47 protein-coding genes (2 of these 47 running past the window's edge) are annotated in these 57,671 nt (G+C 62.8%); 22 read left to right on the forward strand and 25 right to left on the reverse strand.

Going from position 1 to position 57,671, the window contains the following annotated elements; all coding sequences use genetic code 11:
* The 3 genes from KHO49_RS23550 to KHO49_RS23560 form a co-directional block, all read left to right on the forward strand.
* Positions 1-2,899, forward strand: partial view of a transglycosylase domain-containing protein gene (locus tag KHO49_RS23550; protein ID WP_102880772.1) — the 3' portion only. 209 nt of this gene lie to the left of the window's left edge; only the last 2,899 of its 3,108 coding nucleotides appear in the window; the start codon falls outside the window, past its left edge; it ends in the stop codon at positions 2,897-2,899.
* 165 nt (positions 2,900-3,064) lie between these two features.
* On the forward strand, positions 3,065-3,637 hold the full coding sequence (locus tag KHO49_RS23555; RefSeq protein ID WP_102880773.1) for a PadR family transcriptional regulator: 573 nt from the start codon (positions 3,065-3,067) through the stop codon (positions 3,635-3,637).
* On the forward strand, positions 3,634-4,419 hold the full coding sequence (locus KHO49_RS23560; RefSeq protein WP_102880774.1) for a siderophore-interacting protein: 786 nt from the start codon (positions 3,634-3,636) through the stop codon (positions 4,417-4,419). The genes KHO49_RS23555 and KHO49_RS23560 overlap by 4 nt, the downstream gene beginning before the upstream one ends.
* 162 nt (positions 4,420-4,581) lie before the next feature.
* Here KHO49_RS23560 and KHO49_RS23565 read toward each other — a convergent pair whose 3' ends face one another.
* Complete coding sequence (locus tag KHO49_RS23565; protein ID WP_213665888.1) at positions 4,582-5,250, reverse strand: Pr6Pr family membrane protein; 669 nt, start codon at positions 5,248-5,250, stop codon at positions 4,582-4,584.
* Between the two features lie 8 nt (positions 5,251-5,258).
* Positions 5,259-5,489: a VF530 family protein gene (locus KHO49_RS23570; RefSeq protein WP_019093117.1), complete on the reverse strand. Its 231-nt coding sequence runs from the start codon at positions 5,487-5,489 to the stop codon at positions 5,259-5,261.
* A gap of 265 nt (positions 5,490-5,754) precedes the next feature.
* On the opposite strand from KHO49_RS23570, the gene KHO49_RS23575 reads away from it, so the two are divergent.
* Positions 5,755-7,794 carry a TonB-dependent receptor gene (locus KHO49_RS23575; RefSeq protein WP_102860441.1) on the forward strand — a complete coding sequence of 680 codons (2,040 nt, stop codon included), beginning with the start codon at positions 5,755-5,757 and terminating at the stop codon, positions 7,792-7,794.
* A gap of 66 nt (positions 7,795-7,860) precedes the next feature.
* On the opposite strand, the gene KHO49_RS23580 is transcribed toward KHO49_RS23575, so the two are convergent.
* Positions 7,861-9,249 (reverse strand): aminotransferase-like domain-containing protein, encoded by a 1,389-nt coding sequence (locus KHO49_RS23580; RefSeq protein ID WP_213665889.1) that lies wholly within the window; start codon positions 9,247-9,249, stop codon positions 7,861-7,863.
* A 310-nt stretch (positions 9,250-9,559) separates the two neighbouring features.
* Between KHO49_RS23580 and KHO49_RS23585 the strand changes: the two genes are divergently transcribed.
* The 6 genes from KHO49_RS23585 to KHO49_RS23610 all read left to right on the forward strand — a co-directional run bounded on the left by KHO49_RS23585 (position 9,560) and on the right by KHO49_RS23610 (position 17,922).
* Entirely contained in the window at positions 9,560-10,762 is a 1,203-nt protein-coding gene (locus KHO49_RS23585) for a benzoate/H(+) symporter BenE family transporter (RefSeq protein ID WP_213665890.1), read from the forward strand.
* 227 nt (positions 10,763-10,989) lie between these two features.
* Entirely contained in the window at positions 10,990-12,363 is a 1,374-nt protein-coding gene (locus KHO49_RS23590) for a carbohydrate porin (protein WP_213665891.1), read from the forward strand.
* Between the two features lie 117 nt (positions 12,364-12,480).
* Positions 12,481-14,901 carry a glucose/quinate/shikimate family membrane-bound PQQ-dependent dehydrogenase gene (locus tag KHO49_RS23595; protein WP_170004720.1) on the forward strand — a complete coding sequence of 807 codons (2,421 nt, stop codon included), beginning with the start codon at positions 12,481-12,483 and terminating at the stop codon, positions 14,899-14,901.
* A gap of 1,424 nt (positions 14,902-16,325) precedes the next feature.
* Positions 16,326-16,646: a hypothetical protein gene (locus tag KHO49_RS23600; protein WP_102880781.1), complete on the forward strand. Its 321-nt coding sequence runs from the start codon at positions 16,326-16,328 to the stop codon at positions 16,644-16,646.
* A 230-nt stretch (positions 16,647-16,876) separates the two neighbouring features.
* Positions 16,877-17,170 (forward strand): hypothetical protein, encoded by a 294-nt coding sequence (locus tag KHO49_RS23605; protein ID WP_102860434.1) that lies wholly within the window; start codon positions 16,877-16,879, stop codon positions 17,168-17,170.
* Between the two features lie 104 nt (positions 17,171-17,274).
* Entirely contained in the window at positions 17,275-17,922 is a 648-nt protein-coding gene (locus tag KHO49_RS23610; RefSeq protein ID WP_213665892.1) for a carboxypeptidase-like regulatory domain-containing protein, read from the forward strand.
* Here KHO49_RS23610 and KHO49_RS23615 read toward each other — a convergent pair.
* Positions 17,900-19,558, reverse strand: a complete 1,659-nt coding sequence (locus KHO49_RS23615) for an ATP-binding response regulator (protein WP_102880784.1) — start codon at positions 19,556-19,558, stop codon at positions 17,900-17,902. The genes KHO49_RS23610 and KHO49_RS23615 overlap by 23 nt on opposite strands.
* 146 nt (positions 19,559-19,704) lie before the next feature.
* Between KHO49_RS23615 and KHO49_RS23620 the strand changes: the two genes are divergently transcribed.
* Both KHO49_RS23620 and KHO49_RS23625 read left to right on the forward strand, forming a co-directional pair.
* Positions 19,705-20,322 carry a LuxR C-terminal-related transcriptional regulator gene (locus KHO49_RS23620; RefSeq protein ID WP_102860431.1) on the forward strand — a complete coding sequence of 206 codons (618 nt, stop codon included), beginning with the start codon at positions 19,705-19,707 and terminating at the stop codon, positions 20,320-20,322.
* Positions 20,323-20,526: 204 nt separating this feature from the next.
* Positions 20,527-20,958 carry a hypothetical protein gene (locus KHO49_RS23625; RefSeq protein WP_102880785.1) on the forward strand — a complete coding sequence of 144 codons (432 nt, stop codon included), beginning with the start codon at positions 20,527-20,529 and terminating at the stop codon, positions 20,956-20,958.
* 46 nt (positions 20,959-21,004) lie between these two features.
* Here the strand turns inward: KHO49_RS23625 and KHO49_RS23630 are convergent, their stop codons facing one another.
* Complete coding sequence (locus tag KHO49_RS23630; protein ID WP_213665893.1) at positions 21,005-23,344, reverse strand: putative bifunctional diguanylate cyclase/phosphodiesterase; 2,340 nt, start codon at positions 23,342-23,344, stop codon at positions 21,005-21,007.
* A 403-nt stretch (positions 23,345-23,747) separates the two neighbouring features.
* On the opposite strand from KHO49_RS23630, the gene lon reads away from it, so the two are divergent.
* From lon to cmoB, 5 genes are all read left to right on the forward strand, one after another.
* The gene (gene lon, locus KHO49_RS23635) at positions 23,748-26,168 is read left to right on the forward strand and encodes an endopeptidase La (protein WP_249735708.1); all 2,421 of its coding nucleotides are present in this window, start codon (positions 23,748-23,750) and stop codon (positions 26,166-26,168) included.
* A gap of 158 nt (positions 26,169-26,326) precedes the next feature.
* A complete protein-coding gene (locus tag KHO49_RS23640) occupies positions 26,327-26,719 on the forward strand; it encodes a protease inhibitor I42 family protein (protein WP_102860427.1) in 393 nt (130 codons plus the stop codon).
* Between the two features lies 1 nt (position 26,720).
* A complete protein-coding gene (locus tag KHO49_RS23645; RefSeq protein ID WP_102880788.1) occupies positions 26,721-27,356 on the forward strand; it encodes a lysoplasmalogenase in 636 nt (211 codons plus the stop codon).
* Positions 27,357-27,526: 170 nt separating this feature from the next.
* Positions 27,527-28,270: a carboxy-S-adenosyl-L-methionine synthase CmoA gene (gene cmoA / locus KHO49_RS23650; protein WP_102880789.1), complete on the forward strand. Its 744-nt coding sequence runs from the start codon at positions 27,527-27,529 to the stop codon at positions 28,268-28,270.
* The gene (gene cmoB, locus KHO49_RS23655) at positions 28,267-29,223 is read left to right on the forward strand and encodes a tRNA 5-methoxyuridine(34)/uridine 5-oxyacetic acid(34) synthase CmoB (protein WP_102880790.1); all 957 of its coding nucleotides are present in this window, start codon (positions 28,267-28,269) and stop codon (positions 29,221-29,223) included. The genes cmoA and cmoB overlap by 4 nt, the downstream gene beginning before the upstream one ends.
* Positions 29,224-29,386: 163 nt before the next feature.
* Here the strand turns inward: cmoB and tadA are convergent, their stop codons facing one another.
* From tadA to treP, 7 genes are all read right to left on the reverse strand, one after another.
* Positions 29,387-29,875, reverse strand: coding sequence for a tRNA adenosine(34) deaminase TadA (tadA, locus tag KHO49_RS23660; RefSeq protein ID WP_123394037.1), 489 nt, complete (start codon positions 29,873-29,875; stop codon positions 29,387-29,389).
* The gene (locus tag KHO49_RS23665) at positions 29,875-31,251 is read right to left on the reverse strand and encodes a multicopper oxidase family protein (RefSeq protein ID WP_102880792.1); all 1,377 of its coding nucleotides are present in this window, start codon (positions 31,249-31,251) and stop codon (positions 29,875-29,877) included. The genes tadA and KHO49_RS23665 overlap by 1 nt, the downstream gene beginning before the upstream one ends.
* Before the next feature lie 198 nt (positions 31,252-31,449).
* Positions 31,450-31,740 carry a PTS sugar transporter subunit IIB gene (locus KHO49_RS23670; RefSeq protein ID WP_102880793.1) on the reverse strand — a complete coding sequence of 97 codons (291 nt, stop codon included), beginning with the start codon at positions 31,738-31,740 and terminating at the stop codon, positions 31,450-31,452.
* Positions 31,741-31,742: 2 nt separating this feature from the next.
* Positions 31,743-34,280 carry a phosphoenolpyruvate--protein phosphotransferase gene (ptsP, locus tag KHO49_RS23675; protein ID WP_213665894.1) on the reverse strand — a complete coding sequence of 846 codons (2,538 nt, stop codon included), beginning with the start codon at positions 34,278-34,280 and terminating at the stop codon, positions 31,743-31,745.
* Between the two features lie 60 nt (positions 34,281-34,340).
* Positions 34,341-35,564, reverse strand: a complete 1,224-nt coding sequence (locus KHO49_RS23680) for a maltoporin (RefSeq protein WP_213665895.1) — start codon at positions 35,562-35,564, stop codon at positions 34,341-34,343.
* 110 nt (positions 35,565-35,674) lie between these two features.
* The gene (gene treC, locus KHO49_RS23685) at positions 35,675-37,321 is read right to left on the reverse strand and encodes an alpha,alpha-phosphotrehalase (protein WP_213665896.1); all 1,647 of its coding nucleotides are present in this window, start codon (positions 37,319-37,321) and stop codon (positions 35,675-35,677) included.
* A gap of 60 nt (positions 37,322-37,381) precedes the next feature.
* Positions 37,382-38,824 (reverse strand): PTS system trehalose-specific EIIBC component, encoded by a 1,443-nt coding sequence (gene treP, locus KHO49_RS23690; protein WP_102880797.1) that lies wholly within the window; start codon positions 38,822-38,824, stop codon positions 37,382-37,384.
* Between the two features lie 230 nt (positions 38,825-39,054).
* Here treP and treR point away from each other — a divergent pair, with 230 nt between their 5' ends.
* Positions 39,055-39,759: a trehalose operon repressor gene (gene treR, locus KHO49_RS23695; protein ID WP_110597127.1), complete on the forward strand. Its 705-nt coding sequence runs from the start codon at positions 39,055-39,057 to the stop codon at positions 39,757-39,759.
* Between the two features lie 11 nt (positions 39,760-39,770).
* Here treR and KHO49_RS23700 read toward each other — a convergent pair whose 3' ends face one another.
* The 6 genes from KHO49_RS23700 to KHO49_RS23725 all read right to left on the reverse strand — a co-directional run bounded on the left by KHO49_RS23700 (position 39,771) and on the right by KHO49_RS23725 (position 45,619).
* Complete coding sequence (locus tag KHO49_RS23700; protein ID WP_016968315.1) at positions 39,771-40,292, reverse strand: helix-turn-helix transcriptional regulator; 522 nt, start codon at positions 40,290-40,292, stop codon at positions 39,771-39,773.
* Between the two features lie 5 nt (positions 40,293-40,297).
* Entirely contained in the window at positions 40,298-40,576 is a 279-nt protein-coding gene (locus KHO49_RS23705; RefSeq protein ID WP_102880799.1) for a hypothetical protein, read from the reverse strand.
* A 324-nt stretch (positions 40,577-40,900) separates the two neighbouring features.
* Complete coding sequence (gene guaA, locus KHO49_RS23710; RefSeq protein ID WP_102860414.1) at positions 40,901-42,478, reverse strand: glutamine-hydrolyzing GMP synthase; 1,578 nt, start codon at positions 42,476-42,478, stop codon at positions 40,901-40,903.
* A gap of 104 nt (positions 42,479-42,582) precedes the next feature.
* Positions 42,583-44,052 carry an IMP dehydrogenase gene (gene guaB, locus KHO49_RS23715; protein ID WP_047305953.1) on the reverse strand — a complete coding sequence of 490 codons (1,470 nt, stop codon included), beginning with the start codon at positions 44,050-44,052 and terminating at the stop codon, positions 42,583-42,585.
* Positions 44,053-44,168: 116 nt separating this feature from the next.
* Positions 44,169-44,717, reverse strand: a complete 549-nt coding sequence (locus KHO49_RS23720; RefSeq protein ID WP_102880800.1) for a sugar ABC transporter ATPase — start codon at positions 44,715-44,717, stop codon at positions 44,169-44,171.
* A 131-nt stretch (positions 44,718-44,848) separates the two neighbouring features.
* Entirely contained in the window at positions 44,849-45,619 is a 771-nt protein-coding gene (locus KHO49_RS23725; protein WP_110597128.1) for a sulfite exporter TauE/SafE family protein, read from the reverse strand.
* 103 nt (positions 45,620-45,722) lie between these two features.
* Between KHO49_RS23725 and KHO49_RS23730 the strand changes: the two genes are divergently transcribed.
* The 4 genes from KHO49_RS23730 (at position 45,723) to leuA (ending at position 50,906) form a co-directional block, all read left to right on the forward strand.
* Complete coding sequence (locus tag KHO49_RS23730) at positions 45,723-46,670, forward strand: LysR family transcriptional regulator (protein ID WP_296415997.1); 948 nt, start codon at positions 45,723-45,725, stop codon at positions 46,668-46,670.
* A complete protein-coding gene (xseA, locus tag KHO49_RS23735) occupies positions 46,667-48,046 on the forward strand; it encodes an exodeoxyribonuclease VII large subunit (protein ID WP_102860409.1) in 1,380 nt (459 codons plus the stop codon). The genes KHO49_RS23730 and xseA overlap by 4 nt, the downstream gene beginning before the upstream one ends.
* A 3-nt stretch (positions 48,047-48,049) precedes the next feature.
* On the forward strand, positions 48,050-48,871 hold the full coding sequence (locus tag KHO49_RS23740) for a M23 family metallopeptidase (RefSeq protein WP_110597130.1): 822 nt from the start codon (positions 48,050-48,052) through the stop codon (positions 48,869-48,871).
* 355 nt (positions 48,872-49,226) lie between these two features.
* Positions 49,227-50,906, forward strand: a complete 1,680-nt coding sequence (leuA, locus tag KHO49_RS23745) for a 2-isopropylmalate synthase (protein ID WP_102880803.1) — start codon at positions 49,227-49,229, stop codon at positions 50,904-50,906.
* 88 nt (positions 50,907-50,994) lie between these two features.
* On the opposite strand, the gene KHO49_RS23750 is transcribed toward leuA, so the two are convergent.
* The 7 genes from KHO49_RS23750 to hisS all read right to left on the reverse strand — a co-directional run.
* Positions 50,995-51,402 carry a hypothetical protein gene (locus KHO49_RS23750; RefSeq protein ID WP_213665897.1) on the reverse strand — a complete coding sequence of 136 codons (408 nt, stop codon included), beginning with the start codon at positions 51,400-51,402 and terminating at the stop codon, positions 50,995-50,997.
* 96 nt (positions 51,403-51,498) lie between these two features.
* Positions 51,499-52,290: an amidohydrolase gene (locus KHO49_RS23755; protein ID WP_110597132.1), complete on the reverse strand. Its 792-nt coding sequence runs from the start codon at positions 52,288-52,290 to the stop codon at positions 51,499-51,501.
* Positions 52,278-53,426: a pyridoxal phosphate-dependent aminotransferase gene (locus KHO49_RS23760; protein WP_213665898.1), complete on the reverse strand. Its 1,149-nt coding sequence runs from the start codon at positions 53,424-53,426 to the stop codon at positions 52,278-52,280. The genes KHO49_RS23755 and KHO49_RS23760 overlap by 13 nt, the downstream gene beginning before the upstream one ends.
* 120 nt (positions 53,427-53,546) lie before the next feature.
* Positions 53,547-55,019, reverse strand: a complete 1,473-nt coding sequence (gene der / locus KHO49_RS23765; protein ID WP_011063203.1) for a ribosome biogenesis GTPase Der — start codon at positions 55,017-55,019, stop codon at positions 53,547-53,549.
* 141 nt (positions 55,020-55,160) lie between these two features.
* A complete protein-coding gene (bamB, locus tag KHO49_RS23770; protein WP_213665899.1) occupies positions 55,161-56,312 on the reverse strand; it encodes an outer membrane protein assembly factor BamB in 1,152 nt (383 codons plus the stop codon).
* Entirely contained in the window at positions 56,305-56,946 is a 642-nt protein-coding gene (locus KHO49_RS23775) for a tetratricopeptide repeat protein (protein WP_102860402.1), read from the reverse strand. The genes bamB and KHO49_RS23775 overlap by 8 nt, the downstream gene beginning before the upstream one ends.
* A 40-nt stretch (positions 56,947-56,986) precedes the next feature.
* On the reverse strand, positions 56,987-57,671 hold the 3' portion of the coding sequence (gene hisS / locus KHO49_RS23780) for a histidine--tRNA ligase (RefSeq protein ID WP_102860401.1). It continues 605 nt past the right edge of the window; 685 of the gene's 1,290 nt are visible here — the last part of the coding sequence; its start codon lies off the right edge, out of view; it ends in the stop codon at positions 56,987-56,989.

The following is a 57,671-nucleotide window of genomic DNA, read 5'->3' on the forward strand; positions in this document are numbered from 1 at the left end:
GGCTCAAGACTTGAGCTATTCCCTGCAACCAGGCCCCAGCGACGCCATGCTCTATCCCGGCGCCGGCCCCTTCGACCGGCGTCTGGGCTATAGCGCCCTGGGCGAGTTCCTGCCGCGTCTGCTCAAGCGCGGCTACCTGATCGACGCTCAGACACGGTTTTCCCCGGCATTGATGGACTACAGCAAAAACGGTTTTTTCGTGCCCTATACCGAGAAAATCCAGGCCGGCCTGTCCATCACCGATTGCCGCGCCGCGCCCCTGTATCAATTCAATTACCCACAACAGCTGTATGCCAGCTTCAACCATATTCCGCCCCTGATGGTGCACAGCCTGCTGTTCATCGAGAACCGCGATCTGCTGGACCCCAAGCTGGCCCAGGCCAACCCGGCGGTGGACTGGCCGCGCTTCGCCAAGGCCGCCTGGTCCCAGGTGGCCAAGCTTCTGCACCTGCCCGGGCAGACCGCCGGCGGCAGCACCCTGGCCACCCAGCTGGAAAAATACCGCCACTCCCCCGATGGCTTGACGGTGTCCGGCGGCGAAAAGATCCGCCAGATGATTTCCGCCAGCGTGCGCGCCTATCAGGATGGCCCGCAAACCCTCGAGGCCCGACGCCGGATCGTCCGCGATTACCTCAACAGCGTGCCGCTGTCGGCGGTTCCGGGCCACGGCGAGGTTCATGGCATGGCCGAGGGCCTGCGGGTCTGGTACGGCGCCGATTTCGATCAGGTCAACCAGGCCCTGTCCAGCAACGCCACCGATGCCAGGAGCCTGGCCCAGCGCGGCCTGGCCCTGCGCCAGGTGCTGTCGCTGATGATCGCGCAACGCCGCCCTTCCTATTATCTGGTCAAGGGGCACGCTGAGCTGGCGGACCTCACCGACAGCCATATCCGCCTGCTGGCGCAGAACAATGTCATCGATCCCGCCCTGACCGCCGCGGCCCTGGCCAGCAAGGTCAGCTACCGCGACTGGCAGCAGCAGCCGACGATCCAGCCGATCGAAACCAACAAGGGCATCAGCGTGGCCCGCCGCCGTTTGGCAGCGCTGCTCAACCGCCCCTTGTACGACCTGGACCGCCTTGACCTGTCGGCCACCAGCACCTTGCAGAGCGACCTGCAGCGCCAGGCCACCGAGTACCTCAAGCAGCTCGCCGACCCGGCTTTCGCCGCGCAGATCGGTGTGCTCGGCGAGCGCCTGCTGACCCCCACCAGCACCACGCAAGTGCGCTACAGCTTCACCCTGTTCGAACTCACCCCCGACGGCTCGCGGGTGCGGGTGCAGACCGACAGCACCGACCAGCCTTTCGACATCAACGAAGGCAGCAAGCTGGAATTGGGCTCCACCGCCAAGCTGCGGGTGCTGACCACCTACCTGCAGATCATTGCCGAGTTGCACGACAAGCACGCTGGGAAAACCCCGGCCGAGCTGAAGAAGTTTGTGGTCAACGACCAGGACCGACTGAGCCGCTGGGCCCTCGACTACCTGATGCAGAACAGCGACCGCAGCTTGCCGAAAATGCTCGACGCGGCCCTGGACCGCACCTACTCCGCCAGCCCCGGCGAAGCCTTCTTCACCGGCGGCGGGTTGCATCACTTCAACAACTTCCGCAAAGAGGACAACGGCCGCAGCCCGACCCTGCGCGATGCCCTGCGCGAATCCATCAACCTGCCGTTCATTCGCCTGATGCGTGACCTGGTGCGCTACAGCACCTACGGCGGCGACAGCAGCAGTGCCGAGTTGCTCAAGGACGACGCCAACCCGCGGCGCCAGGAATACCTGGCACGCTTCGCCGACCACGAAGGCACCTCGTTCCTGCTGCGGTTCTGGAAGAAGTACCGCAACAAGGACACCCAGGCACGCCTGGACACCTTTCTCGACGGCATGCACCCCACGGCGATCCGCCTGGCTGCCGTGCACCGCTACCTGCTGCCGGACGCCAGCCAGGACAGTTTCAATCGCTTTGTCCGGGCCCATATGAAAAACGCCAAGACCGCCGAAAAACTCACCGACGAGCGCCTGGACAAGCTCTATGCCGGCTATGGCCCGGGAGCCTATGACCTGCCGGACCAGGGCTACATCGCCAAGGTCCATCCCCTGGACCTGTGGCTGCTGGGCTACCTGATGAACAACCCCGACGCGACCTTCAGCCAGATCGTCAAGGCCAGTGAATTCGAACGCCAGGAGGTCTACAGCTGGCTGTTCAAGAGTCGCCATCGCAGCGCCCGGGACAGCCGCATCCGTACCATGCTGGAAGTCGAAGCGTTCCTGGATATTCACCAGCGCTGGCAGAGCGTCGGTTACCCGTTCGACCACCTGGTGCCCTCCCTGGCCACCGCCATTGGCAGCTCCGGCGATCGTCCGGCGGCGCTCGCCGAACTGGTGGGCACCATCCTCAACGACGGCGTGCGCCTGCCGTCCCTGCGCATCGACAGCCTACACTTTGCCGCCGGCACGCCTTACGAAACCCGCCTGAGCAACGACCCAGGCAAGGGCAAGCGCGTGATGCCTTCGGAGGTCGCCACGGCGCTGCGCGGGGCCCTGTCACAGGTGGTGGATGCCGGTACCGCGAAACGGGTATCCGGCAGTTTCAAACTGGCGGACGGCACGCCACTGGCCATGGGCGGCAAGACCGGTACTGGCGACAACCGCATCGAGGCCACTGGTGCCGGCGGCCGGGTGCTGAGCTCCAAGTCCATCAACCGCACCGCAACCTTCGTGTTCTACATCGGCGACCACCACTTCGGCACCCTCACAGCCTACGTGCCGGGGGCTTCGGCCCAGGGCTTCAAGTTCACCTCGGCCTTGCCGGTGCAGGTGCTCAAGGGCATGGCGCCGATTCTCATGCCCTACCTGCAGCCTGGCAGCAGCACCCAGTGCCTGGGCAGCCTCGCCCAACGCTGAATCCATCCGCTGACCCGCCCCTGCACGCCACTCCATGGCGTGGATCGCCCGCCCATTGTGATTTTCCATCTCAGACCAACGGCAGCTTTGGATGGCGTAGAAGTGCTTGCGCAATCGTTAAGATATATCTTAAGTTATATCTGAACCGAACAGGAGAAAGAGAAAATGAGAGAGCCCCCTCACCACCGCGAACAGGGTGACGGCCACGACAGTCTCGAGCGCCGTCCCGCTCGCGAACGCGGCGGCCGCGGCCCCCGGGTGTTTGCCCCCGGCGACTTGAAGTTGCTGCTGCTGGCGTTGATCGCCGAGCAGCCCTGCCACGGCTACGACCTGATCCGCCAGATCGAAGGCATGTTCGACGGCGCCTACAGCCCGAGCCCCGGTGTGATCTACCCGACCCTGACCTTTCTGGAAGAAAGCGAAATGATCCAGGGCGACGCCGAAGGCGGAAAAAAGCGCTACAGCGTCACCGACGCCGGTCGTCTTTCCCTTCAGGAGCAGGCCATTGCCCTGGACGGTGTGCACATGCGCATCGAGGTCAGCAAGCGCTCCCTGCGCGGCCACGACCGCCCTGCAGAAATCCATGAGGCGGTGCACAACCTGCGCCACGCCCTGCAAATGCACCATGGGCGCTGGAGCCCGGAAGAAATCCTCCGGGTGCGTGACCTGCTGAACAACACCGCCAAGGCCATTGTCGATGGTCCTGTCAGCCACACTGCCCAGGAGAAATCCGAATGACTGCAACCCCAGAGCCATCCATTCACCGGGTCATGCACGAGATCAAGCGCCGGCGCCTGGAAGTCTTGCGCGTCGTCGACCTGACCCCGCGCATGCGCCGCATCACCCTCGGCGGGCCGGAGCTGGCCGGTTTCATCAGCCTGGGCAGCGACGACCATGTAAAGCTGCTGTTCCCGCAGAACGCCGAACAGCAAGCCGCCCTGGAAACCCTGGTGCTGGGCCCGGGCAAGGACAGCGGACCGATGCCCGCCATGCGCGACTACACCCCGCGCCGCTACGACCTGGAACAGGGCGAACTGGACATCGACTTCGTGCTCCATGGCGACGGCCCCGCTTCGACCTGGGCCGAGCAGGCCAAGCCGGGGCAGTACCTGCACATCGGCGGCCCGCGGGGGTCGATGATCGTGCCGGACATCTTCGACAGCTACTTGTTGATCGGCGATGAAACGGCCCTGCCCGCCATAGCCCGACGCCTGGAAGAACTGCCGGCCGGACGCCGGGTATTGGCGGTGATCGAGGTTCAGGATCGAGCGGAGCGCCAGGCACTGCATAGCGCCGCCGAGGTCGAGGTGATCTGGGTGGAGCGTGATGGCGGCGCGCAGGACCTGATCAGCACTGTGCGTCAGTTGCAGGTCCCGCAAGGCAAGCTGTATGCCTGGGTGGCCACCGAGAGCAAGGTTTCGCGCCAGGTGCGTCGGGTGTTGCTGGATGAGCACCGGCTCAACGACGAATTCGTCAAGGCTGCCGGTTACTGGCGCCTGGACGGCAGCGAAGCAGAATAACCCCGCCTCACGGTAGGAACTGGCGCGCTAGCGGAGGCGATCTCAAGGCCCCCTTCGCCGGCAAGCCGGCTCCTACGGAGTGACCGGGAATGCATTTCCCTTGTAGGAGCGGGCTTGCCAGCGAAAGCGGTCTCAAGGACCCCTTCGCTGGCAAGCCGGGGCCTACCGGGGTGGCGCCGGGCGCTTGCCCAGCCAGCGATCCAGGCCCAGCAACAACAACGACACCAGGACGAATCCCGCCAATATGCCCAGGGCATTGAGCAGCACTTGGGGATAGCCGAGCTTGTCCACGGCGATAAAAGGATAGGGGTACAGCCCCAGCACATTCCCGCGCAAGAGCAGATAGGCGAAATACAGTATCGGATAAAGCATCCATAAGCCGACGTGCCTCAGCCGCAGCCCACCCTTGGGCACACAGCACCACCAGTAGATCAGGAACAGCACCGGCATCACGTCATGCAGCAACTCATCCGCCAGCCATTGCCAGCCCTGGGGATGCCACAGATGACGCAACAGCAGGCTGTAAGCCAACCCCACCAGGACAATGCTCGCCGCTACCGCGCCACTGACCGCCGGACGCAGCATGAACGCCTGCCCCCGGGAAATCCGCAGATTCAGGGCACAGGTCAGCACACTGGCCACCAAGGTATTGCTGAGCACGGTGAAGAAGCTGAAGAAGTTCACCAGCCCACCCAGCAGGCTGGCCCCGGCCTCCCAGCGCAACAACAGAATCAGGTACAGCTGAACCGTCAGCCCCAGCCAACCCAGCACTGCGGCAATGGCGATCAGCCCGCGTCGGCTGAGCAGCCCCTGCAGCGATACACCGGCCATGGAATTCCTCAGAGCGGACGCTTGGTGCGCTGCAACTTCACGTAGAGCTTCTCGACCTTTTCCCGTGCCCAGGGCGTCTTGCGCAGGAAGGTCAGGCTCGACTTGATGCTCGGGTCACTTTTGAAGCAACGGATATCGATGCGCTCGGCCAACCCCGACCATTCGTAGTGTTCCACCAGCGCCTTGAGGATCTGTTCCAGGGTTACGCCATGCAGCGGGTCGGTGTGGGTGTCGGTCATGCCAGGCCTTTGCGGGAAGAAAATAGGGAAAGCCGCGCACCTTAGCCGAGGGCATGCGCCCGCGCCAGAGCGCTGTTTTAACTGTAGCCGCCGTAGACAACCACGGCGATTGAGCATGAGAAGCAAAAAGTTCCTGGCTTTTCGCGATAAAAGAGATGTTATATTGTATCAATCAATAACAACTCACCCGCATCCTGGGCACCCCCGTGTCCTGCCTGTTTTCTGACTCAAAGCGCGCTGCGCAACGCTTGCCAAGGAATGACCGATGTCCCTTTCAGTCCCTCGCCCTTCCCGCTCTTTACTGTGGCGCCTGTCGCCGCTGTCCGCCGCCTTGCTGATTGCCTCCCAGGCCCAGGCCCTGGATTTGCCCCAGCAAGTCATCACCGCCAATCCTCTGGGCAGCACCGAGCTGGCTGCCCCCACCACCGTGCTGGAAGGCGATCAACTGACCCTGCAACAGAAAGGCAGCCTCGGTGAAACCCTGAACAAGCAGCCGGGGGTGTCCTCGTCCTACTTCGGTCCCGGTGCCAGCCGCCCGGTGATTCGTGGCCTGGACGGCGACCGCATCCGCATCCTGCAAAATGGCGTCGGCGCCCTGGATGCCTCGTCGCTGTCCTACGACCACGCCGTGCCCCTGGACCCGGTCAACGTCGAACGCATCGAAATCGTTCGTGGGCCGGCAGCCTTGCTGTACGGCGGCAACGCCATTGGCGGGGTCATCAACAGCTTCGACAACCGCATTCCCACCGAAGCCATCGAGGGCATTCACGGGGCCGGTGAACTGCGCTACGGCGGCGCCGACACCACCCGCAGCAGCGCCGGCAAACTGGAAGCCGGCGACGGCACCTTCGCCCTGCACCTGGACGCCAACTCCCGGCAGTTCAATGACCTGAAGATTCCCGGCTACGCCCGCAGCCGCCACGCGCCAGCGAGCGAAGATGGCGACGGCAAGAAAGGCCGCCTGGGCAACAGCGACGGTCGCCAGGACGGCGGCGCCATCGGCGGTTCCTACACCTGGGACGACGGTTATGCCGGCCTGTCCTACAGCAACTACGACGCCAACTACGGCTCCCCCGCCGAAGACGACGTGCGTATCCGCATGAAGCAGGATCATTACGCCTTTGCCTCGGAGCTGCGCAACCTGCAGGGCCCGTTCAGCTCGCTCAAATTCAACGCCGGCTACACCGACTATGAACACCGGGAGATCGAAGGCGGTGAAACCGGCACCACCTTCAAGAACAAGGGTTACGAGGCGCGGGTCGAGGCTCGGCACCTGCCCATCGGCCCGCTGGAAGGCGTGGTCGGCGCCCAGGTCAATCGCAACGAGTTTTCCGCACTGGGTGAAGAAGCCTTCGTGCCGAAGACCGATACCAACAGCGGCGCCCTGTTCATTCTTGAAGAACTGCAAGCCACCGAGCGCCTGAAACTCAGCCTCGGCGGACGCCTGGAACACACCACCGTGGACCCGGACGGCAAAGGCAACGAGCGTTTTGCCCAGGCCGACAAGTCCAGCAGCTTCACTGCCGGCAGCCTGTCCTCCGGCGCGGTTTATACCCTGACGCCGGTCTGGTCCCTGGCCGCGACCCTGGGCTACACCGAACGCGCCCCGACCTTCTATGAGCTGTATGCCAACGGCGCCCACGTCGCCACCGGCACCTATGAGCTGGGCAACGCCAAGCTGTCCAAGGAAAAGGCCGTGTCCAGCGACCTGGCCCTGCGCTTTGACAACGGCACCCACAAAGGCAGCGTCGGGGTGTTCTACAGCCACTTCTCCAACTACATCGGCCTGCTGGGCACGGGCCGAACCCTCAACGATGAAGGCGAAGAAGAGGCAGGCGCAATTCCGGAATACGCCTACAGCGGAGTACGAGCACGCTTCACCGGGATCGAAGCCCAGGATCGCTGGAGCCTGGGAGAAAGCGCCTACGGCAAGTTCGCCCTGGATCTGTCCGGCGACTACACACGGGCCAAGAACCTCGACAATGGCCAGTACCTGCCGCGCATTGCCCCGCTGCGCCTGAACAGCGGCCTGCTCTGGGAACTGGATCGCTGGCAGGCGCGCCTGGATGTGCAGCATGCCGCCGGCCAGGGCCGAGTGCCGGACCACGAAAGCAGCACCGATGGCTACACCACCTTTGGCGCCAGTGCCGGTTATCGCTTCGATATTGGCCGTAGCCAGTGGCTGGCCTTCGTCAAGGGCGAGAACCTGACCAACCAGACCGTGCGCTACGCCAGCTCGATCCTGCGGGATATCGCCCCGGCCGCCGGGCGCAGTGTGGAAGTGGGGTTGCGTACCACCTTTTAAACCGTTCGCCGGCAAGCCGGCTCCTACAGATCTGTGTAGGAGCCGGCTTGCCGGCGAAAGCGGTTCTCAGCAATAACGTCGCGGGTCCGCCTCGATCAAGCTGGCCAACTGAGTCAGGGCAAAACGCAACTCGTCCTGGGTCGTCGGCGACATCAGCACCACCCGCACGCAACGAGAACTGGCGCCACGCTCCACCTGGAACTGGCTGCCGCTCATCACCAGAACTCCATTGGCTCGGGCCAGGGTGGCGAACTCATCGCCAGTCCAGGGCTCCGGCAAGGTCAGCCACAGGTGATAGCTGTGGGGCTGAGTCTGAATCTCCAAGCCGGCAAACACTTCCCGGGCAATCGCCTGACGCGCCGCCGCTTCGTTGCGCTGGGTCTGCACCAGCTTGCGGTCCAATCCCTCGACAATCACGTTGCTGGCCAATTGCGCGGTCAGGGGCGACGGCATCCACACACTGCTGCGGACCATCGAGCTCAGGCGCGACAGCAACTTCGGCGGGCTGTAGAGATAGCCCACGCGCAACGCCGGCATGATCGCCTTGGACAGGCTGGTGAGGTACACCGAACGCTGCGGCGCATAGCTGGAAAGCGGTTTGATCGACGGATCGGTGGCGAGAAAGCCGTAGATATCATCGTCGATGATCAAAAAGTCGAACTCTTCGGCAATCGCCGCAATCTGCGCCCGACGCTGGGGTGACATGATCGCCGTGGTGGGGTTCTGGCAGCTGGCGACGCACACCAGCAGCGCCGGTTTTTCCCGCAGGCACTGCTCGCGCAAGGCCTCGGGAATCATCCCCTGCTCGTCCATCGCCACGCCCCGCAGGCGCCGCTCCAGGCCGTGGGCCACGGAGATGATGCCCGGGTAGGTCAAGGATTCGCAGAGCAGCAGATCGCCGGCATTGCTCAAGGCGCTGATGGCCACCATCAACCCGTGCTGGGCACCGGCAGTCATCACCACCTGCTGCCAATGGGCTTCGGGCAGGGAATGGCGCAGCCACTGGGCACCGGCTTCACGATGGGCCGGATGACCACCGTCGGGGGCGTAGTCCAGGGCACGACCGAAATCGCTGCTGCGGGCCATGCCCACCAACGCGCCGCGCAACCAGTACTCCAGGGTTTCGCTGTAAGGCTTGATGATCGACAGATCCAGGGCTTCGGACTGCCCCAGGGACAGCGACGGTGCGCTGGAACCTTCCGGCAACACCAGCGGCGGCTGCGCCAGCACATAAGTGCCGCGCCCGACTTCGCCCTGCACCAGCCCGCGCCGCTGAGCTTCGCTGTAGGCGCGGCTGATGGTGCCGGGGGTGACATTGAGGGTCACCGCCAGCTCGCGCAAGGTCGGCAAGCGGTCACCGTCGTTCAACAGGCCGCTGCTGATGTCCCGCGCCAAGGCGTCGGCAATGGACAGGTAGACCGGCTGATTGAACTCGCTTAACTGGGGAACCCACATGGAGGCTGATCACCATCGGCTGCATTGAAGTGGGCCGGAGCATATCACAGGCCAGCATGGCCCCTTAACATCGACTCAATCGACCTATTGATTCGATCATCAGGCAAATGAAATAACCGCAAGCGACTCGAACACTTTATTCATGATCAAGATAAATACTTATAAATCAATAATTTACACACAAACCCAAAAGATCCCTGGCAAATCCTTCCTGAGAAATAATTGAATCGATTCAATTCATTGAAATACACTCAGCCAGCACCAACCCAATCGACTCAATTTTTCTCTCACCCACGCCAGTCGAGATGCCATGCACAGTCTCAGCAAGGACCTGTCCCTCTCCGCCGTGATCGCCGGCCTGATCGCCGTGATCATTTCCTACGCCGGCCCCTTGATCATCGTGTTCCAGGCCGCCCGCGAAGCCCACTTGCCCAGTGACCAGGTGTCGTCCTGGATCTGGGCCATCTCCATCGGCAGCGGCCTCACCGGCCTGCTGCTGAGCTGGCGCCTGAAGGTGCCGGTGATTACCGCCTGGTCAACGCCCGGCGCAGCGCTGCTGGTGTCGATGCTGCCCACGGTGTCGCTGCCCCAGGCCATAGGTGCCTATATAGTCGCCTCGCTGATCATTGCCGTGGTCGGGCTGTCCGGGGCCTTCGACAAGCTCATGAGCCGCCTGCCCAAGGCCATTGCCGCGGCCATGCTGGCGGGCATCCTGTTCCGCTTTGGCGCCGAGCTGTTCACTTCGGTCACCCTGCAACCGGCCCTGGTGCTGGCAATGATCGCGGCCTATCTGCTGGGCAAACGTTTCTCGCCACGCTACGCGATCCTGGCAGTGCTGCTGGTGGGCTGCGCCGTGGCCGCCGGCCTCGGCAATTTCAACGGCGGCTCCATCACCCTGGCACTGGCCAAACCAATCTTCACCGCCCCCGAGTGGAGCTGGCACGCCATCGTCAACATCGGCCTGCCCCTGGCCCTGGTGACCCTGACCGGACAGTACGTGCCGGGCATGGCGGTGATGCGCAGTGCCGGCTACACCACCCCGGCGCGCTCGATCGTGTCCTGGACCGCCATCACTTCGGCGCTGCTGGCCCCCTTCGGTTCCCATGGCATCAACCTTGCTGCCATCACCGCCGCCATCTGCACCGGTCGCGAAGCCCACGAAGACAAGGACAAACGCTACATCGCCGGGATCGCCTGCGGCCTGTTCTACATCCTCATGGGGATTTTCGGCGCGACCCTGGCCTCGGTGTTCGCCGCCCTGCCCAAGGAGCTGATCGCGGCCCTGGCCGGCCTCGCCCTGTTCGGCGCCATCAGCGCCGGGCTCAGCGGCGCCATGGCCGATGAGAAACAGCGTGAAGCCGCGCTGATCACCTTCCTGGTCACCGCCTCGGGCATGAGTTTTCTCGGCCTGGCCGCCGCGTTCTGGGGGTTGATCTTCGGCCTGGTGGCGCACTTCGCCCTGAGCTACACCCGGCAGAAACAATCCCTCGCCGGGGCCACCGCCCCGCGCTGAACCTGCCCGGGCCCGGTGACTGTTACCGAATCCGAAACGGTTCATGTCAATAAAAGCGCTTTCTCTTGATGAGACGGCGCTTTATCCTTAGCCCCCTAATAAAGCTGAACCGTTTCATCTTTCCCTTTGAAATCAGTGGCCTGCCGTCCTCGATCAACCCGTATCGATGCCACGTGCCGCGCCCTTGCTTCTGCCTATTCCTAGAAAAAGACCTGACTCGAATGCCTATGCCTACTTTTCAGCGCCTAAAAGACAGCGCTGTCCTGACTCCCGTTGCCCTGCCCAAGACCCTGAGCCTGCTCGGCGCCCTGGGGTTTGCCGCCTGCGCCCAGGCCGCACCGGCCTTCGACAGCGACTCACCGTGGATGCTCGGCGACTGGAATGGCGCGCGCACGGAACTGGCGAACAAGGGCTACGACTTCAAGGTCGACTACGTCGGCGAAATGGGCGCCAACCTGCATGGCGGCTACGACCATGACCGCACCGCGCGCTACAGCGACCAGTTCGCCTTTGGCAGCCACCTGGACCTGCAGAAGATCCTTGGCTGGGATGACGCCGAGTTCCAACTGACCGTGACCAAGCGCGACGGCGACAACATCAGCAACGACCGGATCAACGATCCACGGGTAGGCGGCTTCACCTCGGCCCAGGAAGTCTGGGGCCGTGGCCAGACCTGGCGCCTGACGCAGATGTGGTACCAGCAGAAATTCTTCGACCAGAAGCTCGACATCAAGGCCGGCCGCTTCGGCCAGGGCGAAGATTTCAACAGCTTCCCCTGCGACTTCCAGAACCTGGCGTTCTGCGGTTCCCAGGTGGGCAACTGGGCTGGCAGCGTCTGGTACAACTGGCCAGTCAGCCAGTGGGCGCTGCGGGTCAAATACCACCTGACCCCAGAGGTCTACGCACAGATCGGCGCCTATGAGCAGAACCCGTCGAACCTGGACCGCGACAACGGCTTCAAGCTCAGCGGCAGTGGCACCCAGGGCACCCTGTTGCCGGTGGAGTTGGTATGGACACCGAAACTCAACGGCCTGGCCGGTGAGTACCGCGCCGGCTACTACTACAGCAGCGCCAAGGCCAGCGACGTGTACAAGGACAGCAACGGCCAGAGCGCGGCCCTGAGCGGCGAAGCCTACCGCAGCAGCTCGAGCAAGCACGGCCTGTGGTTCGGCGCGCAACAGCAAGTCACCAGCTTGGCCGGCGACCATTCCCGCGGCCTGAGCCTGTTCGCCAACGTCACCGCCCATGACAAGAAGACCAACGCCATCGACAACTACGTCCAGGCTGGTTTGGTCTACAAGGGCCTGTTCGATGCCCGCGCCAAGGACGACATCGGCTTTGCCCTGGCCCGGGTCCACGTCAACCCGGCGTACCGCAAGAACGCCCAGGCCCGCAACCAGGCCCGCGCGATCTACGACTACGACAACCCCGGCTACCTGCCGCCCCAGGACACCGAATACAGCGCTGAGCTGTACTACGGCGTGCACCTGGCCAACTGGCTGACCGTGCGCCCCAACCTGCAATACATCCGTCATCCCGGTGGTGTCAGCCAGGTGGACGACGCGCTGATCGGCGGGATCAAGATCCAGAGTTCGTTCTAAAGCCGCGAGGCAAAAAACGACGCCATTCACAGTTTTCAGCTGAACCAAGCCCGCGCCTGATCGTCATCTACAGTGAAAAAGCGCGGGAACACTCTTAACGTCACGGAGAACCACACTATGAGCACTGAGGGTGCTTCAAGTCCGAGCCGCCGGCTGCCAAGCCTGCTCGGAGTCTTGCTGCTGCTAATGGGCCTGGCCTTGCTGGCCGGGGGGATCAAGCTGAGCATGCTCGGCGGCTCGCTGTACTACGTCCTGGCCGGTATCGGCCTGACGCTGACCGGCCTTCTGCTGCTGGCCGGCAAACGCGCCGCGCTAGGCCTTTATGCTTTGGTACTGTTCGCCAGTACCCTCTGGTCGCTGTGGGAAATCGGCCTGGACTGGTGGCAACTGGTGCCACGTCTGTCCCTGTGGTTCGCCCTGGGCGTGGTCCTGCTGCTGCCCTGGTTCCGTCGTCCGCTGCTGCGCGATGGCCCGGCTCCGATCGGCACCGCGGCCTTGAGCGTGGCCGTGGTCCTGGCCGGTGGCGCCGCCATTGGCAGCCAGTTCACCAACCCTGGGGAAATCTCCGGCGACCTGGGCCGCGACAGCACCGACATGGCCAGCACTGCACCGGCCATGCCTGATGGTGACTGGCAGGCCTACGGTCGCACCGAGTTCGGCGACCGCTACTCGCCGCTGAAACAGATCACCCCGGCCAACATCGGCAAGCTGCAGGAAGCCTGGCGCATCCGCACTGGCGACATGCCGACCGCCAAGGACCCGGTGGAGATCACCAACCAGAACACCCCGCTGAAGGTCAACGGCAAGCTCTATGCCTGCACCGCCCACAGCCAGGTGCTGGCTCTGGACCCGGATACCGGCAAGGAAATCTGGCGCTTCGACCCGCAGATCCAGGGCCCCAACGGCGACGACTTCCGTGGCTGGGCGCACATGACCTGCCGTGGCGTGTCGTACTACGACGAAGCCAACTTCAAGAACGCCGACGCCATCAGCCAGCCGGCCACCCTGTCCCCAGCGGGCCAGGCCATCGCCGCCAGCTGCCCGCGTCGCCTGTTCCTGCCCACCGCCGATGCGCGCCTGATCGCCATCAACGCCGACACCGGCAAAGTCTGTGAAGACTTCGGCAACAAGGGCGCCGTGGACCTCAAGGCCGGTATCGGCCCGTTCACTCCGGGTGGCTACTACTCCACCTCGCCAGCGGCCATCACCCGCAACCTGGTGATCATCGGCGGCCACGTCACCGACAACGAATCGACCAACGAGCCGTCCGGCGTGATCCGCGCCTTCGACGCGCACGACGGTCACCTGGTGTGGAACTGGGATTCGGGCAACCCCGACGAAACCGCTCCCCTGCCAGAAGGCCAGACCTACACCCGCAACTCGCCGAACATGTGGTCCCTGGCCAGCGTCGACGAGAAACTGGGCATGGTCTACCTGCCACTGGGCAACCAGATGCCTGACCAGTGGGGCGGCAACCGCACCGCAGGCGCCGAGAAATTCAGCGCCGGCACCGTGGCCCTGGACATCGACACCGGCAAGCTGCGCTGGAACTACCAGTTCACCCACCACGACCTGTGGGACATGGACGTGGGCAGCCAGCCGACCCTGCTCGACATGAAGACCGCGGACGGCGTCAAGCCGGCGCTGATCCAGCCGACCAAGCAAGGCAGCCTGTATGTGCTGGACCGTCGCGACGGCACCCCGATCGTGCCGATCCGTGAAGTACCGGCCCCGACCGGCGCAGTCGAAGGCGACCACACCGCCCCGACCCAGGCCCGTTCGGACCTGAACCTGCTGCCGCCGCCACTGGACGAAAAAGCCATGTGGGGCGCCACGCCGTTCGACCAGATGCTGTGCCGCATCCAGTTCAAGGAACTGCGCTATGAAGGTCAGTACACCCCGCCGTCGGTGCAGGGCAGCCTGATCTACCCGGGCAACGTCGGCGTGTTCAACTGGGGCAGCGTCTCGCTGGACCCGGTGCGCCAGTTGCTGTTCACCAGCCCGAACTACATGGCCTTCGTTTCCAAGCTGGTGCCGCGCGCCGAAGTCGCCGCCGGCAGCAAGCGCGAAAGCGAAACCTCGGGCGTGCAACCCAACACCGGCGCGCCTTACGCGGTGATCATGCACCCGTTCATGTCGCCTCTGGGCGTACCTTGCCAAGCACCGGCCTGGGGCTACGTGGCCGGTATCGACCTGACCACCAATAAAGTGGTGTGGAAGCACAAGAACGGCACCAGCCGCGACAGCTCGCCGATCCCCATCGGCCTGCCAATCGGCGTACCGAGCATGGGCGGCTCCATGGTTACTGGCGGTGGCGTGGGCTTCCTCAGCGGTACCCTGGACCAGTACATCCGCGCCTATGACGTGAAAAACGGCAAGGAACTGTGGAAATCCCGCCTGCCAGCGGGCGGCCAGGCCACGCCGATGAGCTACACCGGCAAGGACGGCCAGCAGTACGTCCTGGTGGTCGTGGGCGGCCATGGCTCCCTGGGCACCAAGATGGGCGACTACATCATTGCCTACAAACTGGCGGAATAAGCTTTACCGGCAGGCATGAAAAAGGCGGCTACCTGGGGGTAGCCGCCTTTTTTTGTGTTCAGGGTAGAGGGGATGGTGTGTATATCCGTTGCTGCGGGGGTGGCCATTTGTGGTTGCGCTTTTACAGCGGGGGTTGGGGTACATATCCGGTGCCGCGGGTGTGGCGGCTGGCGGTTCCGCTCTTACAGTGGGGTTTGGGTACATATCCGGTGCTGCGGGTGTGGCGGCTTATGGTTTCGCTCTTACAGCGACTCACTTTTGAAGAGCGCAAAAGTAAGCAAAACGCTCTGCCCCTCCACTCGGTGCCTCGCCTAGGCTCGGCATGCCCGAACTCCGGCATTGATCCGTGGGCCGCCGCCACCGGCCATCCATGGCCGGGTGGCGGCTAACCCGGCGTCCTGCCGGGTTACCCACGGCTCAATGCCTGCGTTCGGCCATCGTGGTTAACGGGGCGTTCAGATCAAGATCAAAATCAAGAGCGCGACGGCGGCCTTGCGGCCGGCCTGAAGATGGGGCGGTGTGTAGCGCCTCCCGTGTAGGAGCTGGCTTGCCAGCGAAGGTGTCAGCCCAGGCGATGCATGTCTCACGGGCCTCTTCGCCGGCAAGCCGGCTCCTACAGCGAGATGCGGTGTTTGGGCCACCGTAGGAGCTGGCTTGCCAGCGAAGGCGTCCGCCCAGGTGCTGCATGTCTCACAGGCCCTTTCGCCGGCAAGCCGGCTTCTACGAAAAGCGCGTAACACGCGCTTGGCTTTTGCTCTTGATCTTGATCTTGATCTTCAGGCCCCTTCCCAGCCGGCCGAGCGTAGGCGTTGCGTAGGGGGCAGCTCGGCAAGGATGCCGAGCTAGCCGCCACCCGGCCATGGATGGCCGGTTGGCGGCGGGCCCCCGGAGCAATGCCGAAGCGAGGGAACCCCGAGCCCCAGCGAGGGGCCCATGGAGGGGCAAGCGTTTTTGGTTCCTTTTTAGGCGTTTGTAAAAAGGGACTCGCCGTAAGGGCGAAACCGCCAGTAGCCACACCCGCAGCAACGGATATGTACACAAAAAGATCCCGGTTTTACGACTAGCTTCCCCACCGTTCAAGACCAAACCCTCCCCCCCCTTCCCCTCAAACCGCGATCACCGAAAATTCCTACAACTCGCGTCCAATTGCATCACCTTGTCCCTCCAAGGCGATGCCCTTAAGGTCTGGGGGTCATTGCAAATTCAGTGACAGGGGTGTGGAAGCCCCTATATCGTTAGGCGCGCAAAGCACCAGCAACCGTCAGGCATGTTTGTAGCCTGCACTTTATGGTGGCTGTGCGCGGGGCACTCTTGAGTGCGCCGGGTGCCTAACGTCCCGGTCTTCCACACCTGCGTACAGCCGCCACCTAATTACGTGGAAGTGATTTTTGGCGACTCCGACTCATACGTTAGGAAGCAGACCAATGAAGAAAATCACACCCGATCCACCCATCGATACAGTGGATAAAAACGTGGAGCACTACATGCCCCTCACCAGCAACGACTACAACATCCCCGCCCTGCTGGTGGACACCCAGGCCCCGCTGGACGCCCTCCACGAAGCCGCCGCCCACCGCATCCGCGCGGCCACCCAGTTGCTGGAAAACATCGCCAGCCACGACAACCTGCAGAGCAATCCCGCCCTGCTCCAGGACTTCGCCCAGCTGTGCGTCATCCCCCTGCGCGACGGCTGCGACCTGCTCGATGTGCTGGGCCGGCGCCTGCAGGAACAACTGCTCACCTGACCCCTGATCCGGGCCCGGCTCACCCCGCCGGGCCCATCAAGCCGCCCTGATCTCCGCCCCCCTGCGCCCCGTAATTGCAAAGCGACATTAGCCCATTTGTGCTAATCGACCCTCCCCCAGGCCGGGGCTATAGTGCCGAGCAACCACCCGCTCTCCTCCAACACCGCCGTTCTGCGGTGTCGGGAGCGGCTGCGCCGTTGAAAACACAACAACACCAAGGAAGATTCATCATGAAACTCCATTCCAGCGTCCGTCCTCTCACCCTGCTCAGCGTCCTGGCCCTCGCCCTGGGCGGTTGCGCCATCGCCAAACCGAGCAACGACGACCTCAAGAACCGCGCCCAGACCACCCTCGGCAAGCCCGTGAGCACGGTCTCGAACGTACGCAGCGACGCGTCCCAGACCTACTTCACTGCCAGCACCAGCAACGGCGAATATGACTGCGTATTGCCCAGCGGCGGCATGGTCGCCTTCGCCACCATGGGCGGCGCAGTAGCGCTCCCCGCCCAGTGCACCAAGCAGTAAGCCGGCAGTCCCTGACTACCCAGGTTCGCGGCGACCACCGGCCACTGCGCCATGGCAGGGCTGTGTCGCGCGAACACTGCAACCTCTGCAAAGGTTCTGAACCCATGAACTCCCGCTTATTCATGGTGGCAGGCACAGTCCTGCTCGCCTGTGCCTTGAGTGCCTGCGCGCCGCGCCAGGGACGAACCCTGGACGAATACCCGCCGGTAAAGATCCCCACCGTGCAGTACCCCACCGTCCCCTTCGATACCCAGGCCGCGCGCGCCGCCCTGCAACCCGGCAACGCAACGCTCACCGGCAAGTTCTGCATCGTCGGCAACGACGGCATCGAGAACAGTGGCAATGTGGAGATCTATCTCTACCCGGTCACCCCGCACTTGCAGGCCTGGCATGACTTGCGCAGGTCCCAGCCCGAGGGCGCGCCGGTGAGCATGGCACCCGAGGCCGTGGCCGTGCACCGGGTGACCCGGACCAACGGCAACGGCATCTTCCAGTTCACGGGGCTGCAACCGGGCCGCTACTTCGTCCAGGGCCAAGACATGGTGTACGGCACCAGCCGCTGGAATGAGTACGTGGGCACCGGCCAGAGCAACACCAACTACGGGCCGGTGACCACCCACTACTACACCGAGCGCAGTTCGATCTCTTCGTACTCAGGCATGCTGGATGACTTCGTCGAACTCGCCAGTGGCGAGAACAAGAAGCTGACCATGACCAACTATCCCCTGCTTATCCCGTGCCGGACCTGGTAGCCGCCTCTTGCGTCACGGCCCTGTGACTGGACGCCAGCGGCGTCTCGCGCAGGGCCCGCAAGGTGCCCCGCAGTTCCACCGGACGCACCGGCTTGGAGAGGATGGCGATGTTGCGGTCGTGCAGGGCGGCGTGGATTTTCTCGAGGTCGTGTCCGGTGATGATCAAGGCTGGTACTTCCCAACCCCGTTGTTGGCGAATGCTGTCGATGCACTCGATGCCCGAGGCGCGGGTGCCCAGGTCATAGTCGGCGACGATAATGTCGCAATCGGTCAGTAGATTCTCCCCGCTCGATTCGGCCTGGACCACACAGCCCCAGCGTTCCAGCAACGCCGAGGTGGCCAGCAGGACGTTACGATCATCTTCCACCAGACAGACTCGCAACCCGGTCAGCAAGCCGCTCTGCACCGCTTCGTCACGGCTGTGCAAACGCTGCGGCGCGGCCAATACCAAGCCATGCAGGCTGACGGTAGTACCGTGATCGACCCGCGAACGGATCGTCACCTGCAGGTCGGTCATCTGCCCCAGGCGCTTGACGATGGACAGGCCCAGGCCAACGCCTTCGACGTCCTTGTCGCGCACCTGGCGGACCCGGTAGAACTCATCGAAGATCTTTGGCAGATGCTCCTCGGCGATGCCCCGGCCCTGGTCATAAATGACAATGGCCAGGCCCTGTCCACGACGGCGCACACCGATCAGCACCGGCCGTTCTGCGGCGTACTTGAAGCAGTTGGACAGCACGTTCTGCACCATGGTCGCCAACAACCCCGGATCAACCCGCACCCAGTAACTGCAGGGGCGCAAGCGCAGTTCGACCCGCGCCCAGCGCGCCGCTTCGGCGTTCTGGCGCACCAGATCCCGCAGTAACTCCCCCAGGTGCACGGTTTCGTACTTGGGCTGCACGCGTCCGTTGTCCAGGGTGTAAAGGTCGAGGATCGAACGGAACAACTGCGACACGTTGAGCAGCGAACGGTCGATGTTGTCCACCAGCCGCCGCTCTTCGCCCCCCAGGTTGGCCTCGCGCAGGCAAGCAGTGAACAGGCCGATGGAATGGATCGGCTGGCGCAGGTCGTGGCTGGCCTGGGCCAGGAATCGGGACTTTTCCAGGTTGGCGGCAATCGCCTCTTCCGAAGCCAGACGGGTGCGCTTGAGCAGGATGTGGGCGTACACCGGAATCACCGTGCTGGTGATCATCAGCATCAGCACCATGTAGGGCTGGGCCTGCCAATACGGGGTCAGCAGATAGACCATGAACAGCGCAAACAGCGCCAGAACAGTGGCAATGGCCAGGTAGCGCGAGCCGAAACGCATGCCATTGCCCAAGTTCACCCAGACCATCACCGCATAAATCGGTAGCGCCCCCTCGCCGCCTACCACCAAGCCGTAACAGGTGCCGGTGTAGTCGTAGACCATGCCCAGGATGCGCCGCGCCGGGTAATGCCCGGGCCAGCGGGCAATGGCCATGCGCAGCAGGATCGAACCCAGCATGAACAGGGCAATGTAGATCATCACCGGCACATAAGGGGCGACCTGCTGCCCCGGGAGAAAGCCGATCACGGTAAACCAGACCAGGGCGCACCCGGCCACGATAATCCGCAGGGTGGCCTGGTCGAGTTCGCTGTCCTTCTCAACGTTCATGCAATCACCTCCTTGTGCAATCTGTGTTGCCGTGGTCTTTTGCCGCTCGGCAATACCGTGTATCGAACACGACCAGCGGCCAGTTACAACGCCGCGCGTCAAGTTAGCATGCGCGCAGGACTGGATGTTTCAAGGAGTTTCACGACATGACATGCCGGATTATCGTCGCCGACGACCACCCGCTATTCCGCGAGGGCATGCTGCGCACCCTCCAGCGCCTGCTGCCCGACGCCCTGCTCGAAGAGGCTGGCGACCTGGCGGCGGTACTGGCCCTGGCCCTGACCGGCGAGGAGCCGGACTCGCTGATTCTGGACCTGCGTTTCCCCGGATTGACCTCGGTCAGCCTGATTGCCGACCTGCGCCGACAGCTGCCCCGAACCTCGCTCATCGTGGTATCGATGGTGGACAACCAGGACCTGATCGGCGAAGTCATGGCCGCTGGTGCCGACGGTTTTATCGGCAAGAGCATCAGCCCGGAGGAGATCGGCCAGGCAATCCAGGCCATTCGCCAGGGCGAAGTGGTGGTCAAGTACGCACCTTCCGGCTTGCTGCTGCCCCTGGATGCCGGCGCCGAGATCAGCCAGCTAACCACCCGCCAGCAAGAAGTGCTGCGCCTGATCGCCCAGGGCAAGACCAACAAGGAAATCGCCCGGGAGCTGGATATCTCGCCGTTCACCGTTCGCATCCATGTCTCGTCCCTGCTGCACACCCTGAAGGTGCCCTCACGGGCAGCGGCTGCGGTGAAGTTCGCCGGGGCCTGGTAACCCGGGACAGGCTCGCGCACCCATGCCAGAGAGTCGCCTCCGGCGCTGCACCGGCTGTTTGCCCCGGTTGCACCTTTAACGCTGGGAAGCTTGGCGCAAATGAGGCAGCATCGGTCCTGGCACGCCTGTATAAACGCCATGGCATTGGGCGGCACGCCAGGAACAGCGTGCTGGCGCGGCCGCCCCACGCAGGAGAAAAACATCATGAATACGGATGAACGTGATGAACTATTTGATCGGTTGCACCACTGGTTCGGTGACTCGGAAGCCACCAACTGGAACGAATACACCACCGAACAGGTGGCCAAGGGCGTGCTTCACGCCTTTACCCCGGCGCAATGGCAACGGCTCGGCGAGACACTGCTGTCCCGGCCCGAGTACTGGCAGCACCGCTGCGCCGTCTCCCTGGGCGAGTTGCGAACGGCACCGGCCATCGCCTTGTTGAAACGCCTGCTGGCAGACTCGCCTTACCTGGATGTACGGGTCATGGCGGTCTATGAGCTGGACTGGGCGCAAGCTGCCATCGAGCAGCGCTATGCGCCCTGTATCCTGGAAATCATGGACAACCTCAGTGAAGAAGGCATCGAGCCGGAGCTGCACAGCCTGCTGACCAAGGCCGAGTCGGCCACCCTCTGAAAGCCCCAACCCTGGATGCCGGCTCCCCGCCGGCCATCCAGCCCCTTCAGCTGGACACCCGAGACTTCAACATCCAATGCTCGAAGGCCTCGGCGGGCAACGGCCGGCTGATCAGGTAACCCTGGACCGTGTCGCAGCCCCAGCTTTCCAGCAGTTTCAGGCAATGCTCGTACTCCACCCCTTCGGCCACCACCTTGAGCCCCAGCTTGTGACTCATTTCGATGGTTGAGCGCACGATCACCGCATCACCGCTGGTTTCGTCCAGGTTGCGGATAAAGGACTGGTCGATCTTCAACTCCTGCACCGGTAGACGCTGCAACTGGGCCAGGGATGAATAGCCGGTGCCAAAATCATCCACCGACAGACTGATGCCGCAGCCACGCAAGCGCTGCAGCACCGCCAGCGACTGTTCCGGATGGCGCATGATGGCGCTCTCGGTGATCTCGAACACCAGTTGCTCAGCGGCCACCTGATAGCGCTCCAGGCACTGGCTGACCCGGACTTCCAGGCCGTCGTCCTCCAGGTCGCTGGCGGAGATGTTCAGCGACAGGCGCACGGGCAAAGCCCGGCGGTTCCACTCCGCCAACTGGCGAATGCAAGCCTCGATGACCCAGGAGGTCAGGCTGTGCATGCTGCCGGTGCGCTCGGCCAGGGGAATGAACTCCGCCGGCGACACCACGCCAAATACCGGATGCCGCCAGCGCAGCAGGGCTTCGGCCTGGTGCAGGTAATCCCGGCGCAGATCCAGCTTGGGCTGATACAGCAGGAACAGCTCGCCATCGGCGGCGCGACGCAGGTCACGGATCAGGCTGATCTGGCGCTGATGAGCCAGGTCGCGGTCTTGCTGGTAGACCTGCAGGTAACCGGGGTTGAGCGCTGCATCGTGGCGGGCGATCGCGGCACGGCTGATCAGCTCTTCGGCGGACTTGCCGTCGGCGGGATACACCGCCATGCCCATGCAGATCTGGCGCCGTACCTCATCCCCCTGAATCAGCTGGGGTCGGCTCAACAGGTCATGGAGGCGGTCGGCCATGGCAATGGCGCCATCGAGCTCGGTGTTTTCCAGCAGCAGGAGGAACTCGCTGGCGGTGATCCGCGCCGCGGTATCGCCCTGGGACAGCACATCACGCAGCCGCCGGCTCAGCTCCCCCATCATCTGCTCCAGCCCTTCATTGCCAAAGCCTTCGTTGATCGCCCGATAGTTGTCGATCCCCAGGTACAGCAACACCACGTTGCGCCGGGCAGCGATGGCCTGGCTCAGGCGCTCGATGGCCAGGGCCCGATTGGGCAACCCGGTCAGGGGATCATGCAGGGCGTTGTGGGCCAGTTGCCGCTCACGGGTGGCAATGGCGCTCTGCATGGCGTTGAAGGCATCCGCCAGCACACCGAACTCGTCGCTGCGCTTGATGGCCACCGTGGCCTGATAGTTGCCGGCACCGATACGTCGGGCAGCCTGGGCCAGGTCTTCCAGGGGCCGCGAAACCCGCCGAGCCATCAACAGGGCGAAGACCAGGGAAATCACCAGCGCCACCATGGCGATCCACAGGAACTCCCGGTCCAGTGGCGCAAAGGCTTGCAGTGCCTGTTCCAGGGGGCTCTGCAACAAGACCATGACCCGTGGATCGTGGGCATCCCCGGTATTGGCCAGTTGCAGTGCCTGGTTGAGAAAGCGTTGGCCATGGGTTTCGCTCATCTGCGGCAGGGACTGCCACAACGAGTCACGCAGGACATTGATGATCGGCGACCAGAAGAACTCCGGCTGGGTGCTGAACAACTCTCCGGGGTGCTCGCCGTCAACGGTCAGGAATGAGACTTCCAGGTTGCTCATGGAACGCAGTTCCCGGGCGAACAGCTCATCCATGGGAAAGCCCATCACCACCCGGGCAACGGGCAGCGAATCCAGCACTTCACCTTGCACCAACAGATAGGGGCGGCCTTTGATCGCAACGAACAGCATGTGGGTGTCGTGCCGCTGCGCTCGGCGCAACGCCCGGTCATAGGGAAACGGCTGCCCCCTGGCAATGTCCGCCAGCGTACTGGCGATTACCCGTCCCTCGGGACTGAGCACGAACATCTCGCTGGAACGAATACCCCCACGGTACTGCGCCAGGGACGCGAGGATGTCCACCGGCTTGCCGCTGACCACAGCGCGGTGAAACTCCGAATCCACCACCAGCCAGTCGATACCGTATTGCAGATTGCGGCCCCGCAGGTCGAGCAGGCGCTCGAACACGCGAGTGCCGATCTTCAATTGCAATTGCGCCTGCTTCTCCACTGCGTGAGTAGTGGCGGTCTTCACCGCAAAGTACACCGCGCCAATCAGCACCAACAGCAACAGCGCCAGCACCCCGACAATCCTTGCCTGAAAGGTTCGGCGCCACTTCATAGGGCTGCTCTCATCCACTCCGATCGCCCGCCGGGCCGGAAAAGCACCTGCGCGGGTGACGGCCGCCGGGAGCTGAAAAATCCGTTCTTCATACCCATCCCTCTAAGAAGCTGAATGCGCGCGTCAAATAAATGCCGATTTCACTCCGACATTCCGGACACTCAGATTAATCCTCAAACTGTAGAAGATCACGCAATAAAACAGGTGACATCCAAGTCATTTTATTGACATTTGATGTCCGTCAACGCCGTCCAATACGTCCACAGCGTCCACACCACACGTCTGGACAGAGCCTCAACGGACAGTTGAGGGCCGCTCGGAAAAAAGCTGAAACCAGTTTCCCATTGAAACCCGTCTCGACCTGCCCCATCTAACCTGCATAGCCCATCGCGCAGGAGCCTTCATGAGCGACCAGCAAGCATTTCCCGAAGATCCACGTGAGTACCTCGATCCGGAAAATACCGAACAGCCCAGTGCCCATGGCACCGGCCTGGCCCTGCCCGGGCAGAATCTGCCGGACAAGGTCTACATCATGCCGATTCACAATCGTCCCTTCTTCCCGGCGCAGGTGCTGCCGGTGATTGTCAACGAAGAACCCTGGGCCGAAACCCTGGAGCTGGTAAGCCAATCCGACCACCACTCCCTGGCCCTGTTTTTCATGGATACCCCCCAGGAAGATCCGCGCCACTTCGATACATCCGCGTTGCCGGAGTACGGCACCCTGGTCAAGGTCCACCACGCCAGCCGCGAGAACGGCAAGCTGCAATTCGTCGCCCAGGGCCTGACCCGGGTACGCATCCGCACCTGGCTCAAACACCACCGGCCGCCCTACCTGGTGGAAGTCGAATACCCGCACCAGCCCAGCGAACCCACCGATGAGGTCAAGGCCTACGGCATGGCGCTGATCAACGCGATCAAGGAGCTGCTGCCCCTCAATCCGCTGTACAGCGAAGAACTGAAGAACTACCTCAACCGCTTCAGCCCCAACGACCCTTCGCCCCTGACCGACTTCGCCGCCGCCCTGACTTCCGCCACCGGCAACGAGTTGCAGGAGGTGCTGGACTGCGTGCCGATGCTCAAGCGCATGGAGAAAGTCCTGCCGATGCTGCGCAAGGAAGTCGAGGTCGCGCGCCTGCAGAAAGAGATCTCCGCCGAGGTCAACCGCAAGATCGGCGAGCACCAGCGCGAATTCTTCCTCAAGGAACAGCTCAAGGTGATCCAGCAGGAGCTGGGGCTGACCAAGGATGACCGCAGCGCCGACCTGGAACAGTTCGAGCAGCGACTGAGCGGCAAGGTCCTGCCGGCCCAGGCGCAGAAGCGCATCACCGAGGAAATGAACAAGCTGTCGATCCTCGAAACCGGCTCGCCGGAATACGCCGTGACCCGCAACTACCTGGAATGGGCCACCGCTGTGCCCTGGGGCGTCTATGGCGAAGACAAGCTCGACCTCAAGCACGCGCGCAAAGTGCTCGACCAGCACCACGCCGGGCTCGATGACATCAAGACCCGCATCCTCGAATTCCTCGCGGTGGGTGCCTACAAGGGCGAGATCAGCGGCTCCATCGTACTGCTGGTGGGCCCGCCAGGCGTGGGCAAGACCAGTGTCGGCAAGTCCATTGCCGAATCCCTGGGGCGGCCGTTCTATCGCTTCAGTGTCGGCGGCATGCGCGACGAAGCCGAGATCAAGGGGCACCGCCGCACCTACATCGGCGCCCAGCCGGGCAAGCTGGTGCAGGCCCTCAAGGAAGTGGAGGTGATGAACCCGGTGATCATGCTCGACGAGATCGACAAGATGGGCCAGAGCTATCAGGGCGACCCGGCCTCAGCCCTGCTGGAGACCCTCGATCCGGAGCAGAACGTCGACTTCCTCGACCATTACCTGGACCTGCGCATGGACCTGTCCAAGGTGTTGTTCGTGTGCACCGCCAACACCCTGGACTCGATCCCCGGGCCGCTGCTCGACCGCATGGAAGTGATTCGCCTGTCGGGTTACATCACCGAGGAAAAACTCGCCATCGCCAAGCGCCACCTGTGGCCCAAGCAGTTGACGAAAGCCGGTGTGGCCAAGAGCAGCCTGAGCATCAGCGACAGTGCCCTGCGCGCCGTGATCGACAGTTACGCCCGGGAAGCCGGGGTGCGCCAACTGGAGAAACAACTGGGCAAACTGGTGCGCAAAGCGGTGGTCAAGCTGCTGGACGAGCCGGATGCAAACATCAAGATCGGGACAAAGGATCTGGAGGCCTCCCTGGGCATGCCGGTGTTCCGCAACGAGCAGGTCCTGAGCGGCACCGGGGTCATCACCGGCCTGGCCTGGACCAGCATGGGCGGCGCGACCCTGCCCATCGAGGCGACGCGGATTCATACCCACAACCGTGGTTTCAAGCTCACCGGTCAGTTGGGGGATGTGATGAAGGAGTCGGCGGAGATCGCCTACAGCTACGTCAGTTCGCACCTCAAGCAGTTCGGCGGCGACAGCAAGTTCTTCGACGAAGCCTTCGTCCACCTGCACGTTCCTGAAGGTGCCACGCCCAAGGATGGCCCGAGTGCCGGGGTGACCATGGCCAGCGCCCTGCTGTCCCTGGCACGCAACCAGCCGCCGAAAAAAGGCGTGGCCATGACCGGCGAGCTGACCCTCACCGGCCACGTGCTGCCCATTGGCGGGGTGCGGGAGAAAGTCATCGCGGCGCGGCGCCAGAAGATCTTTGAGCTGATCCTGCCGGAGCCCAACCGCGGGCATTTCGAGGAACTGCCGGACTACCTCAAGGAAGGCATCACCGTGCATTTCGCCAAGCGTTTTGCCGACGTGGCCAAGGTGCTGTTCTAAATCCCTTCGCTGGCGCCGGCTCCTACAGGTTGTCCCTTGTAGGAGCCGGCTTGCCGGCGAACAGGCCATAAGCGCCAACCTCCGTCCCCCGACCCACACCGCCCATCATCTTCAGTTATGCTCGCCGTTCGTCACGAATGATCGGAGCTTCCTGACCCATGTCCGCACCTCGCCTGCTTGCCCTGCTCAGCCTCGCCCTGCTGGCCGCCTGCGCCAGCCAGCCCAAGCAAAACGTCACCGTGGAAAACCAGAGCCAATGCCCCCTGCAATTGCACAACGGGCAAACCCTGACCCTGACCCTGCCCAGCAATCCCACCACGGGCTATCGCTGGGCAATCCAGGATTCGGCCGGCGGCATCCTGCGCAAGGTCAGCCCCGAGGTCTACAGCAATCCCGAGAACACCGGTCTGGTGGGCAGCGGTGGTCAATCCACCTGGCGTTTCCAGGCGTTCGCCAGCGGCCAGGGCCGACTGCTGCTGACCTATCAGCAACCCTGGGCACCGGAAGAAGCACCGGTAAAAGCCTTCGACTGCTCGATCACGGTCAACTGACATGGGCTGGCTGATTCTTGCGCTAATGGGCGCCGCCACCTTCATCTACGGGATCAGCGTGCACGCCACGTTGCTCTGCCTGTTGGTCAAGCCGTTGCCGGTACTGGCCCTGCTGGGCTGGTTGCACGATGCGCCGCCGGGGGACTATCGCCGCTGGATCGCCATTGGCCTGTTGTTCTCAGTGCTGGGGGACGTGCTGTTGGCCTGGCCTTCGGACCTGTTCGTGTTCGGCCTCGGGGCGTTTCTGGTGGCGCACCTGGCCTACCTCAAGGCCTATCTCTGCGACTGTCGGCGCCTGGCGCTGTTGCCGCTGGTGGTGGCACTGGCCATTGGCGCGGGGCTGTTGAGCATCCTGATTTCCCACGGCCTGGGCCCGCTGCTGATCCCGGTGATCGTCTACGCCCTGACCATCAGCGCCATGCTCTGGCGCGCCCTGGCACGCCTGGGCTCGACAGTGCCCACGCGCTCGGCGGCCCTGGCCGCGGTGGGCGCCTTGAGCTTTGCCTTCTCCGACAGCCTGATTGGCATCAGCCGCTTCGTGGTGGCCTTCGATGCCGCGCCCTACTTGATCATCATTTTCTACTGGCTGGGCCAGTGGGGTATCGCCGCTTCGGCGTTCAGCCAGAAGCCGCGCTGACCTACCTTCGCCGACAGGCCGGTCCCTACAATCTGTAGGAGCCGGCTTGCCGGCGAACAGCATCACACCTTGCGTCGCCCTTGCGCTCCTGAAGGCCCTGCGGGCCTTATCGCAGCCTGCGCCAGCGGCTACAATGCCGCCCTCTTTTTATCTCCATCGCTGGAAATGCCGTGAGCAAAGAACCCGACCGCCTATTCGCCCAGCCCCTGGCCCAGGTGCCCGACTTCGCCTTTAACGAGGATGTGGTGCGGGTGTTCCCGGACATGATCAAGCGCTCGGTGCCGGGTTACCCGACCATTGTCGAGAACCTCGGGGTGCTGGCCGCGCAGTTTGCTCAGCCCAACAGCGTGCTCTACGACCTGGGCTCATCCCTGGGCGCGGTGACCCAGGCCCTGCGCCGCCATGTGCGCAGCGACGGTTGCCGGGTGATCGCCGTGGACAATTCGGCGGCCATGGTCGAGCGTTGCCGGGAATACCTCAACGGCCAGGATTCGATGTTCCAGGAGTTGCTGCCGGTGCAGGTGATCGAAGGCGATATCCTGGCTCTGGAGTTCCAGCCGGCCTCGGTGGTGGCCTTGAACTTCACCCTGCAGTTCATCGCCCCGGAGCAACGCCTGGCCCTGCTCGGGCGCATCCGCCAGTCGTTGCTGCCCGGCGGCGCGCTGATCCTCTCGGAGAAGCTGCGCTTCAACGACACCGAGGAACACGCCCTGCTCACCGACCTGCACATCGCCTTCAAACGCGCCAACGGCTACAGCGAACTGGAAATTGCCCAGAAGCGCAGCGCCATCGAAAACGTCATGAAGCCCGACAGCCTCGAAGAACACCGCGAACGCCTGCTGGCCGCCGGGTTCTCGAAAGTCGTGCCGTGGTTCCAGTGTCTTAATTTTGCCTCGTTGATTGCCCTGCCATGATTGATCTGTCTCCCCTCGCTCGCCGTCTGGCGGGCACGCCCCTGGCCGAATGGGCCAACGGCCTGCAAGCCCAGCTCGATGCCAAGATGGAAAAGGGCCATGGCGACCTGGAGCGCTGGCAGAGCGCCCTCGACGCGTTGCCGAAGATCCAGCCCAGCGAAGTCGACCTGATCAACGGCCTGCGCCTGGACACCGACTGCGACGACGCCACCCGGGCGCAGATGCGTACCGCACTGATGGGCCTGTCACCGTGGCGCAAGGGCCCGTTCGACCTGTTCGGCGTGCACGTGGATACCGAATGGCGTTCGGACTGGAAGTGGTCGCGGGTCGCACCGCACCTGAACCTTGAAGGCAAACGCATCCTCGATGTCGGCTGCGGTAATGGCTACTACATGTGGCGCATGCTCGGCGCCGGCGCCCATAGCGTGATTGGCGTGGACCCCAACTGGCTGTTCTTCTGCCAGTTCCAGGCGGTGCAGCGCTACCTGTCGGAGCCCTCGGTGTGGCACTTGCCGTTTCCTTTCGAAGACCTGCCGGCCAACCTGGAAGGTTTCGACACGGTGTTTTCCATGGGGGTGTTCTACCACCGGCGTTCGCCCATCGAGCATCTGCTGGCGCTCAAGGACTGCCTGGTCAAGGGTGGCGAACTGGTGCTGGAAACCCTGGTGGTGGAGGGCGATCAGCATCAGGTGCTGGTGCCGGAAGACCGCTACGCGCAGATGCGCAATGTGTGGTTCCTGCCCTCGGTGCCGGCCCTGGAGCTATGGCTGCGGCGCGCCGGGTTCAGCGACGTGCGCTGCGTGGATGTGAGCGTGACCAGCATCGAGGAGCAGCGCGGCACCGAGTGGATGAAGTACCAGTCCCTCAGCGATTTCCTCGACCCCAATGACCACAGCAAGACCATCGAAGGCCTGCCCGCACCGATGCGCGCGGTGATTGTCGCCAGAAAATAGGCACCGCCCTCCTCCTGTAGGAGCTGGCCGGGCGGCGTTCAGCTTGCCAGCGAACGCGCCCGCCAGAGCGGCGCAAGGCTCAAGGGCCTGTTCGCCGGCAAGCCGGCTCCTACGGTTTTTGCAGGAGCGAGCTTGCTCGCGAAAACCGCAGACGCGTTTGAGATCAGCGCGCTCGACGCGCCTTGAAGAACTCGCTCAGCACCGTGCCGCACTCTTCGGCCAACACCCCGCCCTCGTACAGCACTCGATGATTGAGAAAGCCCTGGGTGAAGAACTGACCCTGGCTCTGCACGATGCCCGCCTTGGGTTCCAACGCGCCGTACACCACGCGGGCAATGCGCGAATGGACGATCAACCCGGCGCACATGCTGCAAGGCTCCAGGGTCACGTACAGGGTGCTGCCGGGCAGCCGGTAATTGCTCACCGCCTGGGCCGCCGCGCGGATCGCCACCATTTCGGCGTGGGCGCTGGGGTCGCTGCCGCTGATGGGGCAGTTGTAACCGCGGCCTATGACCTCGCCATCCAATACCAGTACCGCGCCCACGGGTACTTCCCCCAGGGCTGCGCCTTGGGCGGCCAGGGCCAGGGCTTCGCGCATGAAGTCCTGGTCGCGGCTGCGGTCGATGATCGGCGCCGGGCGTATCTGACGCATCACGCCACCTCGATGGCGGCCATCAGACCGGTTTCCATGTGGTCGATCACGTGGCAGTGGAACATCCAGACCCCAGGGTTATCCGCCACCAGCGCCACGCGGGCACGCTCGTTCTTGCCCAGCAGGTAGGTGTCGGTGAAGTAGGGAGTGATCTTCTTGCGATTCGAGGCGATGACCTTGAAGCTCATGCCGTGCAAGTGGATCGGGTGTTGGTACTGAGTCATGTTCTTCAATTCGAAAATGTAGCTCTTGCCCTTTTTCAACGTGGCAATCGGGCGGTCGGCGCAGGTCTTGTCGGTAATGTCCCAGGCCTGGCCGTTGATCTGCCACAGGCTCGGCGGCTGGCCATTGTCCACGTTCACCGAGACCGAGCCAACCCACTCGAAATTGAAGTTGAGCTTCTCGGCGTTGTCGAGATCCGGCTCGGCCACCGGGTTGGCCGGCAGGGCTGGCGGCCACTGGGTCGGCGCATCGTTGTTGGCCACCGAACGCAAAGTGCCCAGGCGCACCGGACCGTTGCGCAGGGACAGTTCCTGCCCCGCCGCCGGCGCCTTGATCGCCAGGCAGATACGCATGCCCGGCCCCAGCCAGTATTCCTTGCCCAAAGGACGCGGCTCGATGGGGTTGCCATCCAGTGCATAGATCTGCGCTTCGACATCGGGGATGTTGATGCGGTAGGTCAGGGTGTTGTCCAGGTTGAGTAGACGCACCCGAGTAATCTGCCCGGCCGGCAGGTCGATCACCGCCTGGGACACGCCATTGATGGTGGACAGGCGCCCGGCCGTGCCGCCCCGCGCCGCTTCCCGGGGGATGCTGAAGGAGACGAACGCGCCCTCTTCGTCCACGTGCCAGCTTTTCAGGCTCAGGGTGCGCTCGTACTGGAAACCGGTGGGTTCGCGCTCTTCGACGATCAGCGGGCCCACCAGGCCGCGGCCCAGTTCTTCGCTGCTGTTCACATGGGGGTGATACCAGTAGCTGCCGGCATCCGGTACGCGGAATTTGTAGTCGAAGTATTCGCCGGGCAGCACCGGCAGTTGCGAGACATAAGGCACACCGTCCATTTCCAGGGGCAGGCGGATGCCGTGCCAGTGGATGGTGGTGGCCACGGGTAAGTGGTTGATAAAGCGCACCCGCAGCCACTCGCCTTGGCGTACCCGCAGTTCGGTGCCCGGTGCCGATGGCCCGAAAGCCCAGGCTTCAGTCTTGTGCCCTGGCACCAGTTCCACATCCAGCGGCGCGGCGATCAGCTCGTAGTCGTGGCCCGCTTCAGCGTCGGCCATTTTCCCCAGCCAGTAGCGTGAGGCGCCACCCGCTCCCACGCCCACCACTACCAGACCGGCCAGACCACCGAGTATTTGTCGACGGGTAAAGGACATGGACTCAACTACCTCACGTATCCGCGGCGGGCCCAGGCCCGCAAAAGGCGAATACGATACACCCGCAGTTGAGAAACAGTAAGGCCGGCGCGGCGACCGGACGCAGGCGGGACGGGGAAACGATGGGTGTTTTCGAGGGTGCGCTCGCTGGCAAGCCCGTTACTCTTGCAGGAGCCGGCTTGCCGGCGAACAAGCCCCTCAGCCCTGCAATCCCAACAGCAGATGAACCACACCACCGGCCAGGGGCATCACTGCCGGCACCCCCGCCACGCGCAGGGCGCTGCTGTCCAGCAACTGCGGATCGTGCAGTTCCAGGCGCAGGCGGGTCAGGGCCAATGGTTGCTGGCTCTTGATGTTGGCGCTGCCACCCAGCGCCGCCAGCATCGCGTCATTCAGAACACTGCCCTTGGCCTGGGGGGCCTTCGGCTGATCAGGGATCAGGTCTGGAGTCAGGGCCTTCCAGAACGCCCGTTGCAATTTCTCGAACATCTTCAGTTCTCCAGAACCAGTGAGTCGGCGGCGACTTGCTGCCTTTGCAGGCATTCACGTACCTGAACCGCGTCTTCCAGATCGATGATCCGCGCTGCCAAGGCCTGGCACTCGCTCAGATCCAACTCCCGCACCCGGGCCTTGATGGCGGGAATCAGCGGCACGCTCACCGACAGTTCGTCCACTCCCAGGCCCAGCAACAGCGGCACCGCCAGGGTCTCGGAAGCCAGTGCACCGCAGACGCCGACCCACTTGCCGTGGGCATGGGCGGCCTGCACCGTGCGCGCGATCAGGCGCAGCACTGACGGATGGAAGCTGTCGGCCTGACTGGCCAGGCGCGGATGATCACGGTCCATGGCCAGGGTGTACTGGGTCAGGTCGTTGGTGCCGATGGAGAAGAAATCCACCTCTGGAGCAAAGCGGTCCGCCATCAAGGCCGCCGAAGGCACCTCGATCATGATGCCCAACTTGGGCCGCTCCGCCAGGCCCAGGGCCTGAACCTCGTCATCGAGCAATTGGCGCGCCTGACGCAGCTCCGCCAGCTGGCTGACCATCGGCAACATGATGTGCAGGCGGGCCTGCCCGGCGCTGGCGAGAATCGCCCGGAACTGCTCCCGCAGCAGTTCGGGACGCTCCAGGCACAGGCGGATGCCCCGCAGGCCGAGAAAGGGGTTGGCTTCGCTGTCCATGGGCACATAGGCCAGAGGCTTGTCGCCGCCCACGTCCAGGGTCCGCACCACCAGATTGCGCGTCGGCCCCAGGGCCTGGGCAATGGCCAGATAGGTTTCGGCCTGCTCCTCGGCGCTCGGGGCGTGGCTGCGGTCCTGGTAGAGGAACTCCGAACGCAACAGGCCGACGCCTTCGCCGCCCAGGCTCATTGCCTGCTCGGCCTCCGCCAGAGAGGCAATGTTGGCCGTGACCTCCAGATGATGACCATCGCGGGTCACCGCCGGTTGCGCCGCCTGGGCCAGGTCCTGACGCTGGCGCAGGCGTTGCTGCTGACGCAGGGACTCCAGTTGCTGCAGACGCTGAGGGTCCGGGTCCGTATGCAGTTCGCCGCGATCGGCATCCAGCAGAACCCGGGTGCCGTTGGCCAGGGACAGGACCCGGGACGACAGGCCACAGATCGCCGGCAGGCCCAGGGCCCGGGCGAGGATCGCCACGTGGCTGGTGGCGCCGCCGCCAACGGTGGCAAACCCCAGCACCTTGGCCGTGTCCAGGCTGGCGGTCTGCGAGGGGGTCAGTTGCTCGGCAATCAGAATGGCCTGATCCGGCAAGCTCAGGGCATGCTCTTGCACCCCGAGCATCCGCTTGAGCACCCGTTGGCCGACGTCCGCCAGATCCACCGCGCGCTCAGCCAACAGCGTACTGCCCAGGCCCTTGAACAGCTCGGCGGTAGCCTCGATGGCACGGTTCCAGGCAAAGGCAGCGCTCTTGCCGGTGACGATCAGGGCCTCGGCCTGCTGCAACAGACTCGGATCGTCGAGGAGCTCCTGGTGGGCCCGAAAGATTTCCTGCTGCGCGCCACCCCGGGCATTGTCCCGCAGCTGCTGCAGGTCCCGGACCGCCTCCCCCAAAGCGCGCTCAAGCACTTCGCGCTCCTGCTGCGGGTTCGCCGCCCACTCCTTTATCTGCAGGCGCTGTTCAGCCACCTGCAGCACCTGGCCGACCGCCGAACCCGGTGACGCACAGACTCCCCGCAGAACCGTCTCCAACGACTCATTCCGCGCCGCTAGCGGCGCAAGACTCGGCGCCGCAGCACTGACTTTCTCGCCACAACCTGAGGCCAACAGTTCCACCAGAACCTGGAGCGCCCGCTCGGCATCCGCACCTGCGGCACTGACCTGCAAGACATCGCCCTGCACCGTCTGCAAGGCCATGATCGACACCAGGGACTTGGCATTGGCCGAGTCCTGGCGCCGGTGCAGGCAGATATTCGCGGCAAAGCCCTTGGCGGCCTGGGCCAGCAAAGCCGCCGGGCGCGCATGCAGGCCCTGGGGGTTGCCGAGGATCAGCGGTTTGGAAAACAGCGCCTCAGCTTCAGCGTCCTCGGCCTTGGCACCTTCCTCTGCGGAGGCGGGCTCGATCTGTAACACCGGCTGTCCCAGCTCCACCAGCAGGCTGTCGGACACCAGCCCCGTCACCGCTTCGCCACTGACCACCAGCATCAGGGTCAACAGGCTGCGGGCATGCAGGGCCAGGTAGTCAGCGTCGAACTCGATCAGCGGCTGGCCAGCCGAGACCTGCTGACCTTCCTCGATCAGGCAGGTGAAGCCCTTGCCCGCCAGGTTCACCGTGTCCAGCCCGATGTGCATCAGCACCTGCTGGCCCTGCTCGCCGGTAATACTCAGCGCATGGCCGCTACGCTGCAGGTTGCTGACCACCCCGGACAGCGGCGCGCAGAGGATCTGGGAAGTCGGGTCGATGCACAGCCCGTCACCGATCACCCGGCTGGAAAACACCGGGTCCGGGACCTGCTCCAGGGGCAGCAGCACCCCGGACAGGGGCGCGAGCAATTGCAAGGGTTGGGTTATGGCCATGACGTCACCTGCTAATGATTCCTTGAAGTGCCGATGGAGCGCGAGCCCCGACAGCATCGCTTATTTCCACCAGTACTCGACCTGCAAACCGACGTTCGCACCGTGCCGGGCGCTGCCGAACACACCGCTGTCGGACAGCGCGGAACCGGCCGCCAGCTCATTGGCCGCGCGTTTGGCGGCCTCGTTCCAGCTGGCATAGGTGTAGTACAGGCGCACCTCCGGCCGGGCCCAGAAGTCCGGTCCCTTGGGTGACCAGGTGGGCGCGAAGGTAAATTTACTGAGCTTGCGGGTGCCCCCGGGCGCTTCTACCTGATCGTGGCCAAACTCGGTCACCAGCTTGAACTGCTCGGTGATGGCATAGGCCGGACGCACGCCCAGGGAGATCCAGTTCTGGTCCTGGCCGTCGGGGCGAATGTCCTTCTGATAGACCGCCTCGACCTGGCCGCCGAAGCGCGGGGTGACCTGCCAGTCGAAGAACTCCACCAGGCGATAGCTCTTGTTGCCGTCATCCAGGTAGGGATTGCCGGTATAGCCCAGACCGGTACCGGGGCCCTCACCGTATTGCAGGGCCAGTTTGTTCTTGCCGCCGAAAAAATCTTTCTGCACATGCTGGGTGGTGATCGCCCAGCCATTGTGGGCACCACGGCGATCGGGCTTTTCCAGGTAGCTCAGGCCCAACTCCAGCTCGCCGCCGGGGTTGGTCTGGAAACCGGCAACGTTGAAGTCGTGACGGCTCACGGCCTGCTTCTGGTAGAGGTTGTCCTTGCGGGAAAAGGCGTAGCTGTACTTCAGATCGCCGATGCGCACGTCCTCGACCCCGCCGCCGGTGGCGCTCTGGTTCCAGTAGTAGAAGTCGGAAATATGGATGTCGTTACGCTTGTAGTAACGGCGCCCGGCCCACAGCGAACCGCCATTGAGGCTGGGCAGGTTCGACCACTGGGCGTACATCTGCGGCATGCGCGCCGAGCCGTTCTCGCCCTGGAAGCTCAGGTTGCGGTCGTAGCGGTTGTAGAGCGACGCCATGCCGTCGACGCTGAGCACCGAGCCATCTTCCAGGGTGTACAGGTCCTGGCGCAGCTCAAGCTCGGCGTACTGCTCACACTCGTTGCCCAGGCGGTACTTGGACTGCGCGCCGGGCAACTGGAAGCAGGACTGCGAGCCGCTGTTCACCGAGGTCCCCAGGCCGCTGCGCAGGTACCCGGCAAACTCCAGGGCCTGGGCCGGCAAGGGCAAGGCCAGACACAGGCAGGACGCCGCCAGAGCGCGATTTATTGTTGTTTTCATAAGCCACCGCATTATTTTTATTGTGTTGTTTGGATTCATCGGAACCGGCTTGGCGGCGCATGCGCCGGGCCAGAAAGATCGCCTGGCCCGGTTCGCCGGCAAGCCGGCGCCTACAGGGTCAGGTGCAGGACGAAGGATTCGTAGGGCCGCAGGTGCAAGTGCCGGCTGCGCGGCTCGTGGTCCGGGTAATTGCTGATCAGCAGGCGCTGTTGCATGCCGGTGCTGATCACCGCTTCCGGCAACTCGACCTCACACGGCGAGCCATAGAAGTTGTTCACCACCAGCAGACGCTCGCCGTCGCCCTCACGCACATAGGCCCAGATCTGCCGATGTTCGGGCAGCAACTGGCGATAGAGGCCGTGCTGGATCAGCGCCTCATGGCGGCGCAAGGCAATCAGCCGGCGATAGTGATGCAGCACCGAATCCTGGTCATCGAGCTGGGCCTCGACATTGATCTGGCTGGCGTTGGCCGGTATCCCGATCCAGGGCTCGGCGCTGCTGAAACCGGCATTGATCCCGGCATTCCACTGCATCGGCGTGCGCCCGTTGTCCCGGGACTTCTGCTGGATCGCCGCCATGATGGCCTGCGGGTCTTCACCGGCCTCGCGCTTGAGGCGGTGGATGTTCAGGGTCTCGACATCGCGGTACTGCTCGATCCGCTCGAAGTGCGGATTGGTCATGCCCAACTCTTCGCCCTGGTAGATGAAAGGCGTGCCCTGGAGCAGGTGCAGCGCGGTGGCCAGCATCTTCGCCGACACCACTCGGTGCTCACCGTCGTCGCCAAAGCGCGAGACCACCCGCGGCTGGTCGTGGTTACACCAGAACAGCGCATTCCAGCCGCCACCAGCCTGCATGCCGGTTTGCCAGTCGGAGAGGATGCGCTTGAGTTCGAGGAAGTCGAAATCGGCCCGCAGCCACTTCTGCTGGTTGGGGTAGTCCACCTTCAGGTGATGGAAGTTGAAGGTCATCGACAGCTCCTTCGACTCCGGATGGGAATAGCGAATGCAGTGTTCCAGGCGGGTGGAGGACATCTCGCCGACATTCACCAGATCGTGCCCGGCGAACACTTCCCGATGCATTTCCTGCAGGTACTGGTGCACGTTGGGACCGTCGGTATAGAAGCGGCGGCCGTCGCTCTGATCCTCGGGGAAATCCGCCGGTTTGGAGATCAGGTTGATCACGTCGAGGCGGAAGCCGCCGACGCCCTTGTCGCGCCAGAAGCGCATCATCTTGAACACTTCGGCGCGCACCTGGGGGTTGTCCCAGTTGAGGTCGGCCTGGGTGTGATCGAACAGGTGCAGGTAGTACTGCCCGGTCTGGGCCTCGTATTCCCAGGCGGAGCCGCCGAACTTGGATTCCCAGTTGTTGGGCTCATCGCGCCAGATGTAGAAATCCCGGTAGGGGTTGTCCAGGCTGCTGCGGGCCTGCTGGAACCAGGCGTGCTCGATGGAGGTGTGGTTGACCACGATATCCAGCATCAGCTTGATCCCGCGCTTGCCGGCTTCGGCGATCAGCAACTCGCAGTCGGCCATGCTGCCGTAGCTGGGATCGATGGCGTAGTAGTCGCTGATGTCATAGCCGTTGTCCCGTTGCGGCGAACGCAGGAACGGGGTCAGCCACAGACAATCGACCCCCAGCCAATGCAGGTAGTCGAGCTTGTCCACCACACCCAGCAGGTCACCGGTGGCCTGGCCTTGGTGGCTGTGAAAACTTTTCGGGTAGATCTGGTAGATCACCGAACGCTGCCAGTCTTGCATGGGGGAATCCTTTGGAAAGTGCGAGGGCATTCGCCGGCGAGCCGGCGCCGACAAGGCCGGTCAGGCCACTCGGTAGCCGGGGCGGATGATCTTCAGGCTCAGGCCGCAGGTCAGGACGAAGGGCACCACCAGGGCGATGACCATGCCAATCACGAACGTCGGGATGTACTGGGGAATGATCGAGATGAACCCCGGCAGCCCACCGACGCCGATGGCCGAAGCTTGGACCTTGTTCAGCGAGAGAAAGATGCTGCCCAGGGCCGAGCCGATCAGCGCGGCGTAGAAGGGAAACTTGTAGCGCAGGTTGACGCCGAACATCGCCGGCTCGGTGATGCCGAAGTAGGCGGAAATCGCCGAGGTCGAGGCCATGCTACGATCACGAGCGTTGCGGCTCATGGTGAACACCGCCAGGGCTGCGCTGCCCTGTGCCAGGTTGGACATGACGATCATCGGCCAGATAAAAGTGCCGCCCTGGGTGGCGATCAGTTGCAGGTCGACGGCCAGGAACATGTGGTGCATGCCGGTGATCACCAGCGGTGCGTAGAGCAGGCCGAAGATGGCGCCCCCGAGCACAGGAGCCAGGTCGAACAGGGTGACCACGCCTTCGGTGATGAGGATTCCCAAGTGCCGGGTCACCGGCCCGATGATCGCCAGGGCCAGTACGCCGGTGACCACGATGGTGGTGATGGGTACCACCAGCAGGGTGATGGCGTTGGGCACCCGGGCGCGCAGCCATTTTTCGATCACGCTCATCACATAGGCCGCCAGCAGGATCGGCAGGATCTGCCCCTGATAGCCGACCTTCTCGATCTGGAACAGACCGAAGATGTCGAAGTACGGCAGGCTCTGGCCGTCCAGCCCAGCCACGGCCTTGCCATAGTTCCAGGCATTGAGCAGGTCCGGGTGGACCAGCATCAGCCCCAGGACAATGCCGAGGATCTCGCTGCCGCCAAAGCGCTTGGCCGCCGACCAGCCCACCAGGGCCGGCAGGAATACGAAGGAGGTGTTGGCCATCAGGTTGATCAGGCTCCAGAGCCCATCCAGCCCCGGGTACGCCTCAAGCAGGGTCTTGCCCTCGATGAACATGCCCTTGGCGCCCAGCAGGTTGTTCACCCCCATCAGCAGGCCGGCGATGATCAGGGCCGGCAGGATGGGCATGAACACATCGGAGAACACCCGCACCAGACGCTGCATGGCGTTGGTCTTTTCCGCGCCCTTCTGCTTCACGTCGGCAATGGTGGAAACCGCGAGGCCCGTCTGCTCACGCAGGGCAGCGTAGACCTTCTCTACCTCGCCAGGGCCGATCACCACCTGGAACAGGCCACCGGTGAAGAACGAACCCTTGACCAGATCGATCTGGTTGAGGGTGGCGCTGTCGACCAGGCTCGGGTCCTTGAGGGCCAGGCGCAGGCGGGTCACGCAATGGGCTGCCTGTTCGAGGTTGTCGGCGCCACCGAGGCTGTGCAGCAACTCGCTGGCGATCGTTGAATAGTCGTGGCTCATGCTTGTTCTTCCACCTGAGATTTTTGTTATTGGCAGCACGCCGAGGGGCAAATTACTCGTCTGTACGAGTTAAATCAACAACTCGTACAGACGAGTTTGAAATTTTCTTCCGGCGTGGCCCTGCCCCATGCTTTTTCCACCCGCTAAAGCATCACCAGGGCGCATGGACAAATGCCCCGTCCAGCCCTTAAGGTGCCTGCCTTGAGCACAGTCCGGCACAGAGCCATCCCATGAGCAAATACAACCAGATCTACAGCGATCTGCTTGCCAGCATCACCACCGAACGTCTTGAGCGTGGCGCCCGCCTGCCTTCGGAAAGCGAACTGATGGACAGCTACCAGGCCAGCCGCGGCACCGTGCGCAAGGCCATCGAACTGCTGCAGGAGCGCGGTTTCGCGCAGAAGATCCACGGCAAGGGCACCTTCGTGCTCTCGCCCAACCCTATTGAGTTCCAGCTGGGCGGCATCGTCAGCTTCCAGGAAACCTATCCACGCCTGGGGGATGACGTCAGCACCGAGGTGGTGGAGTTCAGCCAGTTCCCCCTGCAAGGCGCCCTGCGCAACCATCTGCAGGCGCAAGAAGGCAGCCTGATCACACGGATCAAGCGCGTGCGGCGAATCGACGGCAAGCGGGTGATTCTCGACATCAACCATTTTGTCGCCGAGCTGATTCCGGGGCTGGACCGAGAGATCGCCGAGCATTCGATCTACGCCTACATCGAACAGACCCTGCAACTGAACATCAGCTATGCCCAGCGCACCATCGAGGCCAGCCCGCGGAGCAAGGACGACCAGCAACTGCTCGACCTGGACGGCCAGAGCCATGTGATCGTGGTAAGCAACCAGACCTTTCTCCAGGACGGGCGGCAGTTCGAGTACACCGAATCTCGGCACACCCTGGACAAGTTCTACTTCTCCGACGTGGCCCGGCGCTAAGCCCTACCCCGTCAGCCCAACAGAGCCACCAGCTCACCGCTGAGGGGGCCGATGCGCTTCGACTCCTTGGCGGTGTTCACCTGCTGTGCCACCCGCGCCACCTCGATCACCGGGTGTTTGAGAGGGTAACCGCCCTTGCTGTCCAGCCAGCTCAGGACCTCCGCCAGATGCCACAGCGAGGTGCTGCCCTCATGGATCGCCAGGGGAAAACTGTCGGCGTGGCCAAGCATCAGCTTGCGCATGTTCTGCCGTGACACGCCGACGATCTCGGCGATCTCGCTGAGGCCGACAAAGTCCGGGCTGGCCTCCACCAGCCGCGCCTCGGGGATGATGCGCTTGATATCCCCCAGGGCACTGAGCAGCGCCGCTTCGGCACTCTCGGCCTCGCGACTGAACTCCAGGGCCAGGCGCCCGGCCAGACCAGTGCCGACCAGAACATCGGTGCAGCCCGCCGCACCGAGGCGCTCCACCAGTTGCAGCGGATCGCAGCCCTCCAGCGGCAGCAGATAGTTGAGGGTGAACAGGTATTCCATGGTGCTTACTCCTGACGGGCTGCCGGCGCCTTGGCCCCACGCAGCTGATTCACGGTGCAGTTGTCGATCACCCGGCATAGCGCCCGGGCGTGCTGGGTCGGGTTCTTCGGCGTACGCCAGACACTGGTGATGCAGAACTCGCCGCAGCGGCACACTTCGTTGTTGTACGGGCAGTAGATCCGCCCCCACGCATGGCCACCACCGACCTCGATTCGCCAGCCCTGCCATTCGGCGTAGCGCAGAGCCATTTCAATGTCCTTCTTGGGATGAGTTGCACGAGCCATCCATAGCCTCCAGTATCGCCAGTCATACAGGGTTGTCAACTGACAACCTTATGCAATCCGATCAAACCCGCGCCACGAACAAGCCGCAGCAAAAACAGCGGGGGGAGACCCAAGGGTAGAGAGAAGCCCGGGGCAGAGCGCCGAACATGTCTTACGTGATATTGCCGGAAGGTGAAAAAGCAGCGTTTCTAAAGGTTCTGCAACACAAATGCCGATGTGTAACGGATTCAATCTCCGCAGAAACGACAATGGCGATCGATCCCCGAAGGTCCCGATCGCCATTGGTTAAAGCCAGTGGATCAAGCGCCGATCACTCGGCCCCGATCATTCCCACTCGATCGTTGCCGGCGGCTTGCTCGACACGTCGTAAGTGACGCGGGAGATGCCTTCGATTTCGTTGATGATCCGGCCGCTGACGGTTTCCAGCAGCTCGTAAGGCAGGTGCGCCCAACGTGCGGTCATGAAGTCGATGGTTTCCACCGCGCGCAGGGCCACGACCCAGGCGTAACGACGGCCATCGCCGACCACGCCGACGGATTTCACCGGCTGGAACACGACGAATGCCTGGCTGACCTTGTGGTACCAGTCGGCCTTGCGCAGTTCTTCGATGAAGATGTGGTCAGCGCGACGCAGCAGGTCGGCGTATTCCTTCTTCACTTCACCCAGGATGCGCACACCCAGGCCCGGCCCCGGGAACGGGTGACGGTAGACCATGTCGTACGGCAGGCCCAGCTCCAGACCCAGACGGCGGACTTCGTCCTTGAACAGCTCGCGCAGCGGTTCAACCAGCTTGAGGTTCATTTCTTCCGGCAGGCCGCCCACGTTGTGGTGCGACTTGATCACGTGGGCCTTGCCGCTTTTCGCGCCAGCCGACTCGATCACGTCCGGGTAGATGGTGCCCTGGGCCAGGTACTTGATGTTTTCCAGCTTGCAGGATTCGGCATCGAACACGTCGATGAAGGTACGGCCGATGATCTTGCGCTTCTTCTCGGGGTCCGACTCGCCGGCCAGGTTGTTGAGGAACTGCTCCTCGGCGTTGGCGCGGATCACCTTGACGCCCATGTTCTCGGCGAACATGGCCATCACTTGCTCGCCTTCGTGCAGGCGCAGCAGGCCGTTGTCGACGAAAACGCAGGTCAGCTGGTCGCCGATGGCCTTGTGCAGCAGGGCCGCGACCACCGAGGAGTCGACACCGCCGGACAGGCCCAGCAGGACGTTGTCGGTGCCGACCTGGGCACGGATCTGGGCAATGGCGTCTTCGGCGATCTTCGACGGGGTCCACAGCGCTTCACAGCCGCAGATGTCGAGGATGAAGCGCGACAGGATGCGGCCGCCCTGCTTGGTGTGGGTCACTTCCGGGTGGAACTGCACGCCGTAGTAGCGCAGGTCGTCGTTGAACATGCCGGCAATCGGGCAGCTCGGGGTGCTGGCCAGGATGTGGAAATCCTTGGGCATCTTGGTGACCTTGTCACCGTGGCTCATCCACACGTCGAGACCGAACAGACCGTCGGCGTCGACGTGGTCTTCGATGCCGTCCAGCAGGCGGCTCTTGCCGACCACATCAACCCGGGCGTAACCGAATTCGCGCAGTTCGGAACCTTCGACCTTGCCGCCCATTTGCTCGGCCATGGTCTGCATGCCGTAGCAGATGCCGAAGACCGGAACGCCCAGATCGAACACCGCTTGCGGGCAGCGAGGGCTGTTGGCTTCGTGCACGGACTCGGGACCGCCGGCGAGGATGACGCCTTTGGGAGCGAATTCGCGGATCGCTTCGTCGTCCATGTCGAACGGATGCAGTTCGCAGTAGACCCCGATCTCGCGCACGCGGCGGGCGATCAATTGGGTGTACTGGGAACCGAAGTCGAGGATCAGGATGCGGTGGGCGTGAATGTCGAGGGCCATGGTCAGTCTCGTCTAATTTCAGAAACGACACGGGGCTGAAAAACACAGCCCCGGTTACTAAATTCGTCAATCGCCTCCAGGCCTGGGCCTGGAGGCGATCACTATCAACCTACGCGATAGTTTGGCGCTTCCTTGGTGATCTGCACGTCGTGGACGTGGGATTCAGCCATGCCGGCGCCGGTGATGCGGACAAACTCCGGCTTGGTGCGCATTTCTTCGATGTTGGCGCTACCGGTGTAGCCCATGGAAGAACGCAGGCCGCCCATCAGCTGATGGATGATCGCGGTCAGGGAGCCCTTGTACGGCACGCGACCTTCGATCCCTTCCGGCACCAGCTTCTCGGCACCCGCGGAGGAGTCCTGGAAGTAGCGGTCGGAAGAGCCCTGGGCCTGGGACATGGCGCCCAGGGAACCCATGCCACGGTAAGCCTTGTAGGAACGACCCTGGAACAGTTCGATCTCGCCCGGCGCCTCTTCGGTACCGGCGAACATCGAGCCCATCATCACGCAGGACGCACCGGCCACGATGGCCTTGGACAGGTCACCGGAGAAACGGATACCGCCGTCGGCGATCAGCGGAACGCCCGTGCCGACCAGTGCCGCTGCAACATTGGCGATCGCGCTGATTTGCGGCACGCCAACACCGGCAACGATGCGGGTGGTGCAAATCGAGCCAGGGCCGATACCGACCTTGACCGCGTCGGCGCCGGCTTCGGCCAGGGCCTTGGCGGCAGCGCCAGTGGCGATGTTGCCGCCGATCACCTGCACTTGCGGGAAGTTCTCTTTGACCCAGCGAACGCGATCGATCACGCCTTTGGAGTGGCCGTGGGCGGTGTCGACCACCACCACGTCGACACCGGCGTTGACCAGCGCAGCAACGCGATCGCCCGTGTCTTTGCCGGTACCGACCGCAGCGCCGACACGCAGACGACCTTGATCGTCCTTGCTGGCCAGCGGGTAGGCCTTGGCTTTTTCGATGTCGTTGACGGTCATCATGCCCTTGAGGGCAAAGGCGTCATCGACGATCAGCACGCGTTCGATACGGTGCTTGTGCAGCAGTTCGCGGACGGCGGTCTTGTCGGCGCCTTCCTTGACGGTGACCAGACGCTCTTTAGGCGTCATCACTTCGCGGACGCTGACGTCCAGACGGCTTTCGAAACGCACGTCGCGGGAAGTCACGATGCCCACCAGATCGCCGTTGTGCAGCACGGGCACACCGGAGATGTTGTGCATGTTGGTCAATTCGAGCAGGTCACGCACGGTGGCGTCGGCTTCGATGGTGATGGGGTCTTTGACCACACCGGCTTCGAAACGCTTGACCTTGCGCACTTCGGCAGCTTGCTGCTCGATGGTCATGTTCTTGTGGATGATGCCGATGCCGCCTTCCTGAGCCATGGCGATTGCCAGACGGGCTTCAGTGACGGTGTCCATGGCGGCGGAAACCAGTGGAATATTCAGCTCGATGCCACGGGTCAAACGGGTCTTTAGACTGACTTCATTAGGCAGTACTTCGGAATAACCGGGCACTAAGAGGATGTCGTCGAAGGTGAGGGCTTCTTGGCTGATACGCAGCATCGCGGGGGCTCCCGGGCGGGAAAATGGAAGCGCGCCATTATACTCAGACACCTACCCGGGCTCAATGTAAAACTCTGTCTAATATCACTGGAGTGATAGATGGAGATATCAGCGCGCTACAACTCGACCTTGACCCAACTTATCGGTTGATCCAGCCACTCGGCGAACTCGTCGATAAAACTCTGTTTGAAACCCGCTTCGGCCCAGTTGTTGAAGATAAAGCCCAAGTTGGAAAAGCCGCATTCCTGAAGAAACAGAAAGCCGTTGATGTCATCTTCATGACCGCACTCGGGACAGGTGAAGTTATCGGTGCGCCCCGGCATCCAGTCTTCCAGGCTCTCGAACAGCGCTTCACCCACTTCCTGGCGGCATTCGGCACAGCCGGCTTCTTCGAGAAAGCCCTTGGCCGGGGTATAGATGCAGCGCTTGGTGATGATCTCCAGACCATTGATCGGCTCGCCGAAGGGCAGCGCCTGCGGCCGCAGCACCACCTCCCGTGCCCCCGGCGCAATCGCATGGCCCATGCGATTGCCGGTGCGCCCGCACGTGCTCAGGGTTTCCTCGACGATGTTCTTGCGCACCAGCCAACGCACAATGGCCCGAGCCCGGGGCTCGTGCACCGGCAGGGTGGAAATTTTCGGGACGAGGATGCTTTGCGAGTTCATGGATAAGCCTGAAACGTGCGGGACAGTACGAACGCTTTCGCCGGCAAGCCGGCCCCCACCATCAATTGTAGGAGCCGGCGTGCCGGCGAACGAATTTAAAGGCCCGCAGCTTAATCCCTGAACCCCGCAGGTCAAGTGCTCAGAAAGCGCCCGATCAAGGCAACACCACTGGCCAGCACCAGCCAGGTCACCAGGCGCACAAAGGCCTCCCGGGACAACCTCATGGTCAAGCGCCGTCCCACCCATAGACCCAACGCCATCGCCGGCAACAAGCACCCGGCCAACAGCAGCAGCGGCAACTCGGCATACACCCCGGCCAGTGCGAAGAGGCTCAGACGCACCACGGTACTGCAACTGATCAACGCACTTTGAGTGGCCCGTGCCGGGTCCTTGGGCAAACGACTGTTCAGGTAAATGGCATATAAAAAGCCGCCACTACCGAACAAGGCGCCAAACATTCCTCCCACTATTCCCATCGGCACCGACCAGCCGGCCGCCAACTGAGCCGGGCGTACCTTCACCCACAAGCTGTAGATGGCATAGGCACTGATAAACAGCCCCATTAATAGAAGCAGCAGATCGGACTTGAGATTGAGCAGAAAGATCACCCCCAAGGTGCAGCCCAGCGCCATGCAGGGCAGCAGGCGCAACAGCTCCGGCTTGGCCACGTCCTTGCGCGATGGCAGCAGGTTGCCGAAGGCCGCGACAAAGTCGAGCAGCACCAACAGCGGCACGATTTTCGACAACGGCATAAACAGAATCAGGACCGGTCCCGCCACCAGCGCCGTGCCGAAACCGGCGATGCCAAACACGATGTACGCCAGCGCGATGCCCAGGCCGATCGCCAACCAACCACCCGGGCCGAAAGACCACTGGTTCAAACCTTCGATTACCACGCTCATCACTGCGACTTCCCCCAAGCGGATCAGCAATGACTTTAGCCAGCGGCGAGCCTTGCGACTAATATCATCAAAGCCTTCAACCCATCGCAAAAAGGCATGCCTTGTGATTTCAACCCGTCAATTGCGCTATTTCGTGGAAATCGCCGAATGCGGCAGCTTCAGCGCTGCGGCAGAACGCCTGTTTGTCGCCCAATCAGCCCTTAGCCGGCAGATCAAGGAACTGGAAAGCCAGCTGCAAACCCCACTTTTCCAACGCACTGCCCGCCAGCCTCGGCTGACCGCCGCCGGTGAAGCCTTCCTGCCCAAGGCACGCAACCTGCTGAGCGAACTGCACAAGGCCGCCGAGCTGGCCACCCAGGTCGGCCAGGGGCAACTGGGCACTCTGCGCCTCAGTCACTCAAGCACCGTGCCCATGAGCGGCCGTCTGCTTGGAGGCATCAGCGAGTATCTACAGGCGTGCCCCGGCGCTTCGATGGACATCGTCAAGCTGTCGTCCGAGGCGCAGTTGCAAGAACTCGCCGAAGGCCGGCTGGATGCTGGCCTGCTGCGCCTGCCGGTACTGCGCCAATGCGAGGGAGTGCAAATCGTGCCCTTGTTCAGCGAACCCCTGCTGCTGGCATTGCCGCCGCAGCATCCCCTGGCCCTTGATCCTCCGGCCCACGGGGTGGAGCTTGCACAACTGCGCAACGAAGCCTTTATCTCCATCCCCCATCCCCAGCGTGGGGGCTTGAGCTACCTGTCGGCACAGCTTTGCATGCGCCAGGGTTTCTTTCCCAAAGCGGCGCGAGTGATGTCACGCAAGACCACTCAATTGCAGTTGATCCAGGCTGGTTTCGGCGTTGCCCTGCTGCCCGAATCGATGCAGGACATCGCCCCGGCCAGCGTGCGTTTCCTGCCTCTGGCCGATAGCGATTGCCAGAGCACCGTCGCCCTCGCCTATCGGCAAGACCCCACACCGCTGGTGGCGCAGTTTGTCGAACAACTGCGCAATCATTGGCAATCGAATTGCGTTGTTCCATGGACTGACAGCCCCTTAAACTGCGCCCCATGATTAAAGATCCCTTTGCACGACTCGGCCTGGACCGCGAGGTCCTCACTGTCACCCAGCTCAACGGCCGCGCCCGGGTGCTGCTCGAGGACGTGTTCAGCAATATCTGGGTCGAAGGCGAGATCTCCAACCTCGCTCGCCCGGCTTCCGGCCATGTCTACTTCACCCTCAAGGACAGCGGCGCCCAGGTGCGTTGCGCGCTGTTCCGGCAGAACGCCGCGCGGGTCCGCCAGGCACTGAAGGACGGCCTGGCGGTCAAGGTCCGGGGCAAGGTTTCGCTGTTCGAGGGGCGCGGCGACTACCAACTGATTCTCGACACCGTGGAGCCCGCCGGTGATGGTGCCCTGCGCCTGGCCTTCGATGCACTCAAGGAAAAGCTCAGCGCCGAGGGGCTGTTCAGTGCCGAACGCAAAGTGCCGTTACCGGCCCATCCGCAACGCATCGGCATTATCAGCTCCCCCACTGGCGCGGTAATCCGCGACATCATCAGCGTGTTCCGCCGCCGTGCGCCCCAGGTGGCACTGACGCTGATCCCCACTGCCGTGCAAGGTCGCGAGGCCACGGCGCAGATCGTCCGGGCCCTGCAACTGGCCGATGCCCGAGGCTTCGATGCCTTGATCCTGGCTCGGGGCGGCGGCTCTCTGGAAGACCTCTGGTGCTTCAACGAAGAGGCGGTAGCCCGGGCGGTGGATGCCTGCGTGACGCCGATCGTCAGCGCCGTCGGCCATGAAACCGATGTCTCCATCAGCGATTTCGTCGCTGACGTACGGGCCCCCACCCCTTCCGCCGCTGCTGAACTGCTGGCACCCGACGCCAGTGACCTGCAACACCGCGTCGACAGCCTGCATCGCCGCCTGGTGATGCGCATCCGCGACCGGCTGATGCGCGACCGCTTGCGCCTCGACGGTCTGGCCCGACGCCTGCGCCATCCCGGCGAACGCCTGCGCCAGCAGGCACAACGCCTGGATGACCTGGATATGCGCATGCGCAGGGCCTTCGAGCGCAACCTCAATACCCGTCGCGAGCGCCTGATCCGCCTGGAAACCCGCCTCGGCGCCCAGCATCCAGGCCGGCAACTGGCCCTATTGCGCCAGCGCCTGGACAGCCTCGCCGAACGCCTGCCCCGAGCCATGCGCGAAGGCCTGAAAGCCCGACGCCTGCAGTTGCACAGTCAGATGCAAACCCTGCATGTGGTCAGCCCCCTGGCCACCCTGGGACGCGGCTATAGCATTCTTCTGGACGACCGCGGCCACGCCATCCGTACTGCCGCCCAGACCCGCAATGGCCAGCGCCTCACCGCCCGTCTGGGCGAAGGTGAACTGCAGGTGCGAGTCGAAGACAACCACCTGACGCCTGTCACTCTTTCTCTACTGGACTGATCCATGCCGCGCTTTCTCACTTCCCTGCTGTTGCTGTGCCTGGCCTTCAACGCCAACGCCGACAGCTACATCACTCGCCTGTTGAACAAACCCGTGCCTGGTGGCGTGGCGGTAGTGGACCTGGGCAGCGCAGCCCAGGCGCCCAAGGTCAGCTACCAGGGTAAACCTGTGCTGGTGGTGAAGGAGCAGAACAACTGGCTGGCCATTGTCGGTATCCCGTTGACGGTCAAACCAGGCACCCAGCAGATCAGCGCCGGCAACCGCAGCCTGAACTTCGTGGTGGGCAGTAAAAAATACCCCGAGCAGCACATCACCCTGAAGAACCAGCGCCAGGTCAATCCAAACCCGGCAGACCTGAAACGCATTGATGGAGAACTGGCAGAGCAACTCCGTGCCTATCGCAGTTTCAGCCCCAACACCCCGAGCAACCTGCTGCTGGACAAGCCAGTGAACGGGCCGCTGTCGAGCAAGTTCGGGGTGCGCCGGTTCTTCAACGGCGAGGAGCGCAATCCCCACGCCGGCCTGGACTTCGCAGTGCCGGCAGGCACACCGATCAAGACTCCGGCAGCCGGCAAGGTGATCCTGACCGGCAACTACTTTTTCAATGGCAACACGGTGTTCGTCGACCACGGCCAGGGCTTTATCAGCATGTTCTGCCACATGTCGAAGATTGACGTGAAGGTGGGTCAGTCCCTGGCTCGCGGGGCAGTGGTGGGCAAGGTGGGTTCGACCGGACGCGCTACCGGCCCGCACATGCACTGGAATATCAGCCTGAACGATGCCCGGGTCGATCCGGCAATATTCATCGGGGCGTTTCAGCCCTGATCCCGAGCCCTGATCGCCGGCAGCCGGCTCCCTTGAGAATTGCGCAGCCCATCATGACTGCGCAATCGTTAGTATTCTTTCAAAGAATAGCCGGCATAAAATCTCGATATAGATTCGATTTCGAGTATTCCTCTCAATTTTTTTCGACTGCTTGCCATCTCTCACCTCAGTGGTTAGGGTTGAGCACATGAAAACCTCTCACACCCTCATTCAGCGTCGTCAACACCGGAGCCTCTGCCTCGTCAGCGCACGACTGCCAGGCTGAATCGCGGTGCCTCATCCCCCTGCGTCAACACTGCACTCTTGACTCACCGGTAGGCCGCCTCTTTTCGGCCCGGACCATAAGGATTTCTCCATGACCATGCTCAAAGACCCCTCCTCCAAGTACCGCGCGTTCCCGACCATCAACTTGCCGGACCGCACCTGGCCGTCGAAGACCATCACCCGCGCGCCGATCTGGTGCAGCTCGGACTTGCGTGATGGCAACCAGTCGCTGATCGAGCCGATGGATGCGGTCAAGAAGCTGCGTTTCTGGAAGACCCTGGTGGCCGTTGGCGTAAAAGAGATCGAGGCTTCGTTCCCTGCCGCCTCGCAAACCGACTTCGACTTCGTGCGCACCCTGATCGAAGGCGGCCACATCCCGGACGACACCACCATCCAGGTGCTGACCCAGGCCCGTGAAGACCTGATCGCCCGCACCTTCGAATCCTTGCGTGGTGCCAAGAAAGCCATCGTCCACCTGTACAACGCCACCAGCCCTTCGTTCCGCCGCATTGTCTTCAACCAGGACAAGGCCGGTGTGAAAGAAATCGCGGTGAACGCGGCCAAGCTGTTCGTCAAATACGCCGCCCAGCAGCCGGAAACCCAATGGCAGTTCGAATACTCGCCAGAAACCTTCAGCGCCACCGAACTGGAGTTCGCCAAGGAAGTCTGCGACGCCGTGGTGGAAGTCTGGAACGCGACGCCGACCAACAAGGTGATCCTCAACCTGCCGGCCACTGTTGAAGTGGCGACACCCAATATCTATGCCGACCAGATCGAGTGGTTCTGCCGCCACATCAACCGTCGTGACAGCGTGCTCATCAGCCTGCACACCCACAACGACCGTGGCACTGGCGTAGCCGCCACCGAGTTGGGCCTGATGGCGGGCGCCGACCGTGTCGAAGGCTGCCTGTTCGGCAACGGCGAACGTACCGGCAACGTCGATCTGGTCACCGTGGCCTTGAACCTCTACACCCAGGGTGTGAACCCGGAACTGGACTTCTCCGACATCGACGGCGTACGCAAAGTCGTGGAAGAGTGCAACCAGATTGCCGTGCATCCGCGCCATCCTTATGTCGGCGACCTGGTGCACACCGCCTTCTCCGGCTCCCACCAGGACGCGATCCGCAAGGGCTTCGCCCAGCAGAAAGCCGATGGCTTGTGGGAAGTGCCGTACTTGCCGATCGATCCGGCCGACATCGGTCGCAGCTACGAGGCGGTCATCCGCGTCAACAGTCAGTCGGGCAAAGGCGGTATCGCCTACCTGCTGGAACAGGAGTACGGCATCAGCTTGCCGCGCCGCATGCAGATCGAGTTCAGCCAGGTGGTGCAACGTGAAACCGACCGCCTGGGTCTGGAGATGACCGCCCAGCAAATCCACGCGCTGTTGCACAGCGAATACTTGCAGGCCAACACCCCGTACGCGCTGGTCAGCCATCGCCTGCAGGAAGAAAACGGCCACAGCGCTGTGGAAGTGGAAGTGTCGAGCAAGGGCCAGGGCGAAACCAACCTGAGCTGGCGCGGCAAGGGCAATGGCGCCCTGGAGGCCCTGGTGGCCGGCCTGCCGATTCCTGTAGAGATCATGGACTACAACGAACACGCCATTGGTGCGGGCACCAACGCCAAGGCTGCGGCCTACATCGAACTGCGGGTCAACGGTGAGCGTGCGGTCCACGGTGTTGGTATCGACGAAAACATCACCACTGCCAGCTTCAAGGCGCTGTTCAGTGCACTGAACCGCTCCCTGAGCGAGCAGGAAGCCAAGGCCGCTTAAGCAGCCCTGATAAAAAAGGCCCCGGGGAGTTCTGCTCCTCGGGGCCTTTTTGTATGTGGCATTAAGCTAACAACTGGAGATGTGTGCCTCAGGCATGCACATCGACGCTGAACATGGCCTGCAACAAGGCCGCCTGCAACACTTGCAAGGTGCTGTTGGTCACGGCGATCTGGGTCTGGATCTCCATCACTTGCTGGACTTTCTGCTCATCGCTGGCCTGGCCCTTCTCGACACTAGCCAGTTGCGCCTGCTGTTGTGTCAGGATCTTCTGGGTCTGTTCGATCTGCTTCTGCAACTGCTCGACCGGATCGCCGGCGCCTTTCACGGCATCGATACTGGCATCCGCGGAGTTGACTCGCAGTTCCTTGTCTTCGGCGTCCTTGCTTTCAGCCACCGGCGCCAGTGGGCTGGTGCTGGTGTCTTCGCCTTCACCCGTCACCGCTTTCGGCGCGGACAGCGGGTAAGGATTGACGACATTGGCATTGATGGTGGTCATGAGTGATTCCTCCTGAATGCCCGTCCTATCGGCTTTCATCCCTGAAGCTTGATATCGGCAACCTGTAAAAAAGTGTGCTGCCGCGCCCCAATCCTTCTAGGTGAACATGAAGGTATCGGCGTCGAGATTCGCGGGAAAGCGTGCTCGATAGGCCGCCAACTCGCTGGCGTTCAAACGTACCTGGAACACCCCATCCGCCTCACCGGCACTGAGAAGGGTCTCGCCCTGGTAGTCCAACACCTGGCTGTCACCGGTATACGCAAAGCCCTTGCCGTCGGTACCTATCCGGTTCACCGCAGCGACATAGCACAGGTTTTCAATGGCTCGGGCCGGCAACAAGCGGTTCCAGTGCAGCCGCCGAGCCCCGGGCCAGTTGGCGGTGTACAGCAGCAGATCAGTGTCCTGGGCATCGCGGCTCCACACCGGAAAACGCAGGTCGTAGCAGATCAGCGGACGAATCCGCCACCCCTTGAGTTCGAACTGTACCTGGCGCTCACCTGGGGTGAAGTGATTGTGCTCGCCGGCCATGCGGAACAGGTGGCGCTTGTCGTAATGCCAGACTTCACCGTCGGGACGCGCCCACAACAGGCGGTTGCGATGGCTGCCGTCCGCCGCCTGGATGATCACGCTACCAGTGATCACCGCATCGAGCTTCTTCGCCTGACAGCGCAGCCACTTGCTGGTGGGGCCGTTCTCCGCCTCCGCCAAGGTGCTGGATTCCATGGAGAATCCGGTGGTGAACATTTCCGGGAGAATGATCAGATCCGCACCGCGGGCCTGCTCCAGCAACTGCTCGAAATGCTCGAAGTTGGCCTGGCGGTCATGCCAGGCCAGGGTGGTCTGGATCAACGCCAGATTCAGATCGGGTAACGCACTCAGATCACGCATAGTTTCTCCGCTGCCTGACGCAGCGTCTCCTCGCGCTTGGCAAAACACAGACGTACCAGACGCTGCCCCTGGGGCGGCTGCTGATAGAACACCGACACCGGAATGGCTGCCACGCCGTGTTCGCGGGTCATCCAGGTTGCCATGTCGACGTCATTCAAGTCTGGACGAATCTGCGAATAGTCCACCAGTTGAAAGTAGGTGCCGGCCACCCGGGTAAAGCTGAAGCGCGAAGGGCTCAGCAAGTCGCAGAACAGATCACGCTTGGCCTGGTAGAAGGCCGGTAGCTGCTCGACATGTTCCGGGCATTCGGCCATGAAGTCCGCCAGAGCGTACTGCAAAGGGGTCACGCCGCAGAAGCTGACATATTGATGCACCTTGCGCAGCTCGGCGCTCAAGGCCGGTGGCGCTACGACATAACCGGTCTTCCAGCCGGTCACGTGGTAGGTCTTGCCGAAAGAGCTGACGACGAAAGCCCGCGGATACAGCTCCTCGTGGGCCAAAACACTGACATGGGGCACACCGTCAAACACCAGGTGCTCATAGACCTCATCGCTGACCAGGTAGATGTCGCGATCACGGATCAGCGCTGCCAACTGGTCCAGTTCGGCACGGCTGATCAAGGCTCCACTGGGGTTGTGCGGCGTGTTCAGAATGATCATCCGCGTACGCGGGCTCAGGGCTTCGCCAAGTTTCTGCCAGTCGATGGCAAAGTCATCAAGGCCCAGTTGCACATGCACGCAACGGCCGCCGGCTAGTTCCACTGCCGGCTCATAACTGTCGTAACAGGGATCGAAAACGATGACCTCGTCACCGCGCTGAATCACCGCCTGGATGGCACAGAAAATGGCCTGGGTGGCGCCCGGGGTGATGGTCACTTCGCTGTCGGCATTGACCTCGACGCCATAGCAGCGAGCGATTTTCGCCGCCACCTGTTGGCGCAAGGCCGGCAATCCGGTCATGGGTGCGTATTGGTTGTGGCCATTGGCGATATGCCGTCCAACCGCGTCACGCAAGGCTTGGGGACCCTCGAAATCAGGGAAGCCCTGGGACAGATTGAGCGCTCCGGTTTCAACCGCGAGCTGGGACATCTGCGTGAAGATGGTGGTGCCGACATTCGGCAGCTTACTGGTGATCATGAGGATTCCCTGCTGAACACCCGGCTCTACGACGGCGCGGGAGGTCCCGAGAATAGCCCAAACACCGGGCATGAAAAAGGGCGCATAAAGCGCCCTCTTACCCACACAAATCCCGGTCGCTCAGCGCTTGTCGCGGCGCTTCTTGTCGGCCTTCTTGTGGTGCGACATCAAACGACGCTTCTTGTTGACCTGGCGGTCGGTCAGCGTGTTCTTGTTGCCTTCGTACGGGTTCTCGCCACCCTTGAACTCGATACGAATCGGTGTGCCCACCAGCTTCAGTACGCGACGGTAGGTGTTTTCCAGGTAACGCACGTAGGACTTCGGTACCTTCTCCACCTGGTTGCCGTGAATCACGATCAGCGGCGGGTTGGCACCGCCCAAGTGGGCGTAGCGCAGCTTGATCCGACGGTTGTTGACCATGGGCGGCGCGTGCTCGCCAACGGCGTCTTCGAGAATCTGCGTCAGGCGGCTGGTCGGCCAGCGGGTCACCGCCGACTTGAAGGAGTTCTGCACCGACTGGTAGAGGTTGCCCACGCCGGTTCCGTGCAAGGCCGAGATGAAGTGGATATCGGCGAAGTCGACGAAGAACAACCGGCGCTGCAGCTCGGTCTTCACATAGTCGCGCTCGCTTGGCTGCATGCCGTCCCACTTGTTCAGGGCGATCACCAGGGCCCGACCGGCTTCCAGGGCGAAGCCCAGCAGGTTCAAGTCGTGGTCCACCACGCCTTCCCGGGCGTCCATGACAAAGATCACCACGTTGGCGTCTTTGATCGCTTGCAGGGTTTTGACCACCGAGAACTTTTCAACTTCCTCGTGGATCTTGCCGCGCTTGCGCACACCGGCGGTGTCGATCAGCGTGTACTTCTCGTCGTTGCGCTCGAACGGGATGTAGATACTGTCGCGGGTGGTGCCGGGCTGGTCGTAGACGATGACCCGGTCTTCACCGAGCATGCGGTTGACCAGCGTGGATTTACCCACGTTGGGGCGGCCGATGATGGCGATCTTGATCCCGTCTTTCTCGCTCGGACCAGGAATGCGCTTGGCTTCCTCGCCTTCGGCGACGATCTCTTCCTCACCTTCTTCCGGCTCGTCGGCGTCATCCTTGGGGAACTCGCTCAGGGCGATTTCCAGCATCTGGGTGATGCCGCGGCCATGAGCACCAGCGATTGGAATCGCATCGCCCATACCCAGTGGCGCGAACTCGGCGCGGGCCATGTCCGGGTCGATGTTGTCGACCTTGTTGGCGATCACGTAGGAGGTCTTGTTACGTTTGCGCAGGTGTTCGCCAATCATCTGGTCGGCCGCGGTAAACCCGGCCTTGGCGTCCACCAGGAACAACACCACATCAGCTTCTTCGATGGCCAGCAGCGACTGCTCGGCCATCTTTTCATCCATGCCATGTTCGTCACCGGAAATACCACCGGTGTCGATCAGAATATAGGTACGCCCTTGCCACTTGGCCTCACCGTATTGGCGATCACGGGTCAGACCGGACAGGTCGCCAACAATGGCGTCGCGAGTCCGAGTCAGGCGGTTGAACAAGGTGGACTTGCCGACGTTAGGTCGGCCCACCAGGGCGATTACGGGAACCATGCGGCTCTCCACTGCGTTAATTGCGAAAATACAAAAGCCGCTGCGAGGCAGCGGCTGGTGCTCGGGGCAGCACCTTGAAGTGCTGCGAACCTTGTCGAGACAAGGCCGCTTGGGGAATCAACCCCAAGCATAGTCAAACCATTACTTGATGGTCAGGGCTTCCAGTTTGCCGCTGTTGCCATACACATAAATCATGTCGCCCACCACCAGCGGACGAGCGCGCAAGCCGTCGCTATCGATGCGGGTACGGCCGACGAAACGACCGTCCACCTGACTCAGCAGGTGCAGGTAACCTTCCAGGTCACCCACCGCTACGTAGCTGGAGAAGACTTCCGGGGCCGACAGTTGACGACGGGCCAGGGAGTCGTTGCTCCACAGGGCCGTAGTCGAACGCTCGTCCACGCCTTCCACGGTGCCCGACGACAGGCTGACATAGACGCTGCCAAAACCTTGCGCCACACCGGCATAGCTGGAAGCGTCACGCTGCCACAGCGGACGACCGCTCTCCAGGTCCAGGGCAACCACACGTCCCTGATAGCTGGCGACGTACAGGGTACCGCCGGACAGCAGCAAGCCGCCGTCGATGTCCACTACCCGATCCAGCTCGGAACGGCCTTGTGGAATAGCGACACGCTGCTCCCACACCGGCACGCCGTTGCGGATATCCAGCGCCACCACCTTGCCAGTGGAGAGACCGGCCAGGGCCAGACGGTTGGTGGCCAACGGCGCACTGGTGCCCCGCAGGGTCAGTACCGCTGGAGTGCTGTCGTAGAGCCAGAGCTGGTTGCCGGTGCTGGCATCGAGGCCAATCAAACGGTCATCCTGAGTCTGGACCACGACCACGTCACCGTTGGTCGCCGGCGGAGCCAGCACTTCACTGGTGACCCGGGAGCGCCACTTCTCTTCACCGCTGGAAGCATCCAGGGCAACCACTTCGCCTTTCAGAGTGCCGATCATGACCAGGCCGTAACCCACGCCGACGGCGCCGGAAACAGGCAGTTCAAGATCTTTCTTCCATTTGACGTCGCCGTTCATGCGATCCATGGAAACCACAACGCCAGTGACGTCGGCGGCATAGATGGTGTCACCATCGATCGCCGGCACCAGCATGTTGTAGGTTTCGCCCTGACCGTCACCGATCGAACGGCTCCACTGCTTCTGCAGGACCACTTCTTCTTTGAAGTCGACCAGTTCAGCCGGCGGCAGTTCTTTCTTGCTATTGCTGCTGCAACCCGCGGCCAACAAGGCCAGGGCCAGCAATGCTGCATGTTTCCAACGGATCACGTCATGCATCCCCTTTGGCCAGGTCGTCCAGCTTGATTTGTAAGCCACCGACCGCCGCCTCATCCGAGAGCGCCGCCTTGGCTTTTTGGTATGCCGCATGGGCTTCATCCACACGGCCCAACTGGACCAGCAGATCACCCTTGAGTTCTTCGCGGGTCGCCAGGAACGCCTTGTCGGCATCACCCTCGAGCAGCTTCAAGGCCTCGTCAGCCTTGTTCTGCGCCGCCAGCACCTGGGCCAGACGCTGGCGCGCCACTTCACCCAGAGCCGGGCTCGCCGGCTTGTCGAGCACTGCTTTGAGCTGCGCCGCTGCGTCGTCCAGCTTGCCGGTGTCCACGGCTACCTTGGCCACGAACAGGTTGCCGTATTGCGCGTAGGCAGTACCGCCGAACTCGCTGTTGAGCTTGCCGGCCAGGTCTGCAACCCGGGCGGCGTCAGGCTTGCCATCTGGCGTCAGGGTGGTTTCCAGCAGTTGCTGATAGAGCACCGAAGCACCTTGCGACTGATTGTTCTGATACTTGTGCCAGGCCTGCCAGCCGAACACGATAACCAAGGCCAACAGGCCGCCAGTCACCAGGGGTTTGCCGTTGCGCTGCCACCAGTCTTTCAATTCCGCCAGCTGTTCATCTTCGGTACTCGACACCCCAATACTCCTTATTCGCTAAATCGGCTGTTTGACAGCTTCAACCCTGCACGATGCAGGTGGCCAGGTGCGCGGCGAGCGCATCCCAGGCAATGCTTTGTTGTTCACCCTGGCCACGCAGGGGTTTGAAACCTACCACTTGCTGGGCCAGTTCGTCGTCACCAAGGATCAGCGCGTACAACGCACCGCTCTTGTCGGCCTTCTTGAATTGGCTCTTGAAGCTGCCGGCACCGGCATTGATCTGCAGACGCAGGTTCGGCAATTGGTCTCGAACGCGCTCACTCAGCGCCAGTGCGGCCAGTTCGGCAGCCTCGCCGAAGGCGCAGAGGTAAACGTCGACCTGACGCGAGATTTCTTGCGGGATCTGCTCCAGGGTTTCCAGCAGCAGCACCAGACGTTCGATCCCCATCGCGAAGCCAACACCCGGTGTAGGTTTGCCACCCATTTGCTCGACCAGCCCGTCGTAACGGCCGCCGGCACACACTGTGCCCTGGGCGCCGAGCTTGTCGGTGACCCATTCGAAAACGGTCTTGCTGTAGTAATCCAGCCCGCGCACCAGCTTCGGGTTGATCACATAAGGGATACCCGCGGCGTCCAGACGGGCCTTGAGCCCCTCGAAGTGCACACGGGACTCTTCGTCCAGGTAGTCGGCCAGCTTGGGCGCGTCCACCAGTACGGCTTGAGTGTCCGGATTCTTGGTATCGAGCACGCGCAGCGGATTGGTC

The organism is Pseudomonas sp. RC4D1, from assembly GCF_018390395.1.
GTDB classification, from domain to species: Bacteria; Pseudomonadota; Gammaproteobacteria; order Pseudomonadales; family Pseudomonadaceae; genus Aquipseudomonas; species Aquipseudomonas danubii.

Bases quoted from the DNA above. Each gene is read 5' to 3' on its own strand.
- KHO49_RS23555 (WP_102880773.1), top strand. From the start codon at position 3,065: ATGAGAGAGCCCCCTCACCACCGCGAACAGGGTGACGGCCACGACAGT.
- KHO49_RS23560 (WP_102880774.1), top strand. From the start codon at position 3,634: ATGACTGCAACCCCAGAGCCATCCATTCACCGGGTCATGCACGAGATC.
- KHO49_RS23565 (WP_213665888.1), bottom strand. From the start codon at position 5,250: ATGGCCGGTGTATCGCTGCAGGGGCTGCTCAGCCGACGCGGGCTGATC.
- KHO49_RS23570 (WP_019093117.1), bottom strand. From the start codon at position 5,489: ATGACCGACACCCACACCGACCCGCTGCATGGCGTAACCCTGGAACAG.
- KHO49_RS23575 (WP_102860441.1), top strand. From the start codon at position 5,755: ATGTCCCTTTCAGTCCCTCGCCCTTCCCGCTCTTTACTGTGGCGCCTG.
- KHO49_RS23580 (WP_213665889.1), bottom strand. From the start codon at position 9,249: ATGTGGGTTCCCCAGTTAAGCGAGTTCAATCAGCCGGTCTACCTGTCC.
- KHO49_RS23585 (WP_213665890.1), top strand. From the start codon at position 9,560: ATGCACAGTCTCAGCAAGGACCTGTCCCTCTCCGCCGTGATCGCCGGC.
- KHO49_RS23590 (WP_213665891.1), top strand. From the start codon at position 10,990: ATGCCTACTTTTCAGCGCCTAAAAGACAGCGCTGTCCTGACTCCCGTT.
- KHO49_RS23595 (WP_170004720.1), top strand. From the start codon at position 12,481: ATGAGCACTGAGGGTGCTTCAAGTCCGAGCCGCCGGCTGCCAAGCCTG.
- KHO49_RS23600 (WP_102880781.1), top strand. From the start codon at position 16,326: ATGAAGAAAATCACACCCGATCCACCCATCGATACAGTGGATAAAAAC.
- KHO49_RS23605 (WP_102860434.1), top strand. From the start codon at position 16,877: ATGAAACTCCATTCCAGCGTCCGTCCTCTCACCCTGCTCAGCGTCCTG.
- KHO49_RS23610 (WP_213665892.1), top strand. From the start codon at position 17,275: ATGAACTCCCGCTTATTCATGGTGGCAGGCACAGTCCTGCTCGCCTGT.
- KHO49_RS23615 (WP_102880784.1), bottom strand. From the start codon at position 19,558: ATGAACGTTGAGAAGGACAGCGAACTCGACCAGGCCACCCTGCGGATT.
- KHO49_RS23620 (WP_102860431.1), top strand. From the start codon at position 19,705: ATGACATGCCGGATTATCGTCGCCGACGACCACCCGCTATTCCGCGAG.
- KHO49_RS23625 (WP_102880785.1), top strand. From the start codon at position 20,527: ATGAATACGGATGAACGTGATGAACTATTTGATCGGTTGCACCACTGG.
- KHO49_RS23630 (WP_213665893.1), bottom strand. From the start codon at position 23,344: ATGAAGTGGCGCCGAACCTTTCAGGCAAGGATTGTCGGGGTGCTGGCG.
- lon (WP_249735708.1), top strand. From the start codon at position 23,748: ATGAGCGACCAGCAAGCATTTCCCGAAGATCCACGTGAGTACCTCGAT.
- KHO49_RS23640 (WP_102860427.1), top strand. From the start codon at position 26,327: ATGTCCGCACCTCGCCTGCTTGCCCTGCTCAGCCTCGCCCTGCTGGCC.
- KHO49_RS23645 (WP_102880788.1), top strand. From the start codon at position 26,721: ATGGGCTGGCTGATTCTTGCGCTAATGGGCGCCGCCACCTTCATCTAC.
- cmoB (WP_102880790.1), top strand. From the start codon at position 28,267: ATGATTGATCTGTCTCCCCTCGCTCGCCGTCTGGCGGGCACGCCCCTG.
- tadA (WP_123394037.1), bottom strand. From the start codon at position 29,875: ATGCGTCAGATACGCCCGGCGCCGATCATCGACCGCAGCCGCGACCAG.
- KHO49_RS23665 (WP_102880792.1), bottom strand. From the start codon at position 31,251: ATGTCCTTTACCCGTCGACAAATACTCGGTGGTCTGGCCGGTCTGGTA.
- KHO49_RS23670 (WP_102880793.1), bottom strand. From the start codon at position 31,740: ATGTTCGAGAAATTGCAACGGGCGTTCTGGAAGGCCCTGACTCCAGAC.
- ptsP (WP_213665894.1), bottom strand. From the start codon at position 34,280: ATGGCCATAACCCAACCCTTGCAATTGCTCGCGCCCCTGTCCGGGGTG.
- KHO49_RS23680 (WP_213665895.1), bottom strand. From the start codon at position 35,564: ATGAAAACAACAATAAATCGCGCTCTGGCGGCGTCCTGCCTGTGTCTG.
- treC (WP_213665896.1), bottom strand. From the start codon at position 37,321: ATGCAAGACTGGCAGCGTTCGGTGATCTACCAGATCTACCCGAAAAGT.
- treP (WP_102880797.1), bottom strand. From the start codon at position 38,824: ATGAGCCACGACTATTCAACGATCGCCAGCGAGTTGCTGCACAGCCTC.
- treR (WP_110597127.1), top strand. From the start codon at position 39,055: ATGAGCAAATACAACCAGATCTACAGCGATCTGCTTGCCAGCATCACC.
- KHO49_RS23700 (WP_016968315.1), bottom strand. From the start codon at position 40,292: ATGGAATACCTGTTCACCCTCAACTATCTGCTGCCGCTGGAGGGCTGC.
- KHO49_RS23705 (WP_102880799.1), bottom strand. From the start codon at position 40,576: ATGGCTCGTGCAACTCATCCCAAGAAGGACATTGAAATGGCTCTGCGC.
- guaA (WP_102860414.1), bottom strand. From the start codon at position 42,478: ATGGCCCTCGACATTCACGCCCACCGCATCCTGATCCTCGACTTCGGT.
- guaB (WP_047305953.1), bottom strand. From the start codon at position 44,052: ATGCTGCGTATCAGCCAAGAAGCCCTCACCTTCGACGACATCCTCTTA.
- KHO49_RS23720 (WP_102880800.1), bottom strand. From the start codon at position 44,717: ATGAACTCGCAAAGCATCCTCGTCCCGAAAATTTCCACCCTGCCGGTG.
- KHO49_RS23725 (WP_110597128.1), bottom strand. From the start codon at position 45,619: ATGAGCGTGGTAATCGAAGGTTTGAACCAGTGGTCTTTCGGCCCGGGT.
- xseA (WP_102860409.1), top strand. From the start codon at position 46,667: ATGATTAAAGATCCCTTTGCACGACTCGGCCTGGACCGCGAGGTCCTC.
- KHO49_RS23740 (WP_110597130.1), top strand. From the start codon at position 48,050: ATGCCGCGCTTTCTCACTTCCCTGCTGTTGCTGTGCCTGGCCTTCAAC.
- leuA (WP_102880803.1), top strand. From the start codon at position 49,227: ATGACCATGCTCAAAGACCCCTCCTCCAAGTACCGCGCGTTCCCGACC.
- KHO49_RS23750 (WP_213665897.1), bottom strand. From the start codon at position 51,402: ATGACCACCATCAATGCCAATGTCGTCAATCCTTACCCGCTGTCCGCG.
- KHO49_RS23755 (WP_110597132.1), bottom strand. From the start codon at position 52,290: ATGCGTGATCTGAGTGCGTTACCCGATCTGAATCTGGCGTTGATCCAG.
- KHO49_RS23760 (WP_213665898.1), bottom strand. From the start codon at position 53,426: ATGATCACCAGTAAGCTGCCGAATGTCGGCACCACCATCTTCACGCAG.
- der (WP_011063203.1), bottom strand. From the start codon at position 55,019: ATGGTTCCCGTAATCGCCCTGGTGGGCCGACCTAACGTCGGCAAGTCC.
- bamB (WP_213665899.1), bottom strand. From the start codon at position 56,312: ATGCATGACGTGATCCGTTGGAAACATGCAGCATTGCTGGCCCTGGCC.